This is a genomic window from Streptomyces sp. NBC_00258 (assembly GCF_036182465.1).
Classification (GTDB): Bacteria; Actinomycetota; Actinomycetes; order Streptomycetales; family Streptomycetaceae; genus Streptomyces.
In genome coordinates this window covers 8,956,611-9,012,118 of record NZ_CP108081.1, presented here as the reverse complement: position 1 = coordinate 9,012,118, position 55,508 = coordinate 8,956,611, and the positions used below count along the sequence as shown (strand labels likewise).

Below are 55,508 nucleotides of genomic sequence, written 5' to 3'. Positions count from 1 at the left end.
GGGCCACAACAACCTCTGCGAACGGTGGGCGGCCATCGGCGTGACGACGGCGGGCGGCGCGGCCCAGTACGCCGCGGCCCCCGTGGCGAACTGCGTCAAGCTCCCCGAACACGTCCGCACCCAGGACGCGGCCCTGGTCGAGCCCCTCTCCTGCGCGGTCCGCGGCTACGACGTGCTGAACTCCCGCCTGGGCGCCCACGTCCTGATCTACGGCTCAGGAACCATGGGCCTGATGATGCTGGAGCTCGCGAAGCGGACGGGTGCGGCGAGCGTGGACGTCGTGGACATCAATCCGCAGCGGCTCGCGACGGCCGAGCGGCTCGGTGTCTCGGCGACGGCCACCGGGGCCGACGAGCTCGACCGGCCGCAGGGGTGGGACCTCGTCGTCGACGCCACGGGCAACGCGGCGGCGATCCAGGACGGCCTGGAGCGGGTGGCCAAGGCCGGCACGTTCCTCCAGTTCGGCGTGGCGGACTACGCGACCCGGGTCACCATCGACCCGTACCGCATCTACAACCAGGAGATCACCATCACCGGCTCCATGGCCGTCCTCCACAGCTTCGAGCGGGCGGCGGAGCTCTTCGCCACGGGTGTCCTCGACCCGGACATCTTCATCAGCGACCGACTGCCCCTGGACCAGTACCCCCAGGCCCTGGACCAGTTCGCCTCGGGCGTCGGCCGAAAGATCGTGGTGGTCCCGTAGGACCTTTCTCGCCCCCGCCGCCCCTGCCCATTCCCATCCCCTGGGGCTCCGCCCCAGACCCCGTGGAGTGCGATTACGAGTGCGGGTCCGGCTGTGGCTGATCGCGCAGTTCCCCGCGCCCCTAAAAGGGGCGCGGGGAACTGCGCAGTCTTTTGGGGGTTCGGGGGCGAAGCCCCCGAGTAAGTGACGGGAATGGGCAGGGGCGGCGGGGGCGAAAAACCCTTGGGCCAGCCCCACCCCGCCGACCTACCATCCCCCCATGCCCCGCCCCAACGGCTTCGCCTACGCCCACCACCCAGACGGCACCGTGACGATCACACACGGCACCCGCCCCGCCACCACCCTCCGCGGCCCGAGGGCCACCCAGTTCCTCGCGGAAGTGGAATCCGGCGACCCTCAACTGGTCATGGCCCGCTGGACGGGCAACTACAAACACGGCAACGAACGAACGGCCCGCAACCACCCCAGAAACCGCCACTGACGGCCACCGACCACCCCTGACCAGCACAAACCCGCACTGACCCAATTGGCGGTCAGGTAAGGGAACGGCAAAGCGGGCCCGGTCGTTCACGGGGCATGACAGCTATGACCCCCGGCTCGAACATCCCTCTCCCCGTCACCCGCGTGACGGTGGACGTCGCCGCCCCGGTGCGGCTCGACGTATCGGGCCTGCTGCTCACCGCCGACGGCAAGGTGCGCTCCGACGACGACTTCATCTTCTACAACCAGCCGACCGGCCAGGGCGTGACATACCGCTCCGGCGGCGGCACCAGCCCCGACTCGATCACGGTCGACACGACGGCCGTGCCCCCGGGCATCGAGAAGATCGTCGTCACCGCGAGCCCGGACGCCGCGGGCCAGACCTTCCAGGGCGTCGAGCCCACGGCGACGATCCGCAACGCCGACGACAACTCCGTACTGGCCTCCTTCACCCCGCCCCAGCTCGGCTCGGAGACGGCCCTGGTGATCGTCGAGGTCTACCTGCGCAACGGCGCATGGAAGGCCCGAGCGGTCGGCCAGGGGTACTCGAACGGCCTGGCGGGCATCGCCACGGACTTCGGCGTGACGGTGGAGGAGCCGGCCGCCCCGGCCCAGGCAGCGGCCCCGGTCGCCCCGCCGGCCCCCACGATCCAGACCCCGGTGACACCCCCGGCCCCGCCCGTCACCGCGCCCGCGGCACCGCCCGCGCCCCCGGCGGCACCTGCCGCCCCCGCCCCGGGCGCCGGGAAGATCAACCTAGACAAGGGCCGCGTAAGCCTCCAGAAGAACCAGACCGTGTCCCTGGTCAAGGGCGGCCGCCCGTTCCTCTCCCAGGTGAAGATGGGCCTCGGCTGGGAGCCGGCGTACCGCGGCAAGGACATCGACCTGGACGCGTCGGTCATCGCGTACGGCCCTCAGCGCAACCACATCGACAGCTGCTACTTCGGCAAGCTCTCGATCGTGAACGGCGCGATCAAGCACTCCGGCGACAACCTCACGGGCGAGGGCGGCGGAGACGACGAGGTGATCGTCGTGGACCTGGGCCGGCTCCCCCAGGAGGTCACCGGCCTGGTCTTCACGGTGAACTCCTTCTCCGGCCAGAAGTTCACCGAGGTCGCCAAGGCCTACTGCCGCCTCCTGGACGCCGCCACGGGCGAGGAGCTGGTCCGCTTCGACCTCACGACCGCGGAGCCCCAGACCGGCGTGATGATGGCCAAGCTCATCAAGCAGTTCTCCGGCGAGTGGGAGATGACGGCCCTCGGCAACTTCGTCAAGTCCCGCACGGTCCGCGGCATGGTGAAGCCGTCGGCCCAGGCGCTGTAGCCCACCACCTCACCACGAACGTGCGGGGCGCCCCCCATCCCGGGGGGCGCCCCGCACGTTCGTGGCCGGGTCACATCTTCGTGGCACCCGCGGCGAGGTCCCTGAGGAAGTGCCGCGCCCCGATCAGGAACACGATGATCAGCGGAACGACGCTCATCAACGCACCTGCCATCACCAGGGAGTAGTCGGTGTTGTAGAGGACGTTGAGGTTCGCCAGGGCGACCTGGAGGGTGACCCTGTCGGGGTCGATCATCACGACCAGCGGCCAGATGTAGTCGTTCCAGATGCTGATGAAGGTGAAGATGCCGAGGAACGCCAGCGCGGGCCGGAACAACGGCATCGCGACCTGCCAGTAGAGCCGGAAGAAACCGGCGCCGTCGATCCGCCCGGCGTCGAGCAGTTCGTCGGGCAGCGAGTTCTGCGCGTACTGGCGCATCCAGAAGATGCCGAAGGCGTTGGCCGCACCGGGAATGATCAGCGCCTGCAACGAGCCGGCCCAGCCGAACTCCGCCATGGTGACGAACTGCGGCACCAGGGAGAGCTGCGCGGGGATCATGTACGTGACCAGCAGGCCACCGAAGAGGAACTTCTTGCCCGGGAACTCGTACTTGGCGAAGGCGAACGCGGCCAGCGAGTCGAAGAACAGCACCAGCGCGGTCCCGACCACGGCGACGACGACGGTGTTGAACAGCGATCCGAAGAAGTCGACGGTGTCGAGCACCCGCCCCATGTTGTCCAGGAGATGCGGTCCCGGTACCAACTTGGGCGGGTAGCTGTAGATGTCCTCGGTGGTGCCGGAAGCCATCACCACCAGCCAGTAGAAGGGGAACAGCGAGATCAGCACACCGAGCAGCAGCACCCCCCGGACACAGATCCGGGTGAGCCGGCTGCCGGAGCCGATGGCGAGCCCCGCGCTCCCGGTCGTCCTGTCGTCAGCGGCCATTGCGGGCGGCCCCCTTGCGTCGCAGCAGTGACCGGATACCGGCGCGGTCCTCGCGGTCGGAGCCGGAGACCAGCCGCCAGTTGATGAGGGTGAAGACCGCGATGATCGCGAAGAGGAGCCAGCCCATCGCGGCCCCGTAGCCGAACTGGTGGTCCTTGAAGGCCTTCTGCCACAGATAGAGCACGATGGTCATACCTTCCTGGCCCGGTCCGCCGATGGTTCCGACATCGGTCGACTGGAACAGCACCTGGGACTCGGTGAAGATCTGCAGGCCGTTGATGGTGGACGTGACGGCGGCGAAGAGGACCACCGGCCGCAGCTGCGGCAGCACGACCCGGAAGAGGGTCTGCCAGCTGTTCGCCCCGTCGACACGGGCGGCCTCGAAGTGCTCGGTCGGAATGGCCTGGAGGCCCGCCAGGAAGATCAGGGCGTTGTAGCCGACCCACCGCCAGATGATCATGATGGAGAGGGACACCTTGATCCCCCACTCGGAGGACAGCCAGCCGACGCCGTCGATCCCGACGACCCTCAGCGCCGAGTTGGCGAGTCCCGTCTGGGCGAAGACCGAGCCGAAGACGACGGTCATGGCGACCATCGAGGTGACGTTGGGGATGAAGTACGCCACCCGGTACGCGCCGGTGAACCGGACCTGCGAGTGCAGCAGGAACGCGAGCACCAGGGCCAGGAACAGCATCGGCACCGTGGACAGGAACCAGATCTCGAAGGTGTTGAGCACCGAGTGCCAGAACACCGAGTCCTCGAGCAGCCAGCCGTACTGCTTGAGCCCGACGAAGCGCATGTCACCGATGCCGTCCCAGTCCTGGAAGGACAGGTACAGGGAGAAGACCACCGGGAAGGCGCCGAAGACGGCGAAGAGCACGTAGAACGGCGAGATGGCGAGGAGGGGCGGCCCATGGCGCCGTCGCCCGCCCGGGGCGGTGGCGCGAGAGCGACGGGCAGGTCGCCGTTCGTCGGCCTCCGGCGCACCGGCCGAGTCGAGAACCGTGGCCATGTCAGCTCACCCCCATTCGGGACAGCGTGGTCTCGGCGGTGTTCACGGCGTCCCGCCAGGCCCGGTCGGGTTTCTTGCCGAGCGATTCCACGTTGGTCAGCTCCTGGAAGAACGGGGTGTTGGCGGTCTCCTCGTACGGGCTGAAGTAGACGACGGGGGCCTTCTGGGCGGCCGGGCCGAAGACGTCGATGGGCCGCTGACCGCCGAAGAAGGGGTCGGGCTTGTGCATCGCGGGGTCGGCGTAGGCGGCCGGAGTGGTGGGGAACAGGGCCATCTCCTGGTAGCTCTTGAGCTGGTTCGCCGGGCCGAGCAGCCACTTCACGAAGGCGAAGGCGCCCTCCGGGTCGCGGCAGTAGCGGGTCAGGGTGACGTACGAGCCGCCGTAGTTGGCGGGTCCGTCGGGCATGGTGGTCAGCCGCCAGGCCCCGGACGTCTTCGGCGCGGTGTCCTTCAGTCCGTTGATGGCCCACACCGCCGTGGTCATCGAAGCGACGCGTCCCCCGCTCATGGCCGCGTTGTAGTCGGGCGTGCCGTCCACGATCCGGGCGCTGAGCCCCTGCCGGAGGATCTCCACGGAGAGGTCCCAGGCGCGCCTGATGTGTTCCTGGTCGCCGATGAAGCGGTTGTCGGCGTCCACGAACTGCTTGGGGCTCTGGAGCAACACCTGCTGAAAAACATTGCCGACGTTGCTCACCAGATACGGCTTGCCGGGCCCCTTCCGGAGCGCCTGCCCGGCAGCGAGGTATTTCTCCCAGGTGGAGAGCTCCTCGGCAACGGCTTGCGGCTCGTCGGGCAGCCCGGCCCGCCGGAAGAGATCACGCCGGTAGTAGAGCGCGGTAGGTCCGGCATCGAGCGGGAAGCCGATCATCCGCCCCGAAGGAGCGAAGCACCCCTTCCACTTCCAGTCGAGATACTCACCACGCACGCCCTCGGCACCCAGCGTCCGCAAGTCAAGAAACTCGTTCTCATCGGGAAAGAACGTGGCGAGGTTGTCGGAGTTCACGACCGTCAGATCCGGCACATAGGCACGGGCGGCAAGACTCGTACGGACCTTCGAGTCGATGTCCCCGTCGGGGATCTGGGACCCCTTCACCCTCAGCCCCGGCACACCGGGTACGGCACGCCTGGCGGTGGCGAGCAGCTTGTCGCTCAGCGAGCCCTTCCAGTACCAGAGGCTCAGGTGATCGGTGCCCGCGGAGGCCGAGCCATTGCCCGCCCCGCATCCCGTCAGGCCGAGCAGCGCGGCGCCCGCACCGCCGAGGGAGGCCCCCAGCAGACCCCTGCGGGACATCGTTCGGTGTTCCATCGGCGCGCACTCACTTTCCGGGCACGGTCGGCCGGGAAAGGGCGCGGCCGCGGGCCCGTTTTCCGAGGAGGAAGGTCGGGACAACGATGTCGGGAGGCTCCGTGAACGTTCACGTGAACGTTGCCGTCGAGTATCGAGGCGGCCGAAAACGAGTGTCAAGACATGTGCAAGCGCTATCTGTCGCTGCGGAGAGACTCAGGCGGAGGCCCGCACCACCAGCTCGGGAATGACCCAGGCGTCCGCGCCGCTCAGCGGCTCCTCGCCGGCCCGCAGCCGCGCCACCTGCTCGACGGCCAGCCGCCCCAACCGCCGCTTGTCGATATGAAGTGTGGTCAGACCGGGCTCCACCAGTTCACCCAGGGAAAGCCCGTCGAAGCCCAGAACGGCCAGATCGTCCGGAATCCGCAGCCCCCGACGCCGGGCGGCACGCATGGCCCCGACGGCGATCAGATCGTTGAACCCCACCACACCAGTGATCTCCGGCCGCGCGTCGAGCAACCGCTCCGCCCCCGCCTCACCACCACCCACACTGTGCTCAGGACACAGCACGATCCAGCTGTCGTCGACGGGCAGCCCAAGCCGCCGCACCTCGCGCAGAAACGCCTTCCGGCGCTCACCGGGAACCTCACTCCGCTCCCCGTCCAGCATGCCGATCCTGCGATGTCCGGCCCGGACCAAATGAGCAAGGCCCTGCTCCATACCGGCGGCAACGTCGATACCGACGGCCCCGAACCGGGTCTGCTGAGGCCCGCGCTCCAACAGCACCAACGGCACACCGCCCAGCCGCCGGGCGAGCACGTCGTCCTCGTTCTTGAAGTACCCCACAACGGCATCGGCCTGATGGGACAGCACATCAAGCGCCTCCCGCTCCCGGGCCTCATCGGTACGGGAGTCCCACACCACCACCTGCCACCCACGCAGCTCGGCGGCTTCCAGCACCCCGGCGGCCACCTCGGGAAAGAACGGATTCATCAGGTCCGGAATCACCAGACCCACCGTCACGGTTCCCTTCCGCACCAGCCCCCGCGCGAACCGGCTGGGCCGGTAGTCCAGCGCCCGAGCGGCCTCAAGCACCCGCTCCTTGGTCCCGGGATCGATCTCACCCTTGTCATTGACAGCCCGTGAAACCGTCTGCCGCGACACCCCCGCCAACTGGGCAACATCATGGATGGTGGCCCGCCGACGCCCCCCGCCGACCTGCCCGCCACTCGACCCCAGCCGCTCATCACCCCGCACGAAGTGCACTGTAACCGGCCACCACGACACACCCACCGGGGGAACACCCCCAAAACCCCGCAGCCGCCGACGCACGCGGGGCGGGGCCGTGCCGGTATGTCAACGTTCGCGACGTACGGCTCCCACGGGAAACGCCCACCGATGGAACCCAGGGCAGTACGCCCGGCAGTCGCGAACGTGACATACCGGCACGGCCCCGCCCCACCCACAGACAATCCCCAGGCGCAGGCCGCCCCCTCAGAACAACGCGCTGTAGGCATTCAAAGCAGGCTGCCCCCCGAGATGGGCGTACAACACGGTCGAGCCCCGCCCGACCTCCCCCCGACCCACCAGATCGACCATCCCGGCCATCGACTTCCCCTCGTACACAGGATCGGTGACCATCCCCTCGGTCCGGGCGGCAAGCCGCATCGCGTCCAAGGTGGCCTCATCGGGAATCCCATAGGTGCCCGCGTGATACCGCCCGTCCAGCTCGATGTTCGCCTCGGTCAACTCCTTCTCCACACCGATGAGTTGTCCCGTCCCGTGGGCGATCCGCGCGATCTGCTCACGGGTACGTTCGGGCGCGGCCGACGCGTCGATCCCGATGACACGCCGCGCCCGCCCACCCTCCTCCTCCAGTGCCCGGAACCCGGCAACCATCCCCGCCTGAGTGGACCCGGTCACCGAGCAAACGACCACGGTGTCGAAGAAGACCCTCAACTCCCGCTCCTGCTCGGCAACTTCAAAGGCCCACCCGGCAAACCCGAGCCCACCGAGGGGATGATCGGAGGCCCCAGCAGGAATGGCATAGGGCGTCCCACCCCCCTCCTCAACCTCCCGCAGAGCCTGCTCCCAGCTCTCCTTGAACCCGATCCCGAACCCGGCCCGCACAAGCCGCACATCGGCCCCCGCAAGCCGGCTGATCAGAATGTTGCCGACCTTGTCGTACACGGAGTCGGGCCACTCCACCCAACTCTCCTGCACAAGAACGCACTTGAGTCCAGCCCGAGCGGCACAGGCGGCCACCTGCCGAGTGTGATTGGACTGAACCCCACCAATCGAGACAAGCGTGTCGCACCCCTTCGCAAGAGCGTCCGCGACGAGGTACTCCAGCTTGCGAGTCTTGTTCCCCCCATAAGCAACCCCGGAGTTGCAGTCCTCCCGCTTGGCCCAGAGCGAGGCGCCGCCGAGGTGCTTCGTGAGCCGCTCCAGCGGATGCACGGGCGAGGGACCGAAGAGCAGGGGGTAACGGGCGTACGAGGCAAGCGACATGGATCCTCCACGGATCAGGTATCGAGATCGGCCAGGTCTTCGAGGCCACGCCAGATCTCCGCCGTGACGCGGACGGCCTCGTCCACGTCGCCGAGGGCACAGGCGTCGATCAGCTCGTCGTGCAGCCCGGCCGAACGGCAGTTGCCGCCCTCGCCGAACCGGCGCCGCTCCAGGCGCCGGATGAGCGGGGTGTAGCGGGCGACGGTGGCGGCGGCGGCGCGATTCCCGCTCACACGGACCAGTACGTCGTGCAGCTCGTCGTCGGCACACAACGCGGCGGCCACGTCACCGTCGCGCACGGCCGCGGCGAAACGCGCGTTGGCCTCCCGCATGGCACCGATGTGGCCGGGGCGAAGCCGGGGCAGCGCCGCCCGAGTGACCAGCTCGTGCATGGCGCCGACGACGGCCGCGGCGTCCCGCACATCGGCGGCCACCACAGGGGTCACCCGCGTGTAGCTCTGCGGCTTGGACTCCAGCAGGCCTTCGTCGACGAGCCGTGAGAAGGCATCCCGTACGGGCGCCCGGGAAAGCCCGAGCCGCTCGGCCAGCTCGGCGTCCCGCACGACGGCGCCCGGCGCGATGTCGCCGGCCACGATGGCGTCCCGTATCGCCTCGTACGCGCGGTCCCTGAGCAGGGTCCGGGGCACGGGCCGAATCGCTCCCATGGACTAAAATGTTAGATGTCAGATCGAGCCCAGCACAAGAGTGCGACCCGCACCGAAGTACGGGCCGCACTCACACAGGGCTAACAAGCCCACGGCCAGTCCGCGTCCCGAGCGCCCTCAAGCAGCGGAACCATCCGAAACGCGGCATCCGAAAGCCCCCCGAAGACATGCCGGTTCCCCGCTCCCGACGGCCCGTGCCCCGCCCGGTACCCGGCGAGGTTCCAGGTGTAGACCGGCACATGCGCAGGAACCTGCTCGGTCGGATCGCCGTAGTGGCTGTACGTGGCCTGCTCGTCCGTGACGATCAGCACACGATCATGCCGCTTGTAGTGCTTGCGCACCGCCTCGGTCGTATCAGTCCCGCCGAGGTCGCCGAAACGCTCCAGCACCCTCAACACCGACTCACCCCGACGGAACTTCACCCGCGCGCTGCTCGTCCCGAACTCGACAAGATCGGCGTCCGCCGCCCGCAGCGCGAGCGCCGTACCGAAGATCGCCGCCGCGTCGGCCCGGTTGAGCTCCGAGCGCTCGGAAAGCCGCGAGTAGAACATCGACCCGGACCGGTCGACGAGCACGAGCGTCCTGCCACCCAGCGCAGGCACGTTGGCCAGCGAGTGACCGAGCGCCTGCTCCAGCGGGTACGCCCAGCGCAGCGAAGGCGCGTGCTGGTACGCGGCGAGGTACCGGAACGGGAACTGCCGAGAACGCGCGACCTCCGCGGGGTCACTGATCTTCGCGGCGACCTGGGCAGCAACCTCGTCCGAGACCCCGGCCTCGTCGAAGTTACGCAGGTTCCGCACCAGGGCCATCGCACCCATGGACGGGATGACGGCCTCCCAGGCCGCCTTGTCCATCGGTCCCTGCAGCCACCCGGCCAGCGCCTCCCAGGTGATGCCCGCGTCGGCGAGACGCTGTGCGCCGTGCGCACCGGTCACCACCTTGCGCCGCTTGGCGGGCCGCAGTGCCATCAGGTCACGGTGGGCCGCCAGAACGGGCAGCGACTTGGGTACGACCGCGGTGTCCGGGTTGTGCCGCCGGTCCAGCGCGTACTGGAACAGCTCGCCCTGCCACGGCTTGTCCGGGTCGGGTGCCGCGTGCACGAGGTTGAGGATGTCGCCGAAGCGGTAGCCCTTGGACGCGGTGTCGTACTTCAGCAGCGACTTGCCGCTGTAGAGCCGGCGTACGGCGTCGGCGATGCCGCGCTTCACGGGCTTGGGGATGTTGCGGCCGTACAGCGCGGTCCAGTACGCGAGCAGCTCGCCGGGCTCGTCCGGGCGCCGCAGCACGGAGGCGACGACCTGCCGGTTCGCCGGGCCGTCCGTGGCGCCGGCGTCGAGGCGCGCCTTCACGTACTCGGCGGCGCCGACGATCGACGCGGTCCGCATGCTGCCCTCGCCACGCAGCCAGGCCAGCATGCTCGCCGTCCACGACGGGTCGCTGACGGCCAGCTCGCGCACGAGCCCGGCGAACCGGTCGTCCCGGGCGTCGCCGGTCTCGTAGAAGGTGTTCTGCGAGACGAGGTTGGAGATCGCCAGCAGAAAGAGCTCGGAACGCGCGTCGCGCTCACGGCCGCGGCCGCCCTCGTACGTGCGCAGTACGCGCCCGGTCGAGGTGACCCGCGAAGTGCCCTGGGCCTTCGCCGCCTTGGTGTTGAATCGCGCCATGATGAATTCCCCCGAATTCAGTGGTGTTTCGGAGGGAGGCACAGCAAATGGAGCGTGCCCGAGATCAGGAGTCGGCGACGGACTTAATCGGATGCTCTACCGGATTGAGCTACACCGGCCCGAAGCCGATGACGGGATTTGAACCCGCAACCCTCTGATCCCTGAAGTAACCGCTGCCTTCGCACCGGGCACACACCATTTGCTGCACCTCCCGAGATCAAGTCGGCGGCGGCCTGGATTCTTTGGAAGAGAAGTAGCCGCCGCCATCGCACCGGGAGGTGCATGAAGTTGTGGTGTCCAGAGTTCAAGGCCGGCGGAACCGACGTAGGTGCTCTAACCCCTGAGCTACACCGGCGCGTTGTGCCGGTGACGGGACTCGAACCCGCGGCCTCCCCATTAGGAGTGGAAGTAGGTCCTGCCTTCGCACCTGGACGTTCATCACTCTAGGACGCGCAACGAGGGTCGGGCGAACGATTATTTTCCGGGCCGGCGAACTGGACGGATCACCTTCACGCAAGGCCCCTGAGCCGGAGGGGCCCGAGGTGGCCGGGCTGCCATAGGCACTCCCTATGGCACCTGCTGACTTTGCGTCTTTGCCTCTCGTTCTTTTCCGAACGTACGGTGAAACCACTCGACGAGGTACTCACCGAGATTTATTGGAAAAATCGAGAGAGCAGGCGGCATGACCACGATAGAAAATGGATCGGGAACGCTGGAACTCAAGGGAAAGCGGGCCCTGGTCACAGGTGGTTCTCGCGGAATAGGAGCGGCCGTCGTTCGCCAACTCCTGGACGCGGGCGCCGAGGTGCTCACGACCGCCAGGTCGGCGACGAGCACGGTGCCGGAGGGGGCCGCCTTCGTGGAGGCCGACGTACGGACACGGGCCGGAGCTGAGACGCTCGCCGCGACCGCGCAGGAGGTGCTCGGCGGGGTGGACATCCTGGTCCACAACGCGGGTGGGGCACGGCCGTACGAGAGCACCTCGGCCATCCCCGACGAGGAGTGGCAGGACCAGCTGGACCTCAACTACCTGGCCTCGGTGCGGCTGGACGCGCTGCTGGTACCGGGGATGCGGGAACGGCGTTCGGGAACGATCGTGCACGTCTCCTCGGCCGCGGTGCCCGCCACGCCGCCCCCGTTCCTGCACTACACGGCGGCGAAGGCGGCACTGGAGAACTACAGCCGAGGGCTGGCCCTGGAGCTGGCGCCGTCCGGAATCCGGGTCAACACCGTGACTCCCGGCAGGACCGCCACCCCCGGCGGCGAACTGACGCGGGAGCAGTGGGCGCGCCTGGACCCGGCGCAGGGCCAGAACGACGCCACCGTGCCGCTGGGGCGCGAGGGCCAGCCCGACGACATCGCCGACGCGGTGCTGTTCCTCGTGTCCGACCGGGCGAGCTGGCTGACCGGAAGCAATCTCGTCGTGGACGGCGGCGAATTCCCCCGGGGTTGACGCCGACGGCATTCCGGAACGCCGGTTCCGGGATGAAGGCCGGTTTCCGCACGCTGAGTTCAGCGGCGCCCGCCTCCCCTTTCTCTGCCGTCAGGACACCGGTGAGAAGGAAGCGGATTCGGACCAGGTCTCCTTGCGCAGGAGTTCGAGCAGGACCGTCTCCGCCGGGCCCGCGCCGTGCCGGAGCACGGCGATGACGGGCTGGGGCACGACCGGGAACACCGGACGCACGAGGTGCTCGTAACCGTGGGGCACCGCGGAGGCCGGGACGAGCGTCACTCCCAGCCCGTGGGCGGCCCAGCGCACGGCCGTCGCCGTCTGGGACACGCGGGCGGCCGTGGTCGGGGTCAGATCGTTGTCCCGCAGCACGTTCAGCAGCACGCCGTCGAGCGCGCTGTCGCGGTCGAACCTCACCCACGGCTCCCCCGCCAGGTCCCTCAGCTCGACCCGGTCCGCGGCGAGCAGCCGGTGCCCGGCGCCCAGCACCACGACGAACTCCTCGTCGCCGAGGTGGTGGGCGTCGGCAGGGCTCCGCTCGCACGCCGCCATCAAGGCGAGGTTCAACACGCCCCGGCGGCACAGCCGCTCCAGCTCGGCGGAGCTCGGCTCCTCGAAGACGGTGACCTCCAGCCTCGGGAAGCGGCGGCGCAGTGTGCCCAGGGCGCCCGGCAGCTGCCGGGTGCCGAAGCCCATCTGCGCCGCGACCACCAGCTCGCCGACCAGTTCGTCGGCACCGGCCCGTGCCGTCGCCCTCGCCCGCCGCGACGCGTTCACCGCGGCCTCCGCCTCCCGCAGGAACGCGCGGCCGACCACGGTGGGCACCAGTCCGGTCGGAGTGCGGGCGAACAGTTTCACGCCGAGTTCCCGCTCCAGGCTGCGGATCTGCTGGGACACCGACGGCTGAGCGACGTGCAGCAGCTCCGCCGCCGCCGTCACCGAGCCCTCCTCGGCAACGGCCAGGGCGTACTCGTACTGACGAAGGCTCATCGGCTCCCGTTCCCTCCCTGCGGTGGACCGCGGTCCACTCCGTTGTCATCGTTGTAAGAAGTGTTACAACGCGGGAGGCGACGGGTTTACTCCATGACGGAGTTCAGCCGCGCTTCTGGCGCCGCCAAGGCCCGGTGACCGCCAGCATGATGCCCGGCTCCTGGATATTGGCGTACAGCGTCTTTCCGTCGGGCGAGAAGGTCACGCCGGTGAACTCGCTGAACTCGGGCTCCTCCTCGGTGCCGATGTTGAGGTCGTTGCGGGCGATGGGGTACGTACGGCCGCTGTCGGTCGCGCCGAAGAGATGCGAGACGCCCTCACCGTCCTCGGCGATGACGAGACCGCCGTACGGGGAGACGGTGATGTTGTCCGGCCCGTCGAAGGCGCCGTCCTCGGACGGGTCGGGGTTCACGCCGAGGAGGACCTTGAGGGTCAGCGTGCGGCGCTTGGGGTCGTAGAACCAGACCTGGCCGTCGTGCTGGACAGGGCTCTCCGCGCGTGCGTACGAGGAGACGATGTACGCGCCGCCGTCGCCCCACCACATGCCTTCGAGTTTGCGGGCGCGGGTGACCTCGCCGGGGCCGAACTGCTTGCGCACGTCGACGGTCTTCGCGTCGCGGTCGGGGACGTCCACCCAGTCGACGCCGTACACCGTGCCGATCTTCGTGGCGCGGGAGAGGTCGTCGACCGGGCGGCCGCCGGAGTCGTAGCACTTGGGTGCCTGGAGCACGCCCGCGTCGTCGGCGAGGGCACGGAACCCGCGCGGGCCGTAGTGGAATCCCTTGGGCGGGGTCCATCGGTAGAAGAGGCCGTTGGGGCCGGCCGCGTCCTCGGTGAGGTAGGCGTGGCCGCGCCTGGGGTCGATGACGACGGCCTCGTGGTCGTACCGGCCGAAGAACTTCAGGGGCTTGGGGTTGCGGTTGGCTCGCCGGTCGCCGGGGTCGACCTCGAAGACGTAGCCGTGGTCCTTGGTCATGCCGTTGACGCCGGCGCGGTCGGAGTTCTCCTCGCAGGTGAGCCAGGTGCCCCACGGGGTGCTGCCGCCCGCGCAGTTGGTGGAGGTGCCCGCGATGCCGACCCACTCGGCGACCGCGCCGCCCGGGCGCACCTCGACGACCGTGCAGCCGCCGGACGCGGCCGGGTCGTAGACGAGGCCCTCCGTCAGCGGCACCGGGTACTTCCAGTTGGCGCGCGGGCCCTTCAGCTCGTGGTTGTTGACGAGGAGGGTCGTACCGCGCGGGCCGTCGAAGGTGGCCGTGCCGTCGTGGTTGGAGGGGGTGAACTCGCCCGACTCCAGCTTGGTCTTCCCGCTGTACGTGATGACGCGGTACCGGAACCCGGCGGGCAGCGCGAGGACGCCCTTGGGGTCGGGCAGCAGCGGGCCGTAGCCGACGGCTCCGCCGTGCCGGTCGGCGTGGTCGGCATCGTCGTCGGCATCGCCCGTGGTCTCGGTGTCCGTGGACGCGAGGGCGCCGGGCGCGGTGGCGAGTGTGCCGACGCTGCCGATCAGGGCGACACCGGCGCCGGTGATCGCGGATCGTCTGGCGAAGTCCCTGCGGGTGAGCGACATGCTGTCTCCTGTGACGGTGGAGTGTGACCGTGGCGAGGGGGGTGACGCGTGGAGGGTGGCGGACCCGACTGTCGGCGACACAGTCCCGCCCGTGACTGAACGCCGGTTGAACGCGGGCCGTCTTCCCAGGGCTCGCTTGCGTGAATCCGGGCGGATCCGGTCTCTTCCGCCCGTCCGGCGCAATGCCGCCCCGTACGGCCCATCAGTCCTCGCATGCGAACTGTTGGTCGGAATAATCTCCATACCAAGGACCCGCACGACCCATGGGAGGCGAGCCGAAGTGGACGCGCGTCAGGCAAGCCACCGCCATGAGGAACGGCTGATGGCGCTGGCCAATGTGACCGGTGTCGGCAGTGGGCGCGACGAGGACTCCGGCGAGGACGTCATCGTCGTCTTCGTCATCCGCAAGGTCCCCCGCGACCGGCTCCGCCCCGAGGACGTGGTCCCGGACGAGCTGGAGGGCATCCCGGTCCGGGTCTTGGCGATGGGCGAGGACGAGCCCTGACGACCTGCGGTCTTCTTCGCCCCCGCCGCCCCTGCCCTCCCCCACTCTCGGCTTCGCTCGAGCGGGGGACCCCCATCGTCACTACTCGGGGGCCGGCCCTCGAACCCCCGCTCCTCAAACACCGGAGGGGCTGAAATACCCAGCCCGTCCGGCGTTTGAGGACGAGGCCGTTCAGGCCGATACGGGGGTTCGGGGGCGGAGCCCCTGAAAAGGGACGGGAATGGGTAGGGGCGGCGGGGGCGAAAGAAATCCCCCTATCCCCCTTGCTGCGACCGAGCCTTGAACGCGGCCTTCCGGGCCTCCTTGGCGACCTTCTTGTCGGGGTGCAGCCGCCCCATCGCCTCCAGCACATCCGGCGTGGCAGGGTGATCCACCCGCCAAGCCGCCGCGAAGAACCCCCCGTGCTGCGCCGCAAGCCCCTCGACAAGCGCCTGCAACTCCGCCGAGTTCCCCTCCGCGGCCAGCTGCGCGGCAATCGTGTCGACGGTCAGCCAGAACACCATCCCCTCGGACGGCGCGGGCACGTCCGAGGCCCCCCGCTCGGTGAGCCAGACCCGAGCGAGCCCACCAAGCTCGGCGTCGTCGAGCACCTCTCGGAGCGCGGGCGAGGCCTCCGTACCGACCAGCGAGAGGGCCTGCTGGCAGCGCAGCCGCCGCAGTGGCGCCCCCGCGTCGGCCCCCTTCGCCGCCGCGAGCAACTCCCGTGCCGCGGCAAGGGGTTCACGCCGGGCGAGCCACTGCTCGGTCTCGGCCTGCGCGGCCGCGGGCGGAAACGCGGAGGTGCCGTCGAGCAGCACGTCCGCCCCCTTGTCCGCGAGGTCGCCCACCGCGGGCGCCGCGAACCCGGATTCGAGGAGCCGGGCCCGGATCCCGTACACCCCGAGGGGGGTGAGCCGCACCATCCCGTACCGCGAGACGTCGGTGTCGTCGACCGGCGCCGCGGGCTCATCGTCTGCGTCGGCCATGAGGGCCTCGTCGACGGGCTGGAAGTCGACGAGCCCGATCGGCTCAAGGAGCCGGAACTGGTCGTCGAGCCGCATCATCGCGTCCGAGACCTGCTCCAGGACGTCGTTGGTGGGCTCCCCCATGTCGTCCGGCACGATCATCGACGCGGCGAGCGCGGGCAGCGGCACGGGGCCGTCGCCGGGCCCGTCCTCGCTGGAGGTCAGCAGGTAGAGGTTGCCGAGGACCCCGTCGAGGAACTCCGCCTCCGCCTCCGGATCCCAGTCCAGTTCGGAGAAGTCGATCTCGCCGCCCTCGCCCATGGCCTCCACGAGGTCGTCGAGGTCGGGCACGCTGGCGTCGGCGAGCACCGTCTCAAGGGCGGCGAGCCACAGTCCCAGTACGTCCTGCGGTGCCCCGGAGAGGACGAGTTTCAGGTCGGCTCCCGTGGTGACCGTGCCCTCCTCCTCGTCCACGACCTCGACGAGCCCGGTGTCGACGGCGACCCGCCAGGCCTCGCTCGCGTAGGCAGCGGCGTCCCCGCCGTCGAGGCCGAGTTCCGCGGCGGCGGCCGGCAGCTGTTCCTCGACGAGTTCGCCGCCGGCCCCGACCCGGGTGTCCGGACCGGCCCAGCGGGCGAGGCGCACGGCACGCGAGAGAAGCGGCGTGGCGAGGGCGTCCCGCGCGAGCTCCGCTTCGGAGTGCAGACGCACCGGCGGCAGGGGGGAACTGTCTGACATCGGCTGGTTCTCCTAGGACGAACGTTCGGGCGTACATCTCGGACGTACACGAGGCCCGCGGGCCGCCCGGGAAAACGCCTGCCGGCCGCCCCGGACACGCAGCCTCAGCCTAGACGGATTTGGACCCATGCCGCCCGGTTCATGAACCTGTCAGAAGTGTTAACTCGGGAAACCTTGACAAGTGCCGTGGCCAGACACGAGATTGACGCGCGTAGAAACTCGCGAGTAGCAGTCCGTCGCGGCTTCTACGCGCGTCACGGACCGCCCCACCGGTTACGGCTCCCCCACGGCTTCACCCTTGCCTTCGTTCGTCCTTGTTCGTCTTCGCTCCACCGCTCCACCGTCGCCTTCGCTCCACATACGTACGCGTTCCACAGCTCCACCCACGTACGTGTTCCGACAGCTCCACCCTCGTCCGTTCACAGCGCCACCCTCGTCCCGGCGCCCACGCACGTCCCCGGAGGGATCCCGTTGCCGAGCAAGTCTTCCGCACGCATAGCCGCGCTCACCGTCGCCGCCGTCTGTTCCACCGTCTCCGCGGTGGTCGTCACCTCGCCCGCCCACGCGGACGCCGTGGCCGTCCATGACATCCAGGGCTCCACCCGTACGTCCCCGCTCGCGGGCCAGCAGGTCACGGACGTGGCCGGCATCGTCACGGGCACGAGAACCTACGGTTCGTCCCGCGGTTTCTGGATCCAGGGTCCGTCCGCGGACGGCGACCCGGCCACCAGCGAGGGCGTCTTCGTCTTCACCAGCTCCACGCCGAAGGTCGCCGTCGGCGACTCGGTCACCGTCTCGGGCACGGTCACGGAGTTCGTGCCGGGCGGTGCCTCGACCGGCAACCAGTCGGTCACGGAGATCACCCGGCCGACGGTGACGGTGGTGTCGAGCGGCAACGCGCTGCCCAGGGCCGCGGTCATCGACAGCCGTTCCGTACCTGCCGCGTACACGCCCGAGGGCGACGCGGCGGCGAGTGGTTCGGTGGGCGCCCTGACGCTGCGGCCGAAGAAGTACGCCCTCGACTACTACGAGTCGTTGGAAGGCATGAACGTCGCGATCGGCTCGTCGCGCGTGGTCACCGCGACCGACCCGTTCTCCGAGCTCTGGGTGACGGTCAAGCCGCACGAGAACCCGAACCGTCGCGGCGGCACGGTCTACGGCGCGTACTCCTCGCAGAACACCGGCCGGCTGCAGATCCAGTCGCTCATCCCGACCGCCACCGAGCCGTTCCCGACGGCGAACGTCGGCGACACCCTCAAGGGCACCACCGAGGGCCCGCTCGACTACAACCAGTTCGGCGGCTACACCCTGACCGCCCGCACCCTGGGCACGGTGAAGACCGGCGGGCTGGAGCGCGAGACGACTCGCAAGCAGTCGCGTTCGGAGCTGGCGGTGGCGACGTACAACGTCGAGAACCTCGACCCGACGGACGCCACGTTCGCCGCGCACGCGGCCGCGATCGTGGACCACCTGCAGGCGCCGGACATCGTGTCCCTGGAGGAGATCCAGGACAACAACGGCGCGAAGAACGACGGCACGGTCGCCGCCGACCAGACGATGCAGAAGCTGATCGACGCGATCGTCGCTGCGGGCGGCCCCGCGTACGAGTGGCGCTCCATCGACCCGGTGAACCTCGCGGACGGCGGCGAGCCGGGCGGCAACATCCGTCAGGCGTTCCTCTACAACCCGGAGCGCGTTTCGTTCGTGGACCGCGCGGGCGGCGACGCCGCGACGGCCGTCGGCGTCACGAAGGTGCGCGGCAAGGCGCAGTTGACGGTCTCGCCGGGCCGGATCGACCCGGCGAACGCCGCGTGGACGAACAGCCGCAAGCCGCTCGCCGGCGAGTTCACCTTCCGCGGGAAGTCGGTCTTCGTGATCGCGAACCACTTCGCCTCGAAGGGCGGCGACCAGTCGCTGCACTCGCAGTTCCAGCCGCCGGCGCGCAGCTCGGAGACGCAGCGCCACCTCCAGGCGACCGCGGTCAACTCCTTCGTCAAGGACATCCTCGCGAAGCAGAGGAACGCGGACGTCGTGACGCTCGGCGACATCAACGACTTCGAGTTCTCGACGACGACGAAGCTCCTGGAGGACGACGGCGCCCTGTGGTCGGCCGTCAAGTCCCTTCCGAAGAGCGAGCGTTACAGCTACGACTACCAGGGCAACAGCCAGGTCCTCGACCAGATCCTGATCAGCCCGTCGATCCGCAAGGACTGCGACTTCACGTACGACAGCGTGCACATCAACTCGGAGTTCTCCGACCAGATCAGCGACCACGACCCGCAGGTGCTGCGGTTCCGCCCGTAGTCGCCGCGGGAGGACCGTAGTTGCCGCAGGAACACGCCGGTGAGCCCGGCCCCACGTCAGGGGGGCCGGGCTCACCGGTGTCTCGGGCCGAGGCTCGGGGGCTCAGGCTGTGAAGGCCTGGTTCAGCCAGCCCTGCCAGGCCGCCTCGTTCCCCTTGGCGTCGGCGCCCGGGGCGAAGTCGTGGACGCTCATGCCGACGGGCGCGCCCCAGTGGTTGCGTCCGAAGAAGCGGATGAGGGCGTCGTCGGTGCGCAGCCCGATGAAGTACGGGTTGCGGTAGTCGACGACGGCGTCCAGGACCTGTCCGTCGGGGCCCTGGGCCCGTACGCGCGCTCCCTCGGCGGTGTCGTCCGCGAGGCCGAGTGCCCGGCCGACGGCGGCGAAGGCGTCGGCCGCCCTGGACGCGTCGGGCCCGTCGAACGTGGCGAAGGCCGCAGGCCTGGCCGCGAACCTCGTCAGGTACTCGCGCAGGGTGTGGAGGTAGAAGTCGGTGTGCCTGCTCGCCCCGTCGTACTGGTTGTCCCAGTCGTCGACGAAGATCCCGCTGTGCACGTACCTCACCCAGGCGCGCCGTCCGCCGTCGCGCGGCTCGACGGTGTAGTCGAGCTGGTTGAGGGTCTGCGCGGAGTTCTCGTCGACGCCCTCGAGGCGGTTGGTGTACTTGTGCGGCGGGTCCCAGGCGGTGACCGTGGATCCCCAGGGGCCCCGGCCGCCCTCACGGGGCTCGGGGGGCTCCATCGGCCACAGCCAGCCGCCGGTACCGCTGGTGACGGCGTCCCACACCTGGTCGGGTGTGGCGTCGACCTCGAACTCGCGGGCGATCTCGAATTCCTTGGACATGGTGGGCTCCTGCGCGTCAACTAGGCGTGTCAGTCGGTGAGTTCGGGCACCACTGGGGGCGCCTCTGAAGTCTTGGGACCCTCGGACGTACCGGATGCGGCAGAGGTGCCGGCCGCACCGGACGTCTCGGGTTTCACCGTGGGGTGGACGGCCACGACGATCCGGTGGTCGCGGCCCCCCTCGGCGTCCGGGGAGTCGTACTTGCGGACCAGGGCGCCGACACCGGCCGTCAGCTCCTGGATGAACGCGGCCCGGTCGGCGGCGGAGGCGAAGCGCACCTCGCCGTCCAGCGCGTAAGTGGCGAGCCGCTTGCGGGCCTTCGTGGCACCCGTGACGAGCGTGCCGACGTCCCGCACCAGCCGGGCGCCGAGCGCGAGCAGCCACCGCGCCGAGAGCTGGTCCCGGAAGCGGTCCGGGTCTGGCTGCACGGCGGCGAGGGCGAGCGGCGAGATGACGTACGACGCGGCGGTCGCCCTCATCAGCCGCTCGGTCACGTTCCCCTTGCGGCGCTCGTCCGCGAGCTCGACCAGGCCGTGCCGCTCCAGCGCCTTCAGGTGGTAGTTCACCTTCTGCCTCGGCAGTCCGACCTTGCCGGCCAGCATGGCGGCCGACGCGGGTCCGGCCGCCAGCTCGGCCAGGAGCCGGCCCCTTATGGGGTCCAGCGAGGCGGCGGCTGCCGCCGGGTCCTCGATCACGGTCACGTCCAACATGACTCCACCGTCTCACCGAAAACTTTTTTTGTCCAGACGGTTCTTCTTGTCGGTCAGCGGGCGGTCACTCGGGGACGAGTCCGAGGGCATGGGTGTAGCGGCGGACCGTGGACTGCTTCAGACCGGGGTACGTGTGCACGCGCTCCCACTCCGGCGTACGGAACCCCACGCCGCCGCCCGGCGCCGCCAGCGCGTCGATGTGGGCCTGCGCGCTCTCCCACTCGGCGTAGTTGAGGACCTTCGTGCCGTCGGTGCTCAGGTGGAAGTGGGCGGAGATCCCGCCGGGGTTGGGGTTCGGCTCGCTCCGCAGGGCCTCGAACACGGCGTCCACCCAGGCGCGTTGCCGGTCGGGGTCCGGTCCCTCGAACTCGATCTCGACGATCACGACGCACCCCGTCACGCGGGTCTCCGCCTCCTGGGCGCCGCTGCGGTAGCGCCGGTAGCGGCCGAGCCCCGCCCGTTCGATCCCGGGGACGGCCACGTCCACCTCGTCCACGCGCTCCTGCCGGTGGACCTTCACGAACGCCTCGTAGTCCTGCTCGCTCCGCCACTGCGAGTGGTGCAGCAGGGTCGTGCCGTCCTCACCGGTGTAGACGTGGTACCCGAGCAGCCCGCCGGCCGGCCACGCCCTGCGCTTCCAGGTGGCGGCGATCGCCTCGACCGTCTCCTTCTGCCGTTCGGGCGTCCCCACCCGCCAGGTACTGAAGAAGGGTGCCCCCACCTCGGGCCGGGTCATCGCGGGGTGCGCATCGGTACGACGGGTCATCACGAACTCCAGTGATCGCTGATCGGTGTCCACGGCTCCACCCTCTGACCTCAACCAAACTTCAGGTCAAGCCCGGGCGGCCCGGCGGGGGTGCACCCCCGCCGGGCCGCAACAGACGCACGACGAGCGGCGGGGCCGAGTGGATCGGCCCCGCCGCTCGTCGTGCGGCACCGGTCGGTGACCGGTGCCGGTGGTGCGTCAGTGGTGTCCGTTGTGGCGCCGCCGCAGCAGGCCCACCGCGACCACCGCTCCGGCCCCGGCGATCAGCACGGGCCGGGGGTGCCGCTTTCCGGCCTGGACGGCATTGGTCACGGCCGTGCGCACCGGCCGGGGCACGTTGTCCTGGACGGCGTGTCCGGCCTGCGTGGCCTTGTCCTGCACCACGTGCCCCGCCTGGACGGCCTTGTCCTGGACCATGTGACCGGCCTCGACGGCCTTCCCCTGTACGACGTGCCCGGCCTCGGTGGCCTTGTCCTGCACGACATGGCCGGCCTGCGCCGCCTTGCCCTGCACGGCGTGGCCGGCCTCGGACGCCTTGCCCTTCAGCTCGGCGCCCCGGGCCCGCGCGCGGCCCTTCACATCGGCCTTCGCGGCCAACTCCTCGACCGTGTCGCCGAGTTGCCCCCGGGTCTCCTGGATCTGCCGTCGCAGCTCGTCCGGGCCCTTCGCGCCGCCGACGGCCTTGTCCGCCGCCGCCTTTCCGGGCTCCGCGGGATCATTCCTGTCCTTCATCGATGCGCCCTTTCCTTGATCTCGTCGACGTCGGCCCGGACGCTGTCGAGCGCCTCCTCGGGCATCGGCGGGGCGGCGCGCCCGAGCTGGGCCCGGCCCGTTTTCGCCAGCACGCCCGCGACCACGAAGAGCACGGCCGTGACGATGAGCGCCGCCGCCCACACGGGAAGCACGAGGGAGAGCGCGGCCGCACCGGTCGCGGCCAGGGCCATCAGCCCCACATAGGCGACGGCACCGGCCGCGCCCAGCATCCCGCCGCCGCGTCCCACGCGCCGGCCCTTCTGCGCCAGCTCCTCCTTCGCGAGCCGCACTTCCTGTCGTACGAGCTCGGAGAGCTGTTCGGTGGCCTGTCCGACGAGTTCACCGACCGAGTGCTGCTCGCCCGGCCGCCGGTCCATGGTTCCGGTCACGGCGTCCCGCCTCCTTTCGTCCGGGACGCCCGGGTACCCTGCCGGGCCGCCGTCACCCCTGTCCGGCGCCGCGATCGCCGAGTCTCGCCAGCTGGCTCTGGAACCAGTCCAGCCGGGCCTGCAGCAGCGCCGCCTCTGCGACGAGCTCGGAGACCCCGAGCCCCTCGGGCAGGCCGTCACCGGCGCCCGGTACGGCACCGCCCCCGGCCCGTACCCGCAGCCCTTCCCCGCCCAGCAGGGCGAAGGTCGCGAGCGACACCGCCGTACGGCCGCGCACGCATCCGGCGCAGGAGGCCGCGAAGCCCCGCCAGCCGGGCCTCCCCCATCCCGCGTCGGCCAGCGCCACGGCGACGGCGCCGCACGCGCAGGGGCCGACCGTGGCGGTACGCACCCGCTGCCGCGCGTACCGGAAACCGAGCTCGAAGCGGATGTAGGCGCCGAGGACCGTCACTTCGAGGAGTACGGCGCTCCGGTGCTCGGCGGTGCACAGCATGGCCTCGGCCGCCGTGCGCTCGTGCACGCAGTGGAAGCCGCAGTCGCAGCGGCGGTGCGGCGCCCGGTGCCGCAGGCCGTAGACGCAGTGCGCCTCGTCCAGCACTCCGTACGGCAGCGCGCCGCCCAGCGACACACCGGTGAACCCGGCCCGGGTGCCGTCCTGGGACAGCATCGGGTGGGCGATCTTGAATCCGGTCGGCGGCTCCGCCGGACGTTCCTCGGGGAGCCGCACCCTCATCGCGCGACCGGAACCTCTTCGACCGCGGACTCCAACTCCTCGATCTCCTCGGGGAGTCGGAGTTCTTCCTCTTCCAGGCGCGGCTGCTCCTCCGCGACTCCGGTGGCCAGTGCTTTGCCCAGCTTCATGACGCCTCCCGTGACAGACGACCTTCTACCGTCCCCGCCATGGTGACCGAAACGGGGGCGAGTTCCTAGAGCGCCCCTGCCACCTCGAATGCCGCAACCGATAAGAAGCGCTTACCCATACCACGTAGAAGAATTAAGTGGAGCTTCAGGATGGTGATGCCGAGACTACCCCCATGACCTCACGACACCCCGCGCCCTTCGGCCGTGCCCTCTGCGCGATGATCACCCCCTTCACCGACGAGGGACTGCTGGACCTGGACGGTGCGCAGCGGCTGGCCGACCGGCTGGTCTCCGAGGGCTGCGACGGGCTGGTGCTCTCCGGGACGACCGGGGAGTCACCGACCACGACGGACGCCGAGAAGTCGGCGCTCGTACGGGCGGTGGCGGACGCCGTCGGGGACCGCGTCGCGATCGTCGCGGGCATCGGGACCGCCGACACCCGCCACACCGCCGAACTCGCGCTGGAGGCCGAAAAGGCGGGCGCGGACGGCCTGTTGGTGGTCACGCCGTACTACAGCAGGCCCCCGCAGGACGCCGTCGAGGCACACTTCCGCGCGATCGCCGACGCCTCAGGACTGCCGCTCGCTCTGTACGACATCCCCGGCCGCACGGGGACGCGTATCGAGCCGGAGACGATGCTGCGGCTCGCCGAGCATCCGCGGATCGTGGCGGTGAAGGACTGCGCGTACGACCTGCTCGGCACCCAGAAGGTGCTGGCCGCCACGGAGTTGGCGTACTACACGGGCTGCGACGAGTACGTGCTCGCGATGTACGCGATCGGCGGTGCCGGATACATCAGCACGGTGTCGAACGTGACCCCGCGTCACTTCCGGTCGATCCTGGACGCGTTCGACGCCGGCGATCCGGACGAGGCGGTCCGGCTGCAGCAACTCACCATCCCGCTCACGGAGTTGATGATGGCCTCCGGCCTGCCCGGCTCGGTGACGGCGAAGGCCCTGCTGGTCGCCCTCGGCCTGCCCGCCGGCCCGGTCCGGGCACCGCTGCGGCCCGCCGGCCGGGAGACGGTCGACGGGCTGCGGACGGCGTACGAGCGGCTGGTGGCCGCCTCGGCCGGTGTGTGATCGGAGCAGCCTGCTCAGCGTTCGGCGAAGATCGGCGTCCAGCGCCCGGCCGCGCCGTCGTTCCCCTTGCGGAAACCGCTCAGCGGGACGGTCTTGTCGCTGCCGATCGTGACGAGCACGAGCCGGTTGTGGAACTCGTTCGTACCGGGTGCGATGTCGAAGGCGATGAGCCGCTTGTTGTCGACCCAGGCGAGCAGCTGTTGTCCGGGGATCTTGTGGAGCCGCTTGCCGGTGTAGGGGTCGTTGATCTCGGAGGCGGTGGTCTTGGCACCGCCCGCGAAGTCGCCGGCGGCGAGCTTGCCGTCCGGGGACAGCCTTGCGTCGACGTACCAGTGCAGGTACTTCTCGTTCGCGGGCGTGGCGACCTCCTTGCCCTCGAAGTCGTAGTACTGCACGTTGGGTTCCATGGTGAGCCCCGAGTACACGAGCTCGGCGTCATCGCTGAAGGCGAAGTCCTGACGGGCGTTGAGGGAGGACCCGGGCATGTCCTCGTCGTCGTGGACCGTGACCTTGCTCCAGGACCCCTTGCCGGAGTCGACGTCGAGGACGTAGAAGCCGGTCCGGTACGACTCGCCCCACGGCGGCATCCAGTCGTTCTTCTTGCCGTCCCCGTCACTGTCGTTGGGCGCCAGCTTCTGCTGGTCGGGATTCTCGCTGTACGTCGTCGCGACGAGCTTGCTGCCGTCGGGCGAGAACTCGACGCCCGCGACACCGCGGTCGACCGGGATCCAGCGCTCGACCTCGCCGGTGAGCAGGTTCAGCAGGCCGATCCGCCTGGTCGGCAGCTTCTGCTCCAGGACGGCGGCGGTGCGCATGCCGGGAGCGACGTCGAGGATCGACCACTTGGTGGTCTTCACGTACTTGCCGGTCTCCTGGTCGAGGAGGTGGTAGGTGCGCCGGGTGACGCCCCGGTCCGCGGTCTCCTTGACGGTGCTGTGCGTGTAGTAGGCGGCCAGCGCGGTGTTGCCCGCCGCGATGAGGTCGCGCGGCGGTGTCTGGTCCGGGTGGGCGATGATGTCGCTCTGGTTCATCTGGCTGGCGAGCCGGGGCTCGTCCTTGCCGCCGTCCAGCATCGGTACCGCCACCCCGACGGCGACGGCGAGCGCGGTGGCCGCCGCGGCGCCGGTGATCGTACGGGTCCGGCGGCGGCGCCGGACGGCGAGGACGCGGCCCGCGAAGTCGGGCGGCGTGGTCATGGTGTCCGCGGCCTGCTCGTGCAGGGCGTCGCGCACCAGTTGATCCATGTTCACGGACGTACCTCCACCGGTGAGAAGTCGCGGGACGGGCTCTGTTCCGCGTCGGCGGGTCCCAGAGCGGCCAGTTCCGGCGCGAGAGCCCGCAGTTTGGCGAGCGAGCGGTGGGTGGTGGACCGCACCGTCCCCACCGAGCAGCCGAGGATCCGGGCCACGTCGGCCTCGGGCAGGTCCTCGAAGTAGCGCAGTACGAGCACGGTCCGCTGCCGGGCGGTCAGCCGTGCCAGCGCTCCGCGCATCACGATCCGCAGGTCGACCGCGGAGGCGGCGTCCGCAGTGGCCGTCCCGCCCGTCCCCTCGGGCGGTTCGGCGACCGTCAGCTCCCGTCTGCGCCACTTCAGCCGCCATCGGCTCACCTGCTGGCGGTACAGGATCTGCCGTACGTAGGCCTCCGGCTCGTCGATGCGCTGCCACCGGCCGGCCGCCTTGATCAACGCGCTCTGCAACAGGTCCTCGGCCGCGTGGCGGTCGCCGCCGCTGAGCAGCACGGCGGTCTTCAGCAGCGCCGATGACCGGTTCTCCACGAACTCCCGGAACCGCTCGTGCCCTTGGGCATCCATCGTCACCTTCTCTTCCCCAGCGGGCTCTCCCCCGCTCCCACCTGTACTGACGTCCCCGGCGGGCCCCCGCTATGCCTGACGGCACGAGGAATTCCTGCGGTCCGGTTGCGATGTGCGGGTGGGTGGGGGCTGGTCGCGCAGTTCCCCGCGCCCCTCAAAGACAAAAGCCAGGGGCGCAGCCCCGCTTTCAGGGGCGCGGGGAACTGCGCGAGCAACCCCCACCGGCCCGCACCTAACGCACCACGCCGAACACCCACCCACCCCAGGGGCGCGGGGAACTGCGCGACAAGCCCCCACTCACCCGCACCCGACATCCGACGCCCGAAACTACCGAGCGCCCTCCCACAACAAGTGGGAGGGCGCTCGGTTCACACGGACAGCGGAGCTCAGTTGTGGCTGTGGAGGACCTCGTTGAGGCCACCCCACACCGCGTTGTTCGGCCGCGCCTCCACCGTCCCGGTAACCGAGTTCCGCCGGAACAGAATGTTGGACGCACCGGACAGCTCACGTGCCTTGACGATCTGCCCGTCGGGCATCGTGACCCGCGTCCCGGCGGTGACGTACAGCCCGGCCTCGACGACACACTCGTCACCCAGGGCGATCCCGACACCCGCCTCCGCCCCGATCAGGCACCGCTCGCCGATCGTGATGCGGACGTTGCCGCCGCCGGACAGCGTGCCCATCGTGGAGGCGCCGCCGCCGATGTCCGAGCCGTCGCCGACCACGACGCCGGCGGAGATACGGCCCTCGACCATCGACGTGCCGAGCGTGCCGGCGTTGAAGTTCACGAAGCCCTCGTGCATGACCGTGGTGCCCTCGGCGAGGTGCGCGCCGAGGCGGACCCGGTCGGCGTCGGCGATGCGGACGCCCTTCGGCGCGACGTAGTCCGTCATGCGCGGGAACTTGTCGATGGACGTCACGGCCAGGTGGAGGCCCTCGGCGCGGGCGTTCAGCCGGACCTTCTCCACGTCGTCCACGGCGACCGGTCCGAGCGAGGTCCAGGCGACGTTGGCGAGGTGCGCGAACATGCCGTCCAGGCTCTGGCCGTGCGGCTTCACCAGCCGGTGCGAGAGCAGGTGGAGGCGCAGGTACACGTCGTGCGCGTCGAGCGGCTTCTCGTCGAGCGAGGCGATGACCGTGCGGACCGCGACCACTTCGACGCCACGGCGGGCGTCCGGGCCGATCGCCTTCACGGCGCCCTCGCCGAGCAGTTCCGCCGCGCGTTCGGCGGACAGCCGCTCGGAGCCGGAGGGGCCGGGCTCGGCGGCCAGTTCGGGGGCCGGGAACCAGGTGTCGAGGACAGTTCCGTCGGCGGCGAGCGTGGCAAGCCCGGCGGCGACGGCGCCGGTGGTGCGAGTAGCAGTCGTGTCGGTCATGAGGGAAACCTAACCGGCCGGGGCCCACGGGTGCCAACCAGTGCGCCCGGCGTCTCAGGTGCCGGGCGCACCGGGGCCGTCCGGCGGGGTCGTGTCGTACCGGAGGAACCCGGGCGTCCAGGTCAGGGCCGCTCGTCCTTCCTGTCGACCACCGCCACGGCCAGCCGGACCCCGCTGATGACGGCGTCCCCCTTCTTCCACTCGCCGCCGGCGCTCCGGGCCACCCACCGATGACCGCTGTACAGGTAGGTGCCCGGGTCCAGGAGGAGCTCGTCCCGGTTCGCCGTCGGGTCCTCGTTCCTGAGGTAGACCGCGATGGCGTCGCGTCCCGCCGCGTCCTGGACCTGCGCGGCCCGTACGCCGGGAATCGTGGCCAAGGCCCGGTAGACCTTGGCGAGGTCCTCGGCCTCGTACGCGTACGCCCGGCCGAGGACCGCGGTGAGGGCCCGGTACTCGTGTTCGGTGCGGGTCTCGGTCTTGTCGGTGGCGTAGAAGAACGCGCGCGCCTTCGCCCGTACCTTCTTCGGGTCGTCGGGCAGGCCCTTGAGGAACGCGTACTCCTCCCTCGGCGAGTGGTCGTCGCCCGCCTTCCCGTCCTCCATGGACGGGTCGGCGTACTTCATCCAGGTCTCGCTCGTCCCCGGCCGCGAGTCGTCCGTGAGGTTCACCTCGCCGGACTTGAGGTAGATCCACTGGCCGTCGCGGGCGGTGACCGAGGGACCGGCCGCGACCACGTCCGCGGCGTCGTTCAACAGGTCCTTCGCACTGCCCAGTTCCAGGAAGTACGTCGACCGCGCCCCCGGCAGCGTCTCGCGCCCCTCGCCGCCCAGGACCTGCGTGCCGAGCACCGCCGCCAGCGTGATCGCGGCCGCGGCCCCCACCGCGGCGAGCCGCCAGTCGGCGCGCGGCCCCCGGCTCCGGCGACCGCGCGCGGCCTCCCGCAGAAGCGCGTCACGCCCCGGGACGAGCCGTGTGCGCGGGGGCAGGGGTGTCTCGGCCCGCAGTTCGCGAACCGCGGTCATCTCGTCCACGTCAGACCACCTCCGGGGTGTCGGGCAGGAACGCGGGGTCCGCGCCCAGCGCCGTACGCACCTTGCGCCGGGCCCTGTTGAGCCGTGAGCGGACCGTCCCGACCGGGATGTCCAGGGCCTCGGCGACCTCCTGGTAGCTGAGGTCGGCCCAGGCGATGAGCAGCAGTACGTGCCGGTCTCCCGCGGGCAGCGCGGCGAGGGCTCCGGCGAGCGGTGCCTGCGCGGCGACCCGGCTGTCGGTCTCCTCGACCCAGGAAGCGGCGACGGGGTCGTGCCCGGTGCGGGCCAGCGCCTTGAGCGCCCGCACCTCGGCGCGGCGCTGTTTTCCGATGAGGTTGCCGGCGATGCCGTACAGCCAGGGGCGGGCGTTGGGGCGGGTCAGGTCGTAGCGGCCGCGGATGCGGAACGCCGTGAGGAAGGTGTCCGCCGTGATGTCGTCGGCGGCGCCGTCCCCGAGGCGCCGGGTCACATACCGGTGGATGTCGGGTGCGTGCCGGTCGTAGAGGCGGGCGAACAGCTCCGGTTCCTCCAGCGACCGGGCGACGACCTCAGCGTCGTCGTGCACCTCGGCCTCAGGTGCCGGTGGTCCGGTCACAGGTCCTCCCGCTGCTTCGTCGTGCCGAGCCTTTCACCCCTGTTCCCCACAGGGCCGCGAAAGGTTCACGCTCGACGGACAGGAGGATTCAGGGGATCACCCGTGCCAGCACCTCGCGCGTGTACGCCTCGTCGTACTCCGCTCCCGTCACCAGCACCTGCAGACAGATCCCGTCCATCACCGCGACGAGGGCCCGCGCGGTGACCGGGTCCGTGCGGCGGCCGATCCTCTCGGCGAGGTCCTGGCACCACTCGGCGGCGACGGGCCGCAGCGCGGGGCGGCGCAGGGCGGCGAGATAGAGCTCGTACTCCAGCTCCACGCTCGCGCGGTCGCCCCCCAGCCACTCGCCGAGGAGACCGGCGAGTTCACCGGCCGGATCGGCCCCGGTGTCCTCCAGCGCGCCGCGCGAGGCGACGACCTTCGCGAAGCCCTCGTTCGTCTGGCGCAGCGCGGCGACCATGAGCTCGTCGAGGGTCTTGAAGTGGTACGTCGTCGAGCCGAGCGGCACATCGGCCTCGGCGGCCACCGAGCGGTGGCTGAGCCCGCCGATACCCTTGTCGGCCACGACACGGATCGCCGCGTCGATGATCCGCTGCCGCCGCTCGGGGTCGTAGCGCCTGACCATCAGCGGGCTCCCGTCGGACGGCGCGAGCAGGCCCCCGCCGGACAGTGCCTCATCAGTGCGCCCCGCCCAGGTTCAGCACCACGACCCCGCCGATGATCAGCACGATCCCGGCGAACTTGGCGGTGTTCATGCCCTCGCCCAGGAACATCATCCCGATCGCCGCGACGGCCGCCGTGCCGATCCCCGCCCAGATCGCGTAGGCCGTGCCGACGGCGACGGTCTTCAGCGTCTGCGCGAGCAGCGCGAACGCGACGAGATAGCCGATCGCGGTCACCAGCGAGGGCCACAGCCTGCTGAAGCCGTCGCTGTACTTCATGGCGGTGGTGGCGGCCACCTCTGCGGCGATGGCTCCGGCGAGCAGCGCGTATCCCATGTGTACGAGTGTACGCATCGATGCGTACACTCGTACACAACCCCGGGAACCTCAGTCGAGAAGCGTCTTCTTCGGCCGCAGCACACAGAACTCGTTGCCCTCCGGATCGGCGAGGACGACCCAGGTGACGTCCTCGCCCTGGCCGACGTCCGCCCGCCGGGCGCCGAGCGCGAGGAGCCTGTCGACCTCGGCGTCCCGGTCGTCGGGAGTGAGGTCGATGTGCAGCCGGTTCTTGGCCTTCTTGCGCTCGCCGACCGGCACGAAGCAGATGCCGGGCAGGGCGCTCGGGTCGGCCCCGATGACGATCTCGCCCTCGGCCTCGAACAGCACCCGCCAGTCGAGGACCTGACACCAGAAGTGGGCCAGTGACGGCAGATCGTGGGCATCGACGACGACTTGATACCAGGAGACAGCCATACGCCGCAGTCTCCCTCCGCGCACCGGACGCCGCCACCGAGCCACTGTGCGAATGTGCGCGGCGGACCGTGCCCGTTTGCTCATTTTCCTTATGGCACACGGGAGTTACCGACAGTTACAGTGCGGCACTCCGCACCCGCCGTCGTCCCGATGGAGAGACCATGAGCACAGGAGTCCCCCGCCCCCGCGGCCGGTGGCTGCGCGCCCTGACCGCCGGAGCGCTCGGCGCGGCCGCGCTCACCGCGATGCCCTCCGCGGACGGAGCACCTGCCGGCGCCGAGGCCGCCCGCACCGAGACCCCGGTGGCCTCGGCCTCCCCGGTCGCCGGCATCACCGAGACCGTGGTCTCCGTACGGATCCCGCTGCCCGCCTCGGTCGGCAGCCACCCGGCGCGCTGCGACCGGCTGTCGTATCTGCGCTACCGCTCCTCCCAGGGACCGTCGAAGTCCGCCGACGCCGACCGGATCCTGGTCGCCCAGCCCGGCATCCTGGAGGGCGCGGGCGCCTTCGACAGCGTGGCCCGCAACACGGTGAGGGCGGCCGCCGAGAAGGGCGAGCACATCGAGTTCTGGGCCCTGGACCGGCGCTCCAACTGCCTTGAGGACAACGCCGGAATCTCAACGGGCAGCGCCGCCAAGGCCGTTGGCTACTACTACGAGGGCGAGAAGGTCGACGGACGCTCCTTCGACGGCTTTCTGACGAGCGATCAGACGGGCTGGCTGGCCGAGGTCGGTCTGAAGCGCACGGTCCGCGACCAGTACGACCTGCTGTCCGCCGAACTGCCCGACCAGAAGCTGCGCAAGGAGAAGGTGATGTGCGGCGGGCACTCGCTCGGCGGCGTCCTCACCGGCGTCTTCGCCACCTGGGACTTCGACGGGAACCCCGCGACGACGGCGGACGCGGGCTTCAACCAGTGCGCGGGCTACTTCGCCCTGGACACGACGATCGCCACCAATCTCGATGACCTGAACGGCACTTCGGGCACCCTCAACGGCGGCCTGCTGCCCAAGGGCACGGTCCCGGAGACGGGCCTCGGCTACACCGTCGTACAGGCCGGTCTGCGCAGCGGTGTCCTGCCCCGCTTCCTCGCGCTCCCCGCGGTGATCAACCCCGAGATCATGAACGTCCTCGCGATCAGCGGCCTCGCCGCACGCACCGCGCCCGACGCCCGGTCCACGCTCCAGGAGGACCTCCCGTCGAACGCCAACATCGAGACGACGTCCCGCACGATGTTCTCCAAGGACGCGGCCGTCTTCCTGTCCGGCAAGCCCACGATCCGCGACTTCCGGCTCACCAACGCGGCGGTCCTCGGCGCCTTCATGGACGACAACTCGGCCCCGTTGTCCTTCATCCAGACCAGCGTGGGCCTCTTCGACGGCGGCCGCCTCGTGGACAAGAACTTCCCTGTCTCGAACGACGTACAAGGCTCACCGGCCCTGTTCGGTACGGAGCTGAAGGCGATCCCGGACCAGCCGGCCGGCCCGCTCTACACCTGGCGGAACTTCGACCGGATCGGCGCCCCGGACGACCCGGTCCACCGCTCTGCCGACGGCACGCCGTTCACGACGGCCGCCAAGGAGGTCTCGGACATCGGGGAGCTGGCCCGCAGCCTCTCCGAGCAGCCGCTGGACTTCACCGAGGACTACTTCCCGACGAAGCTGGTCACCGACCTCTCCCTGGTCGACGACGCGCGGATCGCCCGGAACATGGCGCACCCCGGCGGTCTGACCGCGAACCCCACGATCACCTTCGTCGCGGGCGACGGGATCCTCGCGGACCACATCCCCGCGGACAAGAACCCCGTGGTGCTGCCCGGTTACCAGCACCTGGACGTGCTCACGGCGGCTCCGGTCCAGAACGGCGGAGCCCGCGAACGGATCGCCACGCTCCTGTCGGCCTTCGCGAAGCGTTAGGCCCTGAGAGGAACTTCCGGCCCGCCGGACGAGCCGGCGGCTCGGCGCCCGGACTCCCCGCCCCGGGCGCCGAGATCGCCTCCGCCACGGCCCTGATCTCGAATCCTTAAGTCTTGAACTATCTTTCCCCGGGCGCCCGGAGTGGACGATCACCGCCAACCGGCCGCCGAACCCCTGGCGTTCCCGGCAGAAACCGCTCTCAGAAACGCTACTCGGGGGCCACAAGTTCCACTAATGTTCCCCTCGTCGCGCACGCGGATCCTCCGGCCACAGCCGTCTCGCGTGTCCGCGGCCTCCGCCTCCTCTTGTGCCACGACCCACATGACCGATCCGCGTCCGCCTTCGGCGACGCTGGGGGAACCTCGCATGCCAGAAAGAACTCCCGGGTCCGCTCCCGACCCGTCCGCCCGCCCCGCGAAGGTGTGGGAGACCGGCGAAACCCTGGACGAGTCACGCGTACCCGGAACCCGCAGGCTCTGGCTGGCGGGAGCACTCCTCGTGGCGGTTCTCGCCTCCACCGTGACAGCCGTCGTCGTGCTGGACGACGACCCGGACACCTCGGCCAAGGACAAGACCGAGAACACCACCTCCTCGGCGAACGAGCCGCTCATACCCAACCAACCCCCCGCCACCGCGCCCAGCGGGAAGAGCGGCCTCGCCGCCCCCGACTCCTCCGATTCCGCCGCGGACGGTTCCGCCTCGCCCGAGGCCCAGCAACAGGGCGGCACAAAGCCGGACTCGGCCTCGCGGCCCTCCAAGTCCGCCTCCGCCAAGCCGCCGTCCAAGCCCGCCTCCTCGGGGAAGTCCGTCCAGGCGGTCAACTACCCCGACCGCTACTGGCACCTCGACGACGACTCGGTGCGACTCGACCAGGTGGGCTCCGGCAGCTCGTCGCGGACCAGGGACGAGGCCACCTTCAAGGTCGTCCCCGGTATCGCCGACTCCAGCTGCGTGTCCTTCTCCCTGGGCGACAGCCGCTATCTGCGCCACTACCAGTTCCGGCTGCGCGCCGACCGCCACAACGGCTCCGAGCTCTTCAAGCAGGACGCCACGTTCTGCCCCCGCCCGACGTCCTTCAACGACGCGGTCATGCTGGAGTCGTACAACTACCGCGGCCGGTTCCTGCGCCACCGCAATTTCCAGGTCCGCCTGGAATCGTTCGAGAACAGCCACCTCTACCGGGCGGACACGGCGTTCAGGCTCGTGAAGGGCCTGGGCTGAGCGACTCCCCGGCAGCCAGGGTCGGCCGACCCTGGCTCCGACCCGGACGACATACGAACGCGGCCCCCGGCATCATGCCGGGGGCCGCACACGTACAACTCGGAATCAGACGTTGAAGCCCAGCGCGCGAAGCTGGTCGCGGCCGTCGTCCGTGATCTTGTCGGGGCCCCACGGCGGCATCCACACCCAGTTGATGCGGAGCTCGTTCACGAGGCCGTCCGTGGCGGACTTGGCCTGGTCCTCGATGACGTCGGTGAGCGGACAGGCCGCCGACGTCAGGGTCATGTCGATCGTCGCGATGTTCGCGTCGTCGATGTGAATGCCGTAGATCAGCCCGAGATTGACGACGTCGATGCCCAGTTCCGGGTCGACGACGTCGTACAGGGCCTCGCGGACTTCTTCCTCCGAGGCCGGTTTCATCTCGATGGTCTCGCTCATGCCGTCTTCCTTTCGGCGTCGCCCTCGCCCAGGGCCTGGGCTGTCGCGTCCTTCCAGGCCATCCAGCTCAGCAACGCGCACTTCACGCGGGCCGGGTACTTGGAGACTCCCGCGAACGCGACCGCGTCCTCCAGGATCTCCTCCATCGCGTCGTCCGGCTCGATACGGCCCTTGGACTGCATCAGCTCCAGGAAGGTCTCCTGGATCTTCTGCGCCGCGGCCAGGTCCTTGCCGACGAGCAGCTCGTTCAGCACGGAGGCCGAGGCCTGGCTGATGGAGCAGCCCTGGCCCTCGTACGAGACGTCGCTGATCTTCGTGCCGTCGTACTTCACGCGCAGCGTGATCTCGTCGCCGCACGTCGGGTTGACGTGGTGCACCTCGGCGTCGCCATCTCGAAGACCGCGCCCGTGCGGGTGCTTGTAGTGGTCCAGGATGACTTCCTGGTACATCGAATCAAGCCTCACGACTCAGCCAGCTCCTCAGCCGAAGAAGTTCCGTACGTGCTCCAGGCCATCGACCAGAGCGTCGATCTCGGTCGGCGTGGAGTACAGATAGAACGACGCTCGCGTGGTCGCAGGAATTCCGTACCGCAGGCAGACAGGCCGTGCGCAGTGGTGACCCACGCGCACCGCGATGCCCTGCTCGTCGAGAACCTGGCCCACGTCGTGCGGGTGGATGTCACCCAGCGTGAACGAAATCGCCGCGCCGCGGTCCTCGGCCGTCGTCGGGCCGATGATCCGCAGGTCCGGGACCTCGCCGAGCCTCTTCACCGCGTACTCGGTGAGCGCGTGCTCATGGGCGAGGATCTTGTCCATGCCGATCGCGGAGAGATAGTCGATCGCCGCGCCCAGCCCGACCGCCTGCGCGATCGGCGGGGTGCCCGCCTCGAACTTGTGCGGGGCGGGAGCGTACGTCGACGAGTGCATCGACACGGTCTCGATCATCTCGCCGCCGCCGAGGAACGGAGGCAGGTCCTCGAGGAGCTCCTGACGGCCCCAGAGGACGCCGATGCCGGTCGGGCCGCACATCTTGTGGCCGGTGAAGGCCACGAAGTCGGCCTGCAGGGCCTGTACGTCCATCGGCATGTGCGGGGCGGCCTGCGAGGCGTCGATGCAGACCAGCGCGCCGACCTCCTGCGCACGGCGCACTATCGCCTCGACCGGGTTGACCGTGCCCAGGATGTTCGACACAAGCACGAAGGAGACGATCTTCGTCTTCTCGGTGATGATCTCGTCGATGTTGGACAGGTCGAGCCGGCCGTCGTCGGTCAGGCCGAACCACTTCAGCTTCGCGCCCGTGCGCTGCGCCAGCAGCTGCCACGGCACGATGTTGGAGTGGTGCTCCATCTCCGTGATGACGATCTCGGTCTCGTGGTCCACGCGGTAGGGCTCGTCGGCCCAGCCGAGCATGTTGGCCACGAGGTTGAGCGACTCGGAGGCGTTCTTCGTGAAGATCACCTCGTCGCGGCTCGGCGCGTTGATGAACGCGGCGACCTTGTCGCGCGCGCCCTCGTACAGCGCCGTGGCCTCCTCCGCGAGCACATGCACACCGCGGTGGACGTTGGCGTTGTAGCGCTCGTAGTACTCGTTCAGGGCGTCCAGTACCTGGCGCGGCTTCTGCGAGGTCGCCGCGTTGTCCAGGTACACGAGCTTCTTACCGTCGTGGACCGTGCGGTCCAGGATGGGGAAGTCCTTGCGGATCGCCTCGTCAAGTAGCTGGGATGTACCCGTGAGGAGGCCCGGCAGCTGTGTCACGCGGATGCGCCACCCTTCACGTACTTGTCGTAGCCCTCGGCCTCGAGCTGGTCGGCGAGCTCCGGGCCGCCGGACTCGGCGATGCGGCCGTTCGCGAACACGTGCACGTGGTCGGGCTTGATGTAGCGCAGGATGCGCGTGTAGTGCGTGATCAGCAGGGTGCCGACCTCGCCGGACTCGCGGACCCGGTTGACGCCCTCGGAGACGACGCGCAGGGCGTCGACGTCCAGGCCGGAGTCGGTCTCGTCGAGAATCGCGATCTTCGGCTTGAGGAGCTCCAGCTGGAGGATCTCGTGGCGCTTCTTCTCGCCGCCGGAGAAGCCCTCGTTCACGTTGCGCTCGGCGAAGGCCGGGTCCATGTTGAGGCGCTCCATGGCCCCCTTGACCTCCTTCACCCAGGTGCGCAGCTTGGGGGCCTCGCCGCGGATCGCGGTGGCGGACGTGCGGAGGAAGTTGGACACCGAGACGCCGGGGACCTCGACCGGGTACTGCATCGCGAGGAAGAGGCCGGCGCGGGCGCGCTCGTCGACGGACATCTCCAGGACGTCCTCGCCGTCGAGGGTGACGGTGCCGCCGGTGATCGTGTACTTCGGGTGGCCCGCGAGCGAGTAGGCGAGCGTCGACTTGCCGGAGCCGTTCGGGCCCATGATGGCGTGCGTCTCGCCCTGCTTCACGGTGAGGTCGACGCCCTTGAGGATCTCCTTCGTGGCGTTGTCGGCCTCGACGGTGACGTGCAGGTCGTGGATTTCAAGCGTTGCCATGGGTTCCTCAGGACTCCTGGGTGAGGGAGACGAGCACGTCGTCTCCTTCGATCTTTACGGGGTATACGGGGACGGGGCGCGTCGCGGGAAGGCCGGACGGCTTGCCGGTTCTGAGGTCGAACGCGGAGCCGTGCAGCCAGCACTCGATCTGACAGTCCTCCACCTCGCCCTCGGAGAGCGAGACGTTCGCGTGCGAGCAGATGTCGTTGATCGCGAACACCTCCCCCTCGGTCTTCACGACCGAGACCGGCGTGCCGTCGAGCTCCACCCGCTTCGGGGTGTCGTCCTCCAGCTCGCTCAGCCCACAGGCGCGTACGAACGTCGACGAGGCAGTCATCAGACCGACGCCTCCAGCTCCTCGTCGATCCTGGCGAGAAGGCGCTCCTGGATGTCGGCGACGCGGATCTGCTGGACCAGTTCGGCGAAGAAGCCGCGGACCACCAGACGACGGGCCTCGTCGGCCGGGATGCCGCGGGCCATCAGGTAGAAGAGCTGCTCGTCGTCGAAGCGGCCGGTCGCCGAGGCGTGTCCGGCGCCGACGATCTCGCCGGTCTCGATCTCCAGGTTCGGCACGGAGTCGACACGGGCGCCGTCGGTCAGAACCAGGTTCCGGTTCATCTCGTACGTGTCCGTGCCCTCGGCCGTGGCCTCGATGAGGACGTCGCCGATCCACACCGCATGGGCGCCGTCGCCCTGGAGCGCGCCCTTGTAGGCCACGTTCGACTTGCAGTGCGGGGTGTTGTGGTCGACCAGGAGGCGGTGCTCCTGGTGCTGGCCGGCGTCCGTGAAGTACAGGCCGAAGAGCTCGGCCTCGCCGCCGGGGCCGGCGTAGGCGACCCGCGGGTGGAGGCGTACCAGGTCGCCGCCGAAGGTGACCACGAAGGACTTGAAGGTGGCGTCGCGGCCGATCAGCGCGTTGTGCTGGCCGACGTGGACGGCCTTGTCGTCCCAGTCCTGGACGGAGACGACGGTCAGCCTGGCGCCGTCACCGAGGACGTAGTCGACGTTGGCTGCGAGCACGGCGTCACCGGTGTGGTCGATGACGACGACGGCCTCGGCGAAGGCTCCGAGCTCCACGACCTGGTGGCCGTAGGCGACGCCGCCCTCGCCGTGCACGGCGATACGGATCGGCTCGGTGAGGACCGTCTCCTTGGGGACGGTGATCACGCCGGCCTGCTCGAACGCCGAGTAGGCCTGGGCGGCGACGCGGTCGACCGGGGTGGCCCGGCCGAGCCGGGCGTCGTCACGGCCGACGGTCTCGACCGTGACGCCCTCGGGCGCGTCGATGGCGACCTTCACGCCGACGCCGGTCGCGACCGCGGTGCCGTCGTGCAGCCCGCGCAGGCGCTCCAGCGGGGTGAACCGCCACTCCTCCTCACGGCCGTGCGGGACCGGGAAGTCCTGCACGTCGAAGGAGGGCGGCGCGCTCATGCGCGTGGCGACGGTCGACTCTGCGGCCACCGCGATCGATCCGGCGGTGGTGGAGGACCCCACCGTGGAGTTCTGAGCCTCAGCCATGGCTGTCGTAGTGCTCGCTTTCTATTACGATCCTCGGCTCGTCCCTCAAGACGCGCCGCCTGCTGCCTGGACGCAAGGGTGCGTCAGCCGACCGCGCCCTCCATCTGCAGCTCGATCAGCCGGTTGAGCTCAAGGGCGTACTCCATGGGGAGCTCCTTCGCGATGGGCTCGACGAAGCCGCGCACGATCATCGCCATCGCCTCGAACTCGGTCATGCCGCGGCTCATCAGGTAGAAGAGCTGGTCGTCACTGACCTTGGAGACGGTGGCCTCGTGGCCCATGGACACGTCGTCCTCGCGGACGTCCACGTAGGGGTACGTGTCGGAGCGGGAGATGGTGTCGACGAGCAGCGCGTCGCACAGCACGTTCGACTTGGAGCCGTGGGCGCCCTCGCCGATCTCGACGAGACCGCGGTAGGACGTACGGCCGCCACCACGTGCCACGGACTTCGACACGATGTTGGAGGAGGTGTTCGGCGCCATGTGGACCATCTTGGAGCCGGCGTCCTGGTGCTGGCCCTCGCCCGCGAAGGCGATGGACAGGGTCTCGCCCTTGGCGTGCTCGCCCATCAGGTAGACGGCCGGGTACTTCATGGTGACCTTGGAGCCGATGTTGCCGTCGACCCACTCCATGGTCGCGCCCTCGTACGCCACGGCGCGCTTGGTGACCAGGTTGTAGACGTTGTTCGACCAGTTCTGGATGGTCGTGTAGCGGCAGCGGCCACCCTTCTTCACGATGATCTCGACGACCGCGGAGTGCAGCGAGTCCGACTTGTAGATCGGGGCCGTGCAGCCCTCGACGTAGTGCACGTAGGCACCCTCGTCGACGATGATCAGGGTCCGCTCGAACTGGCCCATGTTCTCCGTGTTGATACGGAAGTAGGCCTGGAGCGGGATCTCCACGTGCACGCCCTTCGGCACGTAGATGAACGAGCCGCCGGACCACACCGCGGAGTTCAGCGACGCGAACTTGTTGTCGCCGACCGGGATGACCGTGCCGAAGTACTCCTTGAAGAGCTCCGGGTGCTCCTTCAACGCCGTGTCGGTGTCCATGAAGATGACACCCTGCGCCTCGAGCTCCTCATTGATCTGGTGATAGACGACCTCGGACTCGTACTGGGCCGCGACACCGGCGACGAGGCGCTGCTTCTCCGCCTCGGGGATGCCGAGCTTGTCGTACGTGCTCTTGATGTCCTCGGGCAGGTCCTCCCAGGACTGTGCCTGCTTCTCCGTGGAGCGCACGAAGTACTTGATGTTGTCGAAGTCGATGCCCGAGAGGTCGGAGCCCCAGTTCGGCATGGGCTTCTTGTCGAACAGGCGCAGGCCCTTGAGACGGAGCTTGGTCATCCACTCCGGCTCGCTCTTCTTCGCGGAGATGTCCCGGACGACGGCCTCATTGATGCCGCGCTTGGCAGAGGCACCGGCCACGTCGGAGTCGGCCCAGCCGTATTCGTACGTACCCAGACCCTCGAGCTCGGGGTGGGCAGTCTCCTCAATGGGGAGCGTCATGCGGGGTTCCTCCCGGCGGTACTTGCAGATGCGTCATGGCCGTGAAAATCGTGCTTGGAAATCTTTGGGATGAAGGTGGTGCAGACACCGTCGCCGTGGGCGATGGTGGCCAGCCGCTGGACATGCGTGCCGAGCAGCTGGGAGAAGATCTCGGTCTCCGCCTCGCAGAGCTGCGGAAACTGTTCGGCGACATGGGCGACCGGGCAGTGGTGCTGGCAGAGCTGCTCGCCGACCGGTGCGCTGCGCGCCGTAGCAGCGTACCCGTCCGCGCTCAGGGCCTTGGCCAGGGCTTCGGCGCGCTTTTCCGGCGCGGCGGCCTCGACGGCCTTGCGGTACGTGTCGGCCTGGGCCGCCATACGGGCGCGGGCGAAGGCCACGAGGGCCTCGTCCCCGCCCTCGCGCTCCGCGATCCAGCGCAGGGCGTCGGCGGCGAGCTTGTCGTAGGACTGGTCGAAGGCGTCCCGGCCGCAGTCGGTCAGGGCGAACACCTTGGCGGGCCGCCCGCGCGTACGAGCGCCGTAGACCCGCTGCTCGCGGGCCTCCACCACGTCGTCCGAGACGAGCGCGTCCAGGTGCCGTCGCACGGCGGCCTGGGTGAGGCCCAGCCGTCCCGCGAGGTCGGTCACGGTCGACGGGCCGTGGTCCAGGATGGACCGCGCGACACGGTTGCGCGTCGAGCGCTCACCGGTCGCGAGTTCCTCCTGCGGGGCCTCGCCAACGTTTTTCACAACGCCATTGTTGCGTAATTCCTCAGAGACTGACAAGCCGCGTCCACGCCACCGGGGGTGCGGTGCATCACTTAGGTAAACCTAATCTGACCTGCGGGAATGATCTTTGATCGATCAATTCGGTGGCAGGGCGCGGGGTTGTCGGGGAGACTGCCCAACCATGCCGACACCCCCTCCGACCGGCCCTCTAGTCACCCGAGCCACCCTCGCGGCGGACCTGCGCGCGCTCGGCGTGCGCCCCGGCGAGACCCTTCTCGCGCACTCGTCGCTCCGGTCCCTCGGATGGGTCAACGGAGGTGCGGTCGCCGTCGTCGAAGGACTGCTCGACGCGCTCGGTCCGGACGGCACACTCGTGGTCCCCACCCAGTCCGGCGACCTCTCCGACCCCGCCCTGTGGACCAGCCCACCGGTGCCCGAGGCCTGGTGGGAGACGATCCGCGCCACGATGCCGGGGTACGACCCGCTCGTCACGCCCACACGAGGGGTGGGCGTGGTCCCGGAGACCGTACGCACCTGGCCGGGCGCCCTGCGCAGCGCGCACCCGCAGACCTCGTTCGCGGCGATCGGACCGCGCGCGGCGAAGATCGTCGACGGCCACGCCCCGGACTGCCGCCTCGGTGAGCGCAGCCCGCTGGCCCGCCTGGAGGCCATGGGCGCCCGCGTCCTGCTGCTCGGCGCGGGCTACGACTCCTGCACGAGCTTCCACCTCGCCGAATACCGGATCCCCTCCCCGCGTGTCGAGGTGGGACGGCCGGTCCGTACGCCCGGGGGTTCCCGCTGGGAGGTCGTGACCGAGGTCTCGATCAGCTCGGAGCAGTTCGACGAACTGGGCGCCGACTTCGAACGGGACCGTCCTGTCGCACGGGGCCCGGTGGGCGCGGCCGACAGCCGGCTGTTCCCCGTGGCCGACGCGGTGGCGTACGCGGAGCGGTGGCTTCAGACCCACCGATCGCGCGAGGAGTGGGTCACCGATGACGCGCCCGCCTCACGCCGCTCGTGACTCGACCCGCCCTCTGTGCCCCGCTCGGCCGTCCCTAGACTTGGCGCTCATGCGAAGTGAGGCCGCCCATGCGAAGTGAGACCGTCGTCCAGGTCCAAAGCCTGGTGAAGCGGTACGGCAGGAAAACCGCGGTGGACGGCCTGGATCTGGTGGCCCGGACGGGCATCACCGCCGTCCTCGGGCCCAACGGCGCCGGCAAGACGACCACCGTCGAGACCTGCGAGGGATACCGCAGGCCGGACTCCGGAACGGTCCGGGTGCTCGGCCTCGACCCGGTGCGCGAGGCCTCCGCCCTGCGCCCCCGCATCGGCGTGATGCTCCAGTCCGGCGGTGTCTACTCGGGCGCCCGCGCCGACGAGATGCTCCGCCACGTGGCCAAGCTGCACGCGCACCCGCTGGACGTGGACGCGCTCATGGAGCGCCTGGGCCTCGGCAGCTGCGGCCGCACGACGTACCGGCGGCTCTCCGGCGGCCAGCAGCAGCGCCTCGCGCTCGCCATGGCCGTGGTCGGCCGCCCCGAACTGGTCTTCCTGGACGAGCCGACCGCGGGTCTCGACCCACAGGCCCGCCGGGCCACCTGGGACCTCGTACGCGATCTGCGCGCCGACGGTGTCTCGGTCATCCTCACCACGCACTACATGGACGAGGCCGAGCAGCTCGCCGACGACGTGGCGATCATCGACGCGGGCCGGGTCATAGCGAAGGGCACCCCCGAGGAGCTGTGCCGCGGCGGCGCCGAGAACACCCTGCGCTTCTCCGGCCGCCCCGGCCTCGACGTGGCCTCCCTCCTCAAGGCCCTCCCTGCGGACTGCACGGCGGCCGAGCTGACCCCGGGCTCGTACCGCGTGGGCGGCAAGGTCGACCCGCAGCTGCTCGCGACCGTCACCACCTGGTGCGCCCAGCACGGGGTGATGCCGGAGAAGATCTCGGTCGAGCGGCACACCCTGGAGGACGTCTTCTTGGAGCTCACCGGTAAGGAGCTGCGCGGATGACCGCGGAAACGGACGCCCGGACCACCGGCGAGGGCACAGGCACGTACGCGCCGAGGCCGGGAGCCGCCCCGCTCCCCCGCATGATCGCGACGCAGGCGGCACTGGAGACGAAGATGCTGCTGCGCAACGGCGAGCAGCTGCTCCTGACGGTGATCATCCCGACGCTGCTGCTGGTGCTGTTCAGCGCGGTGGACATCGTCGACACGGGCGAGGGCAAGGCGGTCGACTTCCTCACGCCCGGCATCCTCGCGCTCGCCGTGATGTCGACGGCGTTCACCGGCCAGGCGATCGCCACGGGCTTCGAGCGGCGGTACGGCGTGCTGAAGCGGCTCGCCGCCTCGCCGCTGCCGCGCTGGGGGCTGATGGCGGCCAAGACGCTCTCCGTCCTGGTCACCGAGGTCCTTCAGGTGCTCCTCGTGACGGTGATCGCCCTGGCGCTCGGCTGGTCGCCGGAGGGCAACCCGCTCGCCGTGCTGCTGCTCCTGATCCTGGGCACGGCGGCTTTCTCGGGCCTCGGTCTGCTGATGGCGGGCACGCTGAAGGCGGAGGCCACGCTGGCCGCCGCGAACCTGGTCTTCCTCCTGCTGCTCGTCGGCGGCGGGGTCGTCGTCCCGCTGGAAAAGTTCCCGGACGCGGCCCAGGACCTGCTCGGCCTGCTGCCGATCTCGGCCCTGTCGGAGGGGTTGCGGGACGTGCTCCAGCACGGGGCCGGGATGCCGTGGGGGGACCTGGGAATCCTGGCGGTGTGGGGGGTTGTGGGGCTGGGGGCGGCGGGGAAGTTCTTCCGCTGGGAGTGAGCGTGCGGGAGTGCGTGTCTGGGAACACGCGTCCGAAAGCGCGCGTCTTCCGCCCGGCGCACCACCGCTCGCCCTGAACACACAGCCTTCCGAGGGCCTGCGCGCGGGCGGTATGTGAATGAGACCGTCGCTGACGGGGAAGACCCGCCCCGTGTTTGAATCCGCGGATTCTTCAGCACCCCGGGCCCTGCAGCCGCTGCTGCACGACGTCGTCTTCTGTGTCGCCGCCCCGGCCTTCGCCGCATCGTCCCGTGACGGGCAGCTGAGAGGCATACGGGCGGAGGGCTTCTACGACCACGACCGCCGGCTGCTGCACACCCTGTGCCTGCTCCTGGACGAGCGTGAACCCGAACCCATAGGCGTCCAGCCCCTCGGCCCGCACCAGGTGAGGTTCACCGCGGTCCACCGCTACCCGCGGGACCTGACCGACGACCCGACGCTGATCGTCGAGCGCATCCGGACCGCCGGTACCGGCGAGACAATTTCCCTGCGCAACATCGGCACCGCCGAACGCCGATTACACGTACAGCTGGCCGCCGCGTCGGACCTCGCAGACATCGCCGACGTCAAGCGCGGGCACAGCCGCCCGGTACTGCGCTGCGCGGCGGCCCGGGCCTCCCTCGCCTGGCGCTCCCCCAGCGGCCGCGCCCGGATCACCGTCGTGTCCGGCCCGAGGCCCGAGACCTCCGGGGGCCCCGAAGGGGGAACCATGACCTGGCCCCTGGTGGTACTGCGACCGGGAGCGAGCTGGCAGGTCGAACTCGCCGTCACCGGCCGCGCGGTGCCGACACCGCCGGGACACCCCGTCGCCCCCACGACCCCCGCTCCCTGGAACGACCCGGTGGTCGCCGGCGACCGGCGGCTTATGGGGCTGGTCAGGCGGGGGCTCGGCGATCTCCGTGCGCTGCGCCTCGCCGATCCGCAGCGCACCGCCGACACCGGACCCGAGGACCAGTTCATCGCCGCGGGCTGCCCCTGGTACCTCACGCTCTTCGGCCGGGACTCGATCTGGTCGGCGCGGATGATGCTGCCGCTGGGCACGGACCTGGCCCGCGGCACCCTCTGGGCGCTGGCCCGCCGACAGGGACGGGTGCACGACCACTACCGCGAGGAAGCACCCGGAAGGATCCTGCACGAACTGCGTCCGGCGGAGGCCCAGCACGGCCACGGCCTGCACCTGCCCGCGTACTACTACGGATCCGTGGACGCCACACCTCTGTTCGTGACGCTCCTGGTCGAGGCCTGGCACTGGGGCCTGTCCGACGAGGACGTGACCGCCCTGCTGCCCCACGCGGAGCGCGCCATGGACTGGGTCGTGAAGTCTAGCGCCCGTGACGAGGACGGTCTGCTGCGCTACTATCCGCGCGCCGGAGGGCTGCGCCACCAGTCGTGGAAGGACAGCGACGACGCGGTACGCGACGCCGATGGCCGGCACATCGAACCCCCGCTGGCTCTCTGCGAAGTCCAGGGATACGCGTACGAGGCGGCCGTGGGGCTCGCCACGCTGCTGAACAGCCGTGGCAACCGCGAGGCCGCCCAAGGCCTCCTCGTCTGGGCGGACAGCCTGCGGAAACGCTTCGCCGACTCCTTCTGGATCCCCACCCGGAACGGCCCCGCGTCACGCTACGTGGCCATCGCCGTGGGCCAGGGACTCACCCCGGTGAGCGGTCCGGCGTCGAACATGGGTCAGCTGTTGTCGACCGGCATCCTCGATCCCAACGGCTGCGGCGATGTCGCCGCCTGGCTGGCGGACGACAGGCTCAACTCCGGCTGGGGGCTGCGCAGCCGCTCGGCCGCCGTACCCGGTTTCAACCCGCTGAGCTATCACGGGGGTTCGGTGTGGACCCACGACACCGCGATCGCCATACAGGGTCTGTGTGCGACCGGCCGCCACGAGGAGGCAAGCCGACTCGTGGACGGCCTCCTGGACGCCGCCACCTACTTCTCCTACCGCATGCCCGAGCTGTACGCCGGCGACGCCCGCACCGAGGACTCTCCCGCACCGCTCGCCTACCCGGCCGCCTGCCGCCCGCAGGGCTGGTCGGCGGCCTCGGGCGTGGCGGTACTGTCCGCCCTGCTCGGTCTCAAGCCCGACGTCACCAGCCGAACGCTGCACGTACGCCCCGTACCGCAGTGGCCGATGACGGTGCGTGGCCTGGTCCTCGGGGGTCAGCGCCTGACTGTGGAAGTGGACAGGGAGGGGGCGGCCGAGGTCTCCGGGCTGCCGGAGGGCTGGCAGGCGGTGGACTCGTAGGAGTCGGGGCCCTTCAGGAGACGCCAGTACTCGTCGAGCCTCGGATCTACGTAGGCCTCCTCCAGGTCGAAGAGGGCACGCACGTGATCTCGGGCCGCGCTTCCGGCTTCCCTGGCCAGCGAGCGCTCAGTGAGCAAGGGCCACAACTCGTCGGCGAAGCGGGACGCCAACTCCCCATCGTCCTCGTCGTCCTTCTTGGGGACGACCAGCGTGCTGCCACCCTCGCCCAGCCCTCCCACACCGGTGGCCACCACGGGGCGAGCCGCGCACATCGCCTCCAGAGGGGCGAGGCCCATGGGCTCGTCGAAGAGCGAGGGGTACACCACGACGGTGGCCTCCTGGTACAGCTTCCGCATGTCCTCGATGCTGGCCGGCCTGAACTCGACGTCCTGCCCAGGCCCTTCCGCAAGCTCGCACACCTCGACGAGCTTGGACAACTTGCTGCGGAACTGACCGCGCTCGCCGTGGAAGTCGACCGTGTCGAACGGGTCCGTCAGGACCAACCGGGGTCGCAGCAGGGCCAGTTCACCCTCGCTCTGCTTCGCACGCTCAAGGAGGAGCTTCAGCATCAGGATCGCCACTTCGGCACCCTTGTTGGGGATGAGCCGGGCCGGCAGCAGAACGACCGGATACCGGCCAGGCTCCTCCCCGACCTCCGGAATGCTGTCGTACTGGCGGGTGTCCACCCCCAGATAGGTGCGTTCCACTTCCAGATCGGTGCGCTTGGCACCCTGCCGCAGCACCTCGCGGCACTCACTGACCAGGAAGTCCGACACCGCGTGATGGACATCCCAAACGGCGCACTCCCTTGCGATCCGCTCACCCTCGTCGGTACGCCAGATGCTGTGGTACGTGTGCAGCAGTACGAGGTTCAGTTCGCCCTGAAGAGCCTTCAGAGCACGTGCCGGGACGCTGGAGAAGTGGTGCAGGTTGTGGCCGTGGACCAGCCGGATGGGGTCGCCGGACGCGGTGAGCCCGGTGCGGAACCACTCGCGCAGTTCCTTCAAAGTCGCTTCGTTGCCCTCATGACCGACCGACAGATCGAGCAGCTTGTGCCGGATCACCCTCACGCCGTCACACGGCCGATGCGCGCCGACCGATCCGGTGAACACGGTGACCCGATGGCCCCGGCCCGCCAATGCCTTGGAGTAGTCCCAGAGATGGGTCTCCACTCCACCCACGACGGGTGGAAAGGACCAGTGGACCAGCCCGATGTGCAGCCCGTGCTCCTGCTGGAGCCCGGGTTTCCCACCGGATCCCGCCTGCTGCTGGTCCACCGCGCCTCCGCGAGTCGTAGATGCCCGAAACGCAGAATCAACGACTAGTACAGGATGAGGACACTGATAGACGCGGCTTGGTTCCGTGCGGTTGCCTGGTTGCGTGCGCCACCGGCCAGGACAATGGACTGTAGTACACGCGCGGCGACCGGGGGGCACTATGGCGATACGGGCGATACGGGTGATGCGTCGGCCATTAGGCGAACACAACGGCTCACCTGTAGCACGGCGCCGCTTCAACACCGCTCTCAGCTCCCTGACCGGGGCAGGGGCGGTTTTTTTATCCGTCCTCGCACAGGACACCCACGGAACGCCCCTCATCTTCTTGGCCTCAAGTGCCGGTGCTCTGGGCGGCGTTTCGGCGATTTCCGGTTACTTCGTGCATCGCTCCCGCCCCAGCCACTCCGCCATCGGCAGCGCGGACCATGACCCGATGTACGTACCTCCGCCCAATCTCCCCACCCTTTCGCGCTACTTCACCGGTCGTAGCGACGAACTCAAGGCTGTCTCAGAGGCGTTGAGGCCAAGGGAACGCAACAGCGGAATGCGGGTCTGCGTGGTGCACGGGCGGGCCGGGCTGGGCAAGACCCAGCTGGCCGCCGCTTATGCCGACGGCCGTCTGCGCCAGCACCGCTCGCTGGTCTGGTGGCTCCACGCCTCCAGTTACGAACGGCTCATGGGCGAGTTGCTTGAACTCGCCGCCTGTCTGGGCATACCGGAGCACAACTCGAAGAGCGTGATGCTCAACCGGCTCTGGGGCAGGCTGCGGGACACTCCCGGCTGGGTCCTGGTCTACGACGACGCGCAGGACGACAGCCTGGGCCCGCTGAACGAGCAGACGAACGACGTGCGACCCTCGCTCCTGCCCAGGACGGGACACGGGGAAGTACTCATCACCACCCAGCGGCGCGAGGGCTGGGAGAACCTCCCCGCCGACTCGGTCGAGCGGATCGCGCTGCCCGACCTGAACGCGGACGACGGGCTCGCCCTCCTGGCCAAGCGGATCGGCGCCGAGGACGACGAAAGGGCGCTGGTCGAACTGGGCACCCAGCTGCACTGGCTGCCCCTCGCCCTGGACCAGGCAGGGGCGTACATCGCGGATGCCGAGATCTCCGTGAAGGAGTATCTGCGCCGACTCCCCGGCCATCCCATCAGCAGCGCCGCCGCCACCTTCCGGCTCTCGATCGAACGCATCGTCTCCGCCGAGCCGGTCGCCGAGGACCTCATGCGGCTGTGCGCCTTCCTCGCGTCGGAGGACGTACGGCGGGACATGCTGCTGCGCCATCCCCTGGTGATCCCCTCGCCCTTGAGGGAAGTGATGGAGGACCAGGTCGCCTTCAACCGCGTGGTCCGGCGACTGTCCAATCACTCGCTGCTCAGCCGCAGCGGGGACAGCCGGGTCGCCAGCGTCATCTACGCCATGCATCCTCAGGTCCAGTTCTTCGTCCGTGAGGGCATGGACACCCAGGCCAGGCTGCTCTGGTCACAGTCCGCGGTGCAGCTCCTTGAAGCCGCGTTCCCCGTGGCGCCCGAGCTGCTGGACGAGCGTGCCGCCTGTGAGACGTTGATGCCGCATGTCGAGGCGGTGTCGGCCGAGCTGGTGTGGGGGGCCGACACGGACGACCAGGAGTACGGGGCGGCCCGCGACCCCAAGGCCCTGGCCAGGCTGCTGCACCGGGTCGGCATCTACCAGGAGCACCGCTGCGACTGGGTGCACGCCCTGGAGTACTTCGAGAAGGAGGCGGCACTCCGCGAGACCCACCCCGGTGACGCCCTGGGGCTCGCCACCGCGCAGCTCGCCGTGGCCCGCCAGCACTATCTGCTGGCGCATCTCGACGACGCCGAGGCGCAGTGCCGCCTGGCACTGGACCAGTGTCTGCGGCGGCCGGACGATCCCGCCTTCCTCCCGTTACGGGCGCAGTGCCTCCGGCAGCTCGGCGGCATTCTGCGCGAGGACACCCAGTTCACCGAGGCGCTGGAAGCCGTGGAACAGGCGATAGACATCTACGAGCGCCACGGCGCCGAGTGGGACGGGCTCGACTGGGCCATCGCCGAGCAGGAGGTCGGCATGATCCACAGGAACGCCGGCCAGCTCACCGAGGCGCTCAGCTGCTATGAGCGAGCGAGCAGCAAGATCCCGCGCCGGGGCAGTGAGGAACCCCGGGAGCATCTGGCGTTCAGGGCCATGCTCCAGCGTGACACCGGGATCGTCGCGCAGGACCGCGGTGATCTGGAGACCGCCGAGCGGGAGCTGTCCGAAGCGTTCTGGGCCTTTCGTGCGAACCGCGGCCCCGACGACTTCGAGACCTCCCAGGTCGCCAAGTTCCTTGCGGACGTGCTCCGCCGCCAGGGCGAGGAACTCCGTGCCGGAGCCCGGGACACCTACAACCCGTTGCTGTGGCGGCGACTGCGCCGGGACTCACGTGCACGCCTGCGGGAAGCCGCCGAGCTGCTGGCCCCCGTCGTCGAGCTGCACCGCAAGCGCCGCGAGGCGGAGGACCACAAATACGCCGCCTGTCTCAACAAGCTGGGCTCCCTGCAACACGCGCAGGGCCGGACGGCGCAGGCCCTGCGGACGCTGCGCGAGGCCGAAGGCATCTACGTCGCGAGATACGGACGGGGGCACCACTACCGCGCCAAGACGCTGTCGCGACTCGGCCCCGTACTGCTCAGCACCGGCGACCGACCGGGCGCGGAGGAAACGCTGCACGAAGCCGAGCGCATCATCCGCGGCCAGCTGGGAGACGTCCATCCCTCACTCAGCGCCGTGTACGAGCGGCTCGCCCTGTGCACCACCGACACGCAGCGGGCTGCGGACTTCCGTACCCGCGCACAGCGCATCAAGAACACAATCGGGGGCGGGACGCCCACGCACACCTAGCCTTCGTCCGGTCCAAGAGCCGGGCACGCGATCTGTCCGGACATGCTCACCCCGCGTGAATTCATGCACAAACCCCGGCCTAGCATGGAGCCCGTGCCAAACGTGACCCGAGCCGATGCCGCCCAAGCCGTGCGCAACCCGCTCGCCTTCATCGCCGAACGCTGGACCCCGTCACCCCGGACGGTCCAGCGCGCCGCCCTCGCCGCGCTCGTCATGGCGGTACTGATCGTGGTCACCGGAGGCGCCGTCCGGCTGACCGGCTCGGGGCTCGGCTGCCCGACCTGGCCCAAGTGCACCGACGACTCGCTCACCACCACGAGCGCGATGGGCGTGCACGGTGTGATCGAGTTCGGCAACCGCATGCTGACGTACGTCCTGTGTGCCGCGGTCGGCTGGGCGATCATCGCCGCGCGCTCGCAGAAGCCCTACCGGCGCAGCCTCACCCGGCTCGGCTGGGCGCAGTTCTGGGTCGTCATGGGCAACGCGGTCCTCGGCGGGGTCGTCGTCCTCGTGGGCCTCAACCCGTACACGGTCGCCGCCCACTTCCTCCTCTCCACCGCCCTGATCGCCGTCGCCACGGTGATGTGGCAGCGCACCCGCGAGGGCGACGACGCTCCGCGCCCGCTGGTCGGCAGGCCTGTGCAGCAGATGGCGTGGATCCTCGTCGCCGTCACCGTCCTGCTGATCGCGGTGGGTACGGTCGTCACCGGCGCGGGCCCGCACGCGGGCGACTCGAGCGAGGTCGAGCGCATCCCGCTGAACTGGGAGAACGTCACCAAGCTGCATGCCGTGCTGGCCTGGATCGTGGTGACGCTGGCCTTCGCCCTGTGGTTCGTCCTGAGGGCCGTCGACGCGCCCAAGGGGCCCCTGCAGCGCACCCGCGACCTGTTCCTGGTCCTCCTCGCGCAGGGCGGCATCGGGTACGTCCAGTACTTCACCGACCTTCCGGAGGTCCTGGTCGGCCTTCACATGTTCGGTTCCTGCCTGGTCTGGATCGCCACGCTCCGCGTCCTGCTGGCGCTGCGGGAACGGCCGGAGGTCGTGGCGGATCTGCCCGCCCAGTCCACGCAGTCGTCGCTCACGCGCGCGTGAGCGACGCGCAGGTCACGCGAGTCCGCGTCACGTGAGTCACGCGCCCCGTCGGCCACGCGCAGGTCATTCGTACGCGGCCACCAGGCGGTCGATCGCCGGGCCGAGGTAGCCGCGGGTCAGCTCCGCTCTGCGGTCCGTCCACTCCTGTACCGGTGCCCCGGGCTCCTCGTACCGTCGCCGCCTGACGTCCGCGACCAGTTCGACGGGCGCGCCGAGACCGGGCAACAGTTCGAGTGCCTCCCGCTTGGTGATCAGCCGCCCGTCCTTCAGCGTGACCGTGGCACGGGCGTGGGTGACGAGCCCCAGATCCACCCAGACGTCCTGGGTCCAGTTGCCGGCCCGGTCCACCTGCCGTCGCCAGAAGTCCCGCTGGTCCCGGACGACGAACTCGGCCAGCTCGTCGTCCGTCACCGGCGGCAGCAGGCGCCCGGGCGGCTCCCCCTCCAGGACCAGCCCGAAGGTGTGCAGCTCGCGCCGGGTCACCGGTGTGACCGTCCGTTTGAAGAGCTGCTCGTGCGCCCACGTGAGGTGCCGCCGGTCGGCGCCGTCCACCGTGCCGCGCGTCAGATAGCTGCAGTGGAGCTTGGCGACGAGCGGTTCGGCGCGCAGACGGGCGTGCAGCCGGGCCACCGTCCAGAGCGTCCTCGCCCTGATCGGGCCGTCCAGGACCACGATCAGATCCAGGTCGCTGATGCCCTCCCGGTAGTCGCCCCCGCCGAGCGAGCCGTGTGCCCACACGGCAGCCGGGGCGAGATCGCGCAGTTCGGTACGGAAGCGGTCGAGGAGCCGGTCGGTCGCGTCGCTGCGTGTCATATGCACAGTCTGTACAGCTCGCTCCACCCCGTACACCCGTCTCACTCCACCCCGTACACCCGTCGCGCGTTTCCCGCCGCGATGAGCCCCGCCACCCGTTGCGCGTCGGTCAGCGACCATGCGCCCTCGGCCACCCAGGTGCCGAGCACCTTGGCGAGCGCCTCACGGAAGAGACGTGCTCCGACCACATGGAGTTCGGGCAGACCATGTGCGCCACTGGAGAAGAGGAGCTTGCCGAAGGGGGCGAGCTCCAGGATCTCGGAGAGGACGGCGGAGGCGCGGGCCCCGGTACGGACGAGGGCGGCGCCCAGATCGGCGTACACATGCGGGAAGACCCCCGCGAGATGCGCCGCGTGGCGGTGGTACGGGTAGCCGTGCAGCAGGACCAGGTCCGTGCCGAGGCCGGCCGTCGCACGGGCGAAGTCGGTGAGCAGGACCGGGTCGTTGCGGTCGATGCGCAGGCCGGGCTCGCCGAGCCCCGCGTGCAACTGGAGCGGCAGGCCGGAGGCGACCGCGATCCACAGGAGATGCCTGAGCAGGACCGGATCGCTCAGTTCGCCGCCCACCCGGCGCCCGGCCAGCCACCGCCCCGCCGCGCCGCGCACCTCTCCCGGCCCGGGCGGTTCGGGCGCGAGCGCCAGTCCGTGCCGTAAGCCCGCCACCGAGGTGAAGGCCACGGCGTTCGCGGCCGCCCCGTGCACCGACTCGGCGAGGTTGGCGAGGAACGAGTCGACGGTTCCGGAGGTGTCGGCGACCTGCTCGGCGAGCGGCTCCAGCCGGACGATCTCGTGGGCGTGCGCGGCTCCCGTCGAGGCCATCTCGCCGGGCCCCGTCAGATCGCCCGGCAGACCGGTGTCGACCAGATAGGTCGTGATCCCGCTCCCCCGCAGCAGCCTGCGCCCCGCCTCCAGGACGCCGAGTTCCCGGCGTCGCGCGAGGTAGCGGGCGGGTGGGCAGTGGGGCTCAAGGCCCAGCAGGGGCGGACACCAGCGGCGTACGGCGAAGCCCGTCTGTGTGTCGAAGAACGTGGTCCCGGCGGCGGGTGGGCCCTCGCCCCGGGCGAGGTGGGCCTCGAAGGTGCCGAGACCCAGCTCCGTCCGCAGCACGCCGTGGCAGTACTGATCCACCAGCGACGGCGTTTCGATCATCCGGACTCCCCGCGAATGGGCCCTGCCTTTATTGAAGGGCCTAACGGGTGAACCGGGTGTCAGGTGTTGGGCACCCACACCCCGTGCGAAGCGCTCCGTGGGTTTTGCGGGTGGGTGCGGGTTGGAGGGCTGCGGGTGGGGGTGCCGCTTGTTCCGACGTGCGGGCCGGTTGTGGCTGGGCGCGCAGTTCCCCGCGCCCCTTTGGGGCGCTGGGGTTGGCGTCAGTTGTTAGTGGGGCCGCCGATCTGGATGCCTGCCATGCGGGTCCACTCGTACGGGCCCGTCTTGACCTTGTTCGCGAACTCGCCGTCGAAGTCGTCGTGGGCGGTGATGCCGGACTTCTTCACGGCCTGTTCGGCGATGGCGAAGGTGGGTGCCACGAGGTCGCCCCAGCCGCCGTCCTCGCCGACGAGGACGATCCGGGCGCCCTTCTGGCCGATGTACGCGATCTGTCCCTCGGCGCCGCCGTGGGCCTGCGCGAAGGAGGAGATCTGCTTGGCGAGCTTCGCCGCCCGGCGCTCGGCCTTGGCGTCCTGCTTGGCGCCCGCGCCCTCGTCAACCTGCTGGGTGTCTGCCATACCAGGATGCTACCGACGGGTAGATCCACTGGCGACGGGGGTGGTGCGTGGGGTTGGCCACTCGCCGTTCCCCGCGCCCTTGGGGGCGCGGGGCCCTCAGCCGGGGGTCAGCGGAGGAACGGGTCCACCGCGACCGCCACGAACAGCAGCGACACGTAAGTGATGGACCAGTGGAAGAGGCGCATCTCTTTCAGCTTGGCGCCCACGGCGCCGTCCTTGGCCCGGGTCTGCAGCCCGTGTGCTTCCCAGAGCCAGAAGCCGCCGGTCACGACGGCGACGACCGTGTAGAACCAGCCCGTGTAGCCGAGCGGCGTCAGGAGCAGGGAGACGGCGACCATGGCCCAGCTGTAGAGGACGATCTGCCGCGCGACGACCTTGTTGGAGGCGATGACCGGCAGCATCGGAACGCCCACGCGCGCGTAGTCCGCCTTGACCTTCATGGAGAGCGGCCAGTAGTGCGGCGGCGTCCAGAAGAACATGACGAGGAAGAGGATGATCGGCGCCCACGACATGGAGTTCGTGACGGACGACCAGCCGATGAGCACCGGAAGGCAGCCGGCGATACCGCCCCAGACGATGTTCTGAGAGGTACGACGCTTGAGGATCATCGTGTAGACGACGACGTAGAAGAGGAGCGCTCCGAGCGACAGCCACGCGGACAGCCAGTTGACGGCGAGTCCGAACAGCAGCGTCGAGACGACCGCGAGCGTGATGCCGAAGGCGAGGCACTCGCGTGGGCTGACCATGCCGGTGACCAGTGGACGCTGTGCGGTGCGCTCCATGAGCGCGTCGATGTCACGGTCGATGTACATGTTCAGGGCGTTGGCTCCGCCCGCGGAGAGGTAGCCGCCGACACAGGTGAGGAGCACCAGCTTCAGGTCGGGCACGCCCTGCTGCGCGAGGAACATCACCGGAACGGTGGTGATCAGCAGCAGCTCGATGATCCGCGGCTTGGTGAGAGCGACGAACGCCTTGACCCGAGCCCAGAACGGCCGGTGGTTCGTGCCCCGCTTCGCGCCCTGACTCGTCCCGAGCACTCCCGCAGGACGGGATTCAACGGCCGTCACGCACACCCCTGACAGAGACATTTCAGCGAGCTCCGGGTGTGAACTCCCGGTAAAGGCTCGCGCGTACCACGCCACTGTAGACGTTGCCCAGACCCCGGCCTTCGCGGGGGTCGGGTCGTGTTGAAAGGCCTCCGGGCAGGACTGATCGGCATTGCGTTGAGCAGTCGGATGAGCGGCTCCGTATTCACTTGCCGAACACGGAACGCGCCGGTCGGGAGGCGGAAGAGGGAGAGTCCCGTCAGTCTGGAATGACTCGAAAAAATGCGCGTTCCTACGGGGGTAGGCTCGACAGCGAGCCGGTGGGCGCGACGTGCACCGGCATTCGACATGTGGAACATGTGGAGAGGAGCCCTGACCCAGGGTGAGCACCAAGCCGACCACAACAGACCTCGAGTGGACCGAATTGGACCAGCGGGCCGTCGACACCGCCCGCATCCTGGCCGCCGACGCCGTACAGAAGGTCGGCAACGGCCATCCGGGTACGGCGATGAGCCTGGCGCCCGCCGCCTACACCCTCTTCCAGAAGGTGATGCGGCACGATCCGGCGGACCCCGACTGGACCGGCCGCGACCGCTTCGTGCTGTCAGCCGGTCATTCGTCCCTGACCCTCTACACCCAGCTCTACCTGGCCGGCTTCGGTCTGGAGCTGGACGACCTGAAGTCCTTCAGGACGTGGGGCTCCCGCACCCCGGGCCACCCGGAGTACGGGCACACCCCCGGCGTGGAGACCACCACCGGGCCGCTCGGCCAGGGTGTCGCCAACGCGGTGGGCATGGCCATGGCCGCCCGCTACGAGCGTGGTCTGTTCGACCCGGAGGCGGCCCAGGGCACCTCCCCGTTCGACCACTTCATCTACGCGATCGCCGGTGACGGCTGCCTCCAGGAGGGCATCTCCGCGGAGGCGTCCTCCATGGCCGGCCACCAGCAGCTGGGCAACCTGATCCTGCTGTGGGACGACAACCACATCTCGATCGAGGGCGACACCGAGACGGCCGTCTCCGAGGACACGGTCAAGCGGTACGAGGCGTACGGCTGGCACGTGCAGCGCGT

General features: G+C 69.8%; 54 protein-coding genes and 1 tRNA gene (2 of these 55 cut by a window edge). 16 read left to right on the top strand and 39 right to left on the bottom strand.

Going from position 1 to position 55,508, the window contains the following annotated elements; all coding sequences use genetic code 11:
- The 3 genes from OG718_RS40130 to OG718_RS40120 all read left to right on the top strand — a co-directional run.
- Positions 1-703 carry the 3' portion of a zinc-dependent alcohol dehydrogenase family protein gene (locus tag OG718_RS40130; RefSeq protein WP_328846512.1) on the top strand. Its footprint begins 287 nt before the window's first position, so 703 of the gene's 990 nt are visible here — the last part of the coding sequence; its start codon lies beyond the left edge, outside the window; the stop codon is at positions 701-703.
- Between the two features lie 259 nt (positions 704-962).
- Positions 963-1,184 carry a hypothetical protein gene (locus tag OG718_RS40125; RefSeq protein ID WP_143637284.1) on the top strand — a complete coding sequence of 74 codons (222 nt, stop codon included), beginning with the start codon at positions 963-965 and terminating at the stop codon, positions 1,182-1,184.
- Positions 1,185-1,288: 104 nt separating this feature from the next.
- The gene (locus OG718_RS40120; protein WP_143637975.1) at positions 1,289-2,506 is read left to right on the top strand and encodes a TerD family protein; all 1,218 of its coding nucleotides are present in this window, start codon (positions 1,289-1,291) and stop codon (positions 2,504-2,506) included.
- Positions 2,507-2,576: 70 nt separating this feature from the next.
- Here the strand turns inward: OG718_RS40120 and OG718_RS40115 are convergent, their stop codons facing one another.
- The 8 genes from OG718_RS40115 to OG718_RS40080 all read right to left on the bottom strand — a co-directional run bounded on the left by OG718_RS40115 (position 2,577) and on the right by OG718_RS40080 (position 11,020).
- Positions 2,577-3,449 carry a carbohydrate ABC transporter permease gene (locus OG718_RS40115; protein ID WP_306940638.1) on the bottom strand — a complete coding sequence of 291 codons (873 nt, stop codon included), beginning with the start codon at positions 3,447-3,449 and terminating at the stop codon, positions 2,577-2,579.
- Positions 3,439-4,461, bottom strand: coding sequence for a carbohydrate ABC transporter permease (locus OG718_RS40110; RefSeq protein ID WP_143637291.1), 1,023 nt, complete (start codon positions 4,459-4,461; stop codon positions 3,439-3,441). The genes OG718_RS40115 and OG718_RS40110 overlap by 11 nt, the downstream gene beginning before the upstream one ends.
- A gap of 1 nt (position 4,462) precedes the next feature.
- Positions 4,463-5,752 carry an ABC transporter substrate-binding protein gene (locus OG718_RS40105; protein ID WP_328846511.1) on the bottom strand — a complete coding sequence of 430 codons (1,290 nt, stop codon included), beginning with the start codon at positions 5,750-5,752 and terminating at the stop codon, positions 4,463-4,465.
- 210 nt (positions 5,753-5,962) lie between these two features.
- On the bottom strand, positions 5,963-7,003 hold the full coding sequence (locus tag OG718_RS40100) for a LacI family DNA-binding transcriptional regulator (RefSeq protein WP_328847912.1): 1,041 nt from the start codon (positions 7,001-7,003) through the stop codon (positions 5,963-5,965).
- 237 nt (positions 7,004-7,240) lie between these two features.
- On the bottom strand, positions 7,241-8,257 hold the full coding sequence (locus OG718_RS40095; RefSeq protein ID WP_328846510.1) for a 1-aminocyclopropane-1-carboxylate deaminase: 1,017 nt from the start codon (positions 8,255-8,257) through the stop codon (positions 7,241-7,243).
- A 14-nt stretch (positions 8,258-8,271) separates the two neighbouring features.
- Positions 8,272-8,922: a GntR family transcriptional regulator gene (locus tag OG718_RS40090; protein WP_328846509.1), complete on the bottom strand. Its 651-nt coding sequence runs from the start codon at positions 8,920-8,922 to the stop codon at positions 8,272-8,274.
- 80 nt (positions 8,923-9,002) lie between these two features.
- Complete coding sequence (locus OG718_RS40085; protein WP_328846508.1) at positions 9,003-10,586, bottom strand: TROVE domain-containing protein; 1,584 nt, start codon at positions 10,584-10,586, stop codon at positions 9,003-9,005.
- Between the two features lie 364 nt (positions 10,587-10,950).
- Positions 10,951-11,020 (bottom strand) — tRNA-Arg (locus tag OG718_RS40080).
- Positions 11,021-11,268: 248 nt separating this feature from the next.
- Between OG718_RS40080 and OG718_RS40075 the strand changes: the two genes are divergently transcribed.
- Positions 11,269-12,039: an SDR family oxidoreductase gene (locus tag OG718_RS40075; protein ID WP_328846507.1), complete on the top strand. Its 771-nt coding sequence runs from the start codon at positions 11,269-11,271 to the stop codon at positions 12,037-12,039.
- A 90-nt stretch (positions 12,040-12,129) separates the two neighbouring features.
- Here the strand turns inward: OG718_RS40075 and OG718_RS40070 are convergent, their stop codons facing one another.
- Positions 12,130-13,026 carry a LysR family transcriptional regulator gene (locus tag OG718_RS40070; RefSeq protein WP_143637308.1) on the bottom strand — a complete coding sequence of 299 codons (897 nt, stop codon included), beginning with the start codon at positions 13,024-13,026 and terminating at the stop codon, positions 12,130-12,132.
- 103 nt (positions 13,027-13,129) lie between these two features.
- Positions 13,130-14,596, bottom strand: coding sequence for an alkaline phosphatase PhoX (locus OG718_RS40065; protein WP_143637310.1), 1,467 nt, complete (start codon positions 14,594-14,596; stop codon positions 13,130-13,132).
- A 322-nt stretch (positions 14,597-14,918) separates the two neighbouring features.
- Here OG718_RS40065 and OG718_RS40060 point away from each other — a divergent pair, with 322 nt between their 5' ends.
- Positions 14,919-15,101: a hypothetical protein gene (locus OG718_RS40060; RefSeq protein ID WP_143637313.1), complete on the top strand. Its 183-nt coding sequence runs from the start codon at positions 14,919-14,921 to the stop codon at positions 15,099-15,101.
- 254 nt (positions 15,102-15,355) lie between these two features.
- On the opposite strand, the gene OG718_RS40055 is transcribed toward OG718_RS40060, so the two are convergent.
- Positions 15,356-16,783 (bottom strand): hypothetical protein, encoded by a 1,428-nt coding sequence (locus tag OG718_RS40055; protein WP_328846506.1) that lies wholly within the window; start codon positions 16,781-16,783, stop codon positions 15,356-15,358.
- A gap of 471 nt (positions 16,784-17,254) precedes the next feature.
- Between OG718_RS40055 and OG718_RS40050 the strand changes: the two genes are divergently transcribed.
- Positions 17,255-19,087 carry an endonuclease/exonuclease/phosphatase family protein gene (locus OG718_RS40050; protein ID WP_328846505.1) on the top strand — a complete coding sequence of 611 codons (1,833 nt, stop codon included), beginning with the start codon at positions 17,255-17,257 and terminating at the stop codon, positions 19,085-19,087.
- A 102-nt stretch (positions 19,088-19,189) separates the two neighbouring features.
- On the opposite strand, the gene OG718_RS40045 is transcribed toward OG718_RS40050, so the two are convergent.
- The 7 genes from OG718_RS40045 to OG718_RS40015 form a co-directional block, all read right to left on the bottom strand.
- A complete protein-coding gene (locus tag OG718_RS40045) occupies positions 19,190-19,927 on the bottom strand; it encodes an SRPBCC family protein (RefSeq protein WP_328846504.1) in 738 nt (245 codons plus the stop codon).
- Between the two features lie 29 nt (positions 19,928-19,956).
- Complete coding sequence (locus OG718_RS40040) at positions 19,957-20,637, bottom strand: ArsR/SmtB family transcription factor (RefSeq protein ID WP_143637323.1); 681 nt, start codon at positions 20,635-20,637, stop codon at positions 19,957-19,959.
- A 64-nt stretch (positions 20,638-20,701) separates the two neighbouring features.
- Positions 20,702-21,403 (bottom strand): antibiotic biosynthesis monooxygenase, encoded by a 702-nt coding sequence (locus OG718_RS40035; protein WP_328847911.1) that lies wholly within the window; start codon positions 21,401-21,403, stop codon positions 20,702-20,704.
- 198 nt (positions 21,404-21,601) lie between these two features.
- Complete coding sequence (locus tag OG718_RS40030) at positions 21,602-22,135, bottom strand: DUF3618 domain-containing protein (RefSeq protein ID WP_143637325.1); 534 nt, start codon at positions 22,133-22,135, stop codon at positions 21,602-21,604.
- Positions 22,132-22,545 (bottom strand): phage holin family protein, encoded by a 414-nt coding sequence (locus tag OG718_RS40025; RefSeq protein ID WP_186001173.1) that lies wholly within the window; start codon positions 22,543-22,545, stop codon positions 22,132-22,134. Before OG718_RS40025 ends, OG718_RS40030 begins: the two co-directional genes overlap by 4 nt.
- Positions 22,546-22,597: 52 nt before the next feature.
- Positions 22,598-23,278 carry a hypothetical protein gene (locus tag OG718_RS40020; RefSeq protein ID WP_328846503.1) on the bottom strand — a complete coding sequence of 227 codons (681 nt, stop codon included), beginning with the start codon at positions 23,276-23,278 and terminating at the stop codon, positions 22,598-22,600.
- Complete coding sequence (locus OG718_RS40015) at positions 23,275-23,406, bottom strand: hypothetical protein (protein WP_307525800.1); 132 nt, start codon at positions 23,404-23,406, stop codon at positions 23,275-23,277. The genes OG718_RS40020 and OG718_RS40015 overlap by 4 nt, the downstream gene beginning before the upstream one ends.
- A gap of 173 nt (positions 23,407-23,579) precedes the next feature.
- Here OG718_RS40015 and dapA point away from each other — a divergent pair, with 173 nt between their 5' ends.
- A complete protein-coding gene (dapA, locus tag OG718_RS40010) occupies positions 23,580-24,488 on the top strand; it encodes a 4-hydroxy-tetrahydrodipicolinate synthase (RefSeq protein WP_143637330.1) in 909 nt (302 codons plus the stop codon).
- Positions 24,489-24,502: 14 nt separating this feature from the next.
- Here the strand turns inward: dapA and OG718_RS40005 are convergent, their stop codons facing one another.
- The 8 genes from OG718_RS40005 to OG718_RS39970 all read right to left on the bottom strand — a co-directional run bounded on the left by OG718_RS40005 (position 24,503) and on the right by OG718_RS39970 (position 30,718).
- Positions 24,503-25,738: a WD40 repeat domain-containing protein gene (locus OG718_RS40005; protein WP_328846502.1), complete on the bottom strand. Its 1,236-nt coding sequence runs from the start codon at positions 25,736-25,738 to the stop codon at positions 24,503-24,505.
- A complete protein-coding gene (locus tag OG718_RS40000) occupies positions 25,735-26,301 on the bottom strand; it encodes a SigE family RNA polymerase sigma factor (protein WP_143637335.1) in 567 nt (188 codons plus the stop codon). The genes OG718_RS40005 and OG718_RS40000 overlap by 4 nt, the downstream gene beginning before the upstream one ends.
- 386 nt (positions 26,302-26,687) lie before the next feature.
- Positions 26,688-27,677, bottom strand: a complete 990-nt coding sequence (gene dapD / locus OG718_RS39995) for a 2,3,4,5-tetrahydropyridine-2,6-dicarboxylate N-succinyltransferase (protein WP_143637339.1) — start codon at positions 27,675-27,677, stop codon at positions 26,688-26,690.
- A 122-nt stretch (positions 27,678-27,799) separates the two neighbouring features.
- Positions 27,800-28,699 (bottom strand): CU044_5270 family protein, encoded by a 900-nt coding sequence (locus OG718_RS39990; RefSeq protein ID WP_260695231.1) that lies wholly within the window; start codon positions 28,697-28,699, stop codon positions 27,800-27,802.
- Between the two features lie 10 nt (positions 28,700-28,709).
- Positions 28,710-29,303, bottom strand: coding sequence for an RNA polymerase sigma factor (locus OG718_RS39985; RefSeq protein WP_143637344.1), 594 nt, complete (start codon positions 29,301-29,303; stop codon positions 28,710-28,712).
- A gap of 88 nt (positions 29,304-29,391) precedes the next feature.
- Complete coding sequence (locus tag OG718_RS39980) at positions 29,392-29,928, bottom strand: TetR/AcrR family transcriptional regulator (protein ID WP_143637346.1); 537 nt, start codon at positions 29,926-29,928, stop codon at positions 29,392-29,394.
- 52 nt (positions 29,929-29,980) lie between these two features.
- Positions 29,981-30,301: a DMT family transporter gene (locus OG718_RS39975; protein ID WP_143637349.1), complete on the bottom strand. Its 321-nt coding sequence runs from the start codon at positions 30,299-30,301 to the stop codon at positions 29,981-29,983.
- A gap of 51 nt (positions 30,302-30,352) precedes the next feature.
- Complete coding sequence (locus OG718_RS39970) at positions 30,353-30,718, bottom strand: VOC family protein (RefSeq protein ID WP_328846501.1); 366 nt, start codon at positions 30,716-30,718, stop codon at positions 30,353-30,355.
- A 161-nt stretch (positions 30,719-30,879) separates the two neighbouring features.
- On the opposite strand from OG718_RS39970, the gene OG718_RS39965 reads away from it, so the two are divergent.
- Both OG718_RS39965 and OG718_RS39960 read left to right on the top strand, forming a co-directional pair.
- Positions 30,880-32,631 carry a hypothetical protein gene (locus OG718_RS39965; protein WP_328846500.1) on the top strand — a complete coding sequence of 584 codons (1,752 nt, stop codon included), beginning with the start codon at positions 30,880-30,882 and terminating at the stop codon, positions 32,629-32,631.
- Positions 32,632-32,997: 366 nt separating this feature from the next.
- The gene (locus tag OG718_RS39960; RefSeq protein ID WP_143637357.1) at positions 32,998-33,852 is read left to right on the top strand and encodes an AbfB domain-containing protein; all 855 of its coding nucleotides are present in this window, start codon (positions 32,998-33,000) and stop codon (positions 33,850-33,852) included.
- A 105-nt stretch (positions 33,853-33,957) separates the two neighbouring features.
- Here the strand turns inward: OG718_RS39960 and OG718_RS39955 are convergent, their stop codons facing one another.
- The 8 genes from OG718_RS39955 to OG718_RS39920 all read right to left on the bottom strand — a co-directional run bounded on the left by OG718_RS39955 (position 33,958) and on the right by OG718_RS39920 (position 40,559).
- Positions 33,958-34,290, bottom strand: a complete 333-nt coding sequence (locus OG718_RS39955) for a metal-sulfur cluster assembly factor (protein ID WP_055610947.1) — start codon at positions 34,288-34,290, stop codon at positions 33,958-33,960.
- On the bottom strand, positions 34,287-34,754 hold the full coding sequence (gene sufU / locus OG718_RS39950; RefSeq protein ID WP_306940616.1) for a Fe-S cluster assembly sulfur transfer protein SufU: 468 nt from the start codon (positions 34,752-34,754) through the stop codon (positions 34,287-34,289). The genes OG718_RS39955 and sufU overlap by 4 nt, the downstream gene beginning before the upstream one ends.
- Before the next feature lie 15 nt (positions 34,755-34,769).
- The gene (locus OG718_RS39945) at positions 34,770-36,044 is read right to left on the bottom strand and encodes a cysteine desulfurase (protein ID WP_143637363.1); all 1,275 of its coding nucleotides are present in this window, start codon (positions 36,042-36,044) and stop codon (positions 34,770-34,772) included.
- The gene (sufC, locus tag OG718_RS39940; protein WP_143637367.1) at positions 36,041-36,805 is read right to left on the bottom strand and encodes a Fe-S cluster assembly ATPase SufC; all 765 of its coding nucleotides are present in this window, start codon (positions 36,803-36,805) and stop codon (positions 36,041-36,043) included. The genes OG718_RS39945 and sufC overlap by 4 nt, the downstream gene beginning before the upstream one ends.
- A gap of 7 nt (positions 36,806-36,812) precedes the next feature.
- Positions 36,813-37,142 (bottom strand): non-heme iron oxygenase ferredoxin subunit, encoded by a 330-nt coding sequence (locus OG718_RS39935; protein ID WP_143637369.1) that lies wholly within the window; start codon positions 37,140-37,142, stop codon positions 36,813-36,815.
- A complete protein-coding gene (sufD, locus tag OG718_RS39930; RefSeq protein WP_143637371.1) occupies positions 37,142-38,323 on the bottom strand; it encodes a Fe-S cluster assembly protein SufD in 1,182 nt (393 codons plus the stop codon). Before sufD ends, OG718_RS39935 begins: the two co-directional genes overlap by 1 nt.
- An 83-nt stretch (positions 38,324-38,406) precedes the next feature.
- Positions 38,407-39,831 carry a Fe-S cluster assembly protein SufB gene (sufB, locus tag OG718_RS39925; RefSeq protein ID WP_143637374.1) on the bottom strand — a complete coding sequence of 475 codons (1,425 nt, stop codon included), beginning with the start codon at positions 39,829-39,831 and terminating at the stop codon, positions 38,407-38,409.
- Positions 39,828-40,559 carry a helix-turn-helix transcriptional regulator gene (locus OG718_RS39920; RefSeq protein WP_143637377.1) on the bottom strand — a complete coding sequence of 244 codons (732 nt, stop codon included), beginning with the start codon at positions 40,557-40,559 and terminating at the stop codon, positions 39,828-39,830. The genes sufB and OG718_RS39920 overlap by 4 nt, the downstream gene beginning before the upstream one ends.
- A gap of 160 nt (positions 40,560-40,719) precedes the next feature.
- On the opposite strand from OG718_RS39920, the gene OG718_RS39915 reads away from it, so the two are divergent.
- From OG718_RS39915 to OG718_RS39900, 4 genes are all read left to right on the top strand, one after another.
- The gene (locus tag OG718_RS39915; RefSeq protein ID WP_328846499.1) at positions 40,720-41,559 is read left to right on the top strand and encodes an aminoglycoside N(3)-acetyltransferase; all 840 of its coding nucleotides are present in this window, start codon (positions 40,720-40,722) and stop codon (positions 41,557-41,559) included.
- Positions 41,560-41,627: 68 nt separating this feature from the next.
- The gene (locus OG718_RS39910) at positions 41,628-42,551 is read left to right on the top strand and encodes an ABC transporter ATP-binding protein (RefSeq protein WP_306940614.1); all 924 of its coding nucleotides are present in this window, start codon (positions 41,628-41,630) and stop codon (positions 42,549-42,551) included.
- The gene (locus OG718_RS39905) at positions 42,548-43,348 is read left to right on the top strand and encodes an ABC transporter permease (RefSeq protein ID WP_328846498.1); all 801 of its coding nucleotides are present in this window, start codon (positions 42,548-42,550) and stop codon (positions 43,346-43,348) included. The genes OG718_RS39910 and OG718_RS39905 overlap by 4 nt, the downstream gene beginning before the upstream one ends.
- 151 nt (positions 43,349-43,499) lie before the next feature.
- Positions 43,500-45,602: a glycogen debranching N-terminal domain-containing protein gene (locus OG718_RS39900; protein ID WP_328846497.1), complete on the top strand. Its 2,103-nt coding sequence runs from the start codon at positions 43,500-43,502 to the stop codon at positions 45,600-45,602.
- On the opposite strand, the gene OG718_RS39895 is transcribed toward OG718_RS39900, so the two are convergent.
- Complete coding sequence (locus OG718_RS39895) at positions 45,518-46,879, bottom strand: glycosyltransferase family 4 protein (protein WP_328846496.1); 1,362 nt, start codon at positions 46,877-46,879, stop codon at positions 45,518-45,520. The genes OG718_RS39900 and OG718_RS39895 overlap by 85 nt on opposite strands.
- A 379-nt stretch (positions 46,880-47,258) precedes the next feature.
- Between OG718_RS39895 and OG718_RS39890 the strand changes: the two genes are divergently transcribed.
- Entirely contained in the window at positions 47,259-49,760 is a 2,502-nt protein-coding gene (locus OG718_RS39890; protein WP_328846495.1) for a hypothetical protein, read from the top strand.
- Between the two features lie 84 nt (positions 49,761-49,844).
- Positions 49,845-50,852 (top strand): COX15/CtaA family protein, encoded by a 1,008-nt coding sequence (locus OG718_RS39885; protein ID WP_143637389.1) that lies wholly within the window; start codon positions 49,845-49,847, stop codon positions 50,850-50,852.
- A 63-nt stretch (positions 50,853-50,915) separates the two neighbouring features.
- On the opposite strand, the gene OG718_RS39880 is transcribed toward OG718_RS39885, so the two are convergent.
- The 4 genes from OG718_RS39880 to OG718_RS39865 form a co-directional block, all read right to left on the bottom strand.
- Complete coding sequence (locus OG718_RS39880) at positions 50,916-51,665, bottom strand: nucleotidyltransferase domain-containing protein (RefSeq protein WP_143637392.1); 750 nt, start codon at positions 51,663-51,665, stop codon at positions 50,916-50,918.
- Positions 51,666-51,706: 41 nt separating this feature from the next.
- Positions 51,707-52,813 carry an amidohydrolase family protein gene (locus tag OG718_RS39875; RefSeq protein ID WP_143637395.1) on the bottom strand — a complete coding sequence of 369 codons (1,107 nt, stop codon included), beginning with the start codon at positions 52,811-52,813 and terminating at the stop codon, positions 51,707-51,709.
- A 221-nt stretch (positions 52,814-53,034) separates the two neighbouring features.
- Positions 53,035-53,391, bottom strand: a complete 357-nt coding sequence (locus OG718_RS39870; protein ID WP_143637398.1) for a hypothetical protein — start codon at positions 53,389-53,391, stop codon at positions 53,035-53,037.
- Positions 53,392-53,498: 107 nt separating this feature from the next.
- Positions 53,499-54,464 carry a heme o synthase gene (locus tag OG718_RS39865; protein WP_186001194.1) on the bottom strand — a complete coding sequence of 322 codons (966 nt, stop codon included), beginning with the start codon at positions 54,462-54,464 and terminating at the stop codon, positions 53,499-53,501.
- A 355-nt stretch (positions 54,465-54,819) separates the two neighbouring features.
- Between OG718_RS39865 and tkt the strand changes: the two genes are divergently transcribed.
- On the top strand, positions 54,820-55,508 hold the 5' end (the start) of the coding sequence (gene tkt / locus OG718_RS39860) for a transketolase (RefSeq protein ID WP_143637404.1). The gene runs 1,399 nt beyond the window's last position; 689 of the gene's 2,088 nt are visible here — the first part of the coding sequence; its start codon is at positions 54,820-54,822; its stop codon lies beyond the right edge, outside the window.

Bases quoted from the DNA above. Each gene is read 5' to 3' on its own strand.
- OG718_RS40125 (WP_143637284.1), top strand. From the start codon at position 963: ATGCCCCGCCCCAACGGCTTCGCCTACGCCCACCACCCAGACGGCACC.
- OG718_RS40120 (WP_143637975.1), top strand. From the start codon at position 1,289: ATGACCCCCGGCTCGAACATCCCTCTCCCCGTCACCCGCGTGACGGTG.
- OG718_RS40115 (WP_306940638.1), bottom strand. From the start codon at position 3,449: ATGGCCGCTGACGACAGGACGACCGGGAGCGCGGGGCTCGCCATCGGC.
- OG718_RS40110 (WP_143637291.1), bottom strand. From the start codon at position 4,461: ATGGCCACGGTTCTCGACTCGGCCGGTGCGCCGGAGGCCGACGAACGG.
- OG718_RS40105 (WP_328846511.1), bottom strand. From the start codon at position 5,752: ATGTCCCGCAGGGGTCTGCTGGGGGCCTCCCTCGGCGGTGCGGGCGCC.
- OG718_RS40095 (WP_328846510.1), bottom strand. From the start codon at position 8,257: ATGTCGCTTGCCTCGTACGCCCGTTACCCCCTGCTCTTCGGTCCCTCG.
- OG718_RS40090 (WP_328846509.1), bottom strand. From the start codon at position 8,922: ATGGGAGCGATTCGGCCCGTGCCCCGGACCCTGCTCAGGGACCGCGCG.
- OG718_RS40085 (WP_328846508.1), bottom strand. From the start codon at position 10,586: ATGGCGCGATTCAACACCAAGGCGGCGAAGGCCCAGGGCACTTCGCGG.
- OG718_RS40075 (WP_328846507.1), top strand. From the start codon at position 11,269: ATGACCACGATAGAAAATGGATCGGGAACGCTGGAACTCAAGGGAAAG.
- OG718_RS40070 (WP_143637308.1), bottom strand. From the start codon at position 13,026: ATGAGCCTTCGTCAGTACGAGTACGCCCTGGCCGTTGCCGAGGAGGGC.
- OG718_RS40065 (WP_143637310.1), bottom strand. From the start codon at position 14,596: ATGTCGCTCACCCGCAGGGACTTCGCCAGACGATCCGCGATCACCGGC.
- OG718_RS40060 (WP_143637313.1), top strand. From the start codon at position 14,919: ATGGCGCTGGCCAATGTGACCGGTGTCGGCAGTGGGCGCGACGAGGAC.
- OG718_RS40055 (WP_328846506.1), bottom strand. From the start codon at position 16,783: ATGTCAGACAGTTCCCCCCTGCCGCCGGTGCGTCTGCACTCCGAAGCG.
- OG718_RS40045 (WP_328846504.1), bottom strand. From the start codon at position 19,927: ATGTCCAAGGAATTCGAGATCGCCCGCGAGTTCGAGGTCGACGCCACA.
- OG718_RS40040 (WP_143637323.1), bottom strand. From the start codon at position 20,637: ATGTTGGACGTGACCGTGATCGAGGACCCGGCGGCAGCCGCCGCCTCG.
- OG718_RS40035 (WP_328847911.1), bottom strand. From the start codon at position 21,403: ATGACCCGTCGTACCGATGCGCACCCCGCGATGACCCGGCCCGAGGTG.
- OG718_RS40030 (WP_143637325.1), bottom strand. From the start codon at position 22,135: ATGAAGGACAGGAATGATCCCGCGGAGCCCGGAAAGGCGGCGGCGGAC.
- OG718_RS40020 (WP_328846503.1), bottom strand. From the start codon at position 23,278: ATGAGGGTGCGGCTCCCCGAGGAACGTCCGGCGGAGCCGCCGACCGGA.
- OG718_RS40015 (WP_307525800.1), bottom strand. From the start codon at position 23,406: ATGAAGCTGGGCAAAGCACTGGCCACCGGAGTCGCGGAGGAGCAGCCG.
- dapA (WP_143637330.1), top strand. From the start codon at position 23,580: ATGACCTCACGACACCCCGCGCCCTTCGGCCGTGCCCTCTGCGCGATG.
- OG718_RS40000 (WP_143637335.1), bottom strand. From the start codon at position 26,301: ATGGATGCCCAAGGGCACGAGCGGTTCCGGGAGTTCGTGGAGAACCGG.
- dapD (WP_143637339.1), bottom strand. From the start codon at position 27,677: ATGACCGACACGACTGCTACTCGCACCACCGGCGCCGTCGCCGCCGGG.
- OG718_RS39990 (WP_260695231.1), bottom strand. From the start codon at position 28,699: ATGACCGCGGTTCGCGAACTGCGGGCCGAGACACCCCTGCCCCCGCGC.
- OG718_RS39980 (WP_143637346.1), bottom strand. From the start codon at position 29,928: ATGGTCAGGCGCTACGACCCCGAGCGGCGGCAGCGGATCATCGACGCG.
- OG718_RS39975 (WP_143637349.1), bottom strand. From the start codon at position 30,301: ATGGGATACGCGCTGCTCGCCGGAGCCATCGCCGCAGAGGTGGCCGCC.
- OG718_RS39970 (WP_328846501.1), bottom strand. From the start codon at position 30,718: ATGGCTGTCTCCTGGTATCAAGTCGTCGTCGATGCCCACGATCTGCCG.
- OG718_RS39965 (WP_328846500.1), top strand. From the start codon at position 30,880: ATGAGCACAGGAGTCCCCCGCCCCCGCGGCCGGTGGCTGCGCGCCCTG.
- OG718_RS39960 (WP_143637357.1), top strand. From the start codon at position 32,998: ATGCCAGAAAGAACTCCCGGGTCCGCTCCCGACCCGTCCGCCCGCCCC.
- OG718_RS39955 (WP_055610947.1), bottom strand. From the start codon at position 34,290: ATGAGCGAGACCATCGAGATGAAACCGGCCTCGGAGGAAGAAGTCCGC.
- sufC (WP_143637367.1), bottom strand. From the start codon at position 36,805: ATGGCAACGCTTGAAATCCACGACCTGCACGTCACCGTCGAGGCCGAC.
- OG718_RS39935 (WP_143637369.1), bottom strand. From the start codon at position 37,142: ATGACTGCCTCGTCGACGTTCGTACGCGCCTGTGGGCTGAGCGAGCTG.
- sufD (WP_143637371.1), bottom strand. From the start codon at position 38,323: ATGGCTGAGGCTCAGAACTCCACGGTGGGGTCCTCCACCACCGCCGGA.
- sufB (WP_143637374.1), bottom strand. From the start codon at position 39,831: ATGACGCTCCCCATTGAGGAGACTGCCCACCCCGAGCTCGAGGGTCTG.
- OG718_RS39915 (WP_328846499.1), top strand. From the start codon at position 40,720: ATGCCGACACCCCCTCCGACCGGCCCTCTAGTCACCCGAGCCACCCTC.
- OG718_RS39910 (WP_306940614.1), top strand. From the start codon at position 41,628: ATGCGAAGTGAGACCGTCGTCCAGGTCCAAAGCCTGGTGAAGCGGTAC.
- OG718_RS39905 (WP_328846498.1), top strand. From the start codon at position 42,548: ATGACCGCGGAAACGGACGCCCGGACCACCGGCGAGGGCACAGGCACG.
- OG718_RS39885 (WP_143637389.1), top strand. From the start codon at position 49,845: ATGGAGCCCGTGCCAAACGTGACCCGAGCCGATGCCGCCCAAGCCGTG.
- OG718_RS39880 (WP_143637392.1), bottom strand. From the start codon at position 51,665: ATGACACGCAGCGACGCGACCGACCGGCTCCTCGACCGCTTCCGTACC.
- OG718_RS39875 (WP_143637395.1), bottom strand. From the start codon at position 52,813: ATGATCGAAACGCCGTCGCTGGTGGATCAGTACTGCCACGGCGTGCTG.
- OG718_RS39870 (WP_143637398.1), bottom strand. From the start codon at position 53,391: ATGGCAGACACCCAGCAGGTTGACGAGGGCGCGGGCGCCAAGCAGGAC.